This window comes from Synechococcus sp. PCC 7335, from assembly GCF_000155595.1.
Taxonomy (GTDB): domain Bacteria; phylum Cyanobacteriota; class Cyanobacteriia; order Phormidesmidales; family Phormidesmidaceae; genus Phormidesmis.
In genome coordinates this window covers 728,193-774,507 of the sequence record NZ_DS989905.1, presented here as the reverse complement: position 1 = coordinate 774,507, position 46,315 = coordinate 728,193, and the positions used below count along the sequence as shown (strand labels likewise).

The 46,315-nt window shown below is 46.5% G+C and carries 49 protein-coding genes and 2 pseudogenes (1 of these 51 running past the window's edge); 25 read left to right on the top strand and 26 right to left on the bottom strand.

Annotated elements, in window-relative coordinates:
* On the bottom strand, positions 1-193 hold a 193-nt coding region (locus tag S7335_RS23180; RefSeq protein WP_038019253.1), incomplete at its 3' end, for a hypothetical protein.
* A gap of 225 nt (positions 194-418) precedes the next feature.
* Between S7335_RS23180 and S7335_RS23175 the strand changes: the two genes are divergently transcribed.
* Positions 419-1,027, top strand: coding sequence for a hypothetical protein (locus S7335_RS23175; RefSeq protein WP_006457858.1), 609 nt, complete (start codon positions 419-421; stop codon positions 1,025-1,027).
* Positions 1,028-1,630: 603 nt separating this feature from the next.
* Here S7335_RS23175 and S7335_RS29055 read toward each other — a convergent pair.
* The 3 genes and pseudogenes from S7335_RS29055 to S7335_RS23160 form a co-directional block, all read right to left on the bottom strand.
* Positions 1,631-4,324 carry a pentapeptide repeat-containing protein gene (locus S7335_RS29055; protein WP_006458344.1) on the bottom strand — a complete coding sequence of 898 codons (2,694 nt, stop codon included), beginning with the start codon at positions 4,322-4,324 and terminating at the stop codon, positions 1,631-1,633.
* A gap of 372 nt (positions 4,325-4,696) precedes the next feature.
* Positions 4,697-6,013 carry a hypothetical protein gene (locus S7335_RS23165; protein WP_006457841.1) on the bottom strand — a complete coding sequence of 439 codons (1,317 nt, stop codon included), beginning with the start codon at positions 6,011-6,013 and terminating at the stop codon, positions 4,697-4,699.
* Between the two features lie 296 nt (positions 6,014-6,309).
* A pseudogene (locus S7335_RS23160) lies at positions 6,310-6,558 on the bottom strand (IS1 family transposase); the annotation flags it as partial.
* A 239-nt stretch (positions 6,559-6,797) separates the two neighbouring features.
* Between S7335_RS23160 and S7335_RS27515 the strand changes: the two are divergent.
* The 3 genes from S7335_RS27515 (at position 6,798) to S7335_RS23150 (ending at position 9,191) form a co-directional block, all read left to right on the top strand.
* Positions 6,798-6,989 (top strand): hypothetical protein, encoded by a 192-nt coding sequence (locus tag S7335_RS27515; RefSeq protein WP_006457983.1) that lies wholly within the window; start codon positions 6,798-6,800, stop codon positions 6,987-6,989.
* Positions 6,990-7,368: 379 nt separating this feature from the next.
* The gene (locus tag S7335_RS23155) at positions 7,369-7,830 is read left to right on the top strand and encodes a hypothetical protein (protein WP_006457928.1); all 462 of its coding nucleotides are present in this window, start codon (positions 7,369-7,371) and stop codon (positions 7,828-7,830) included.
* A gap of 137 nt (positions 7,831-7,967) precedes the next feature.
* Entirely contained in the window at positions 7,968-9,191 is a 1,224-nt protein-coding gene (locus S7335_RS23150) for a fatty acid desaturase (protein WP_006457933.1), read from the top strand.
* Positions 9,192-9,504: 313 nt separating this feature from the next.
* Here S7335_RS23150 and S7335_RS23145 read toward each other — a convergent pair whose 3' ends face one another.
* A complete protein-coding gene (locus S7335_RS23145; RefSeq protein WP_227500076.1) occupies positions 9,505-9,753 on the bottom strand; it encodes a hypothetical protein in 249 nt (82 codons plus the stop codon).
* Between the two features lie 495 nt (positions 9,754-10,248).
* On the opposite strand from S7335_RS23145, the gene S7335_RS23140 reads away from it, so the two are divergent.
* The 6 genes from S7335_RS23140 (at position 10,249) to S7335_RS29050 (ending at position 17,242) form a co-directional block, all read left to right on the top strand.
* A complete protein-coding gene (locus S7335_RS23140; RefSeq protein ID WP_157620575.1) occupies positions 10,249-10,710 on the top strand; it encodes a hypothetical protein in 462 nt (153 codons plus the stop codon).
* 135 nt (positions 10,711-10,845) lie between these two features.
* Entirely contained in the window at positions 10,846-12,210 is a 1,365-nt protein-coding gene (locus S7335_RS23135) for a bifunctional sterol desaturase/short chain dehydrogenase (RefSeq protein WP_006458046.1), read from the top strand.
* Positions 12,211-13,297: 1,087 nt separating this feature from the next.
* A complete protein-coding gene (locus S7335_RS23130; RefSeq protein ID WP_006458308.1) occupies positions 13,298-13,693 on the top strand; it encodes a hypothetical protein in 396 nt (131 codons plus the stop codon).
* A 308-nt stretch (positions 13,694-14,001) separates the two neighbouring features.
* Positions 14,002-15,675: a TGS domain-containing protein gene (locus S7335_RS23125; RefSeq protein WP_083785168.1), complete on the top strand. Its 1,674-nt coding sequence runs from the start codon at positions 14,002-14,004 to the stop codon at positions 15,673-15,675.
* Between the two features lie 287 nt (positions 15,676-15,962).
* Positions 15,963-16,829, top strand: coding sequence for an IS5 family transposase (locus S7335_RS23120; protein WP_071777029.1), 867 nt, complete (start codon positions 15,963-15,965; stop codon positions 16,827-16,829).
* A complete protein-coding gene (locus tag S7335_RS29050) occupies positions 16,772-17,242 on the top strand; it encodes a transposase (RefSeq protein ID WP_227500099.1) in 471 nt (156 codons plus the stop codon). The genes S7335_RS23120 and S7335_RS29050 overlap by 58 nt, the downstream gene beginning before the upstream one ends.
* A 10-nt stretch (positions 17,243-17,252) precedes the next feature.
* Here S7335_RS29050 and S7335_RS23115 read toward each other — a convergent pair whose 3' ends face one another.
* On the bottom strand, positions 17,253-17,486 hold the full coding sequence (locus S7335_RS23115) for a hypothetical protein (RefSeq protein WP_006458335.1): 234 nt from the start codon (positions 17,484-17,486) through the stop codon (positions 17,253-17,255).
* A gap of 208 nt (positions 17,487-17,694) precedes the next feature.
* On the opposite strand from S7335_RS23115, the gene S7335_RS23110 reads away from it, so the two are divergent.
* From S7335_RS23110 to S7335_RS28155, 5 genes are all read left to right on the top strand, one after another.
* Entirely contained in the window at positions 17,695-18,027 is a 333-nt protein-coding gene (locus tag S7335_RS23110; protein WP_006457774.1) for a transglycosylase domain-containing protein, read from the top strand.
* 84 nt (positions 18,028-18,111) lie between these two features.
* A complete protein-coding gene (locus S7335_RS23105; protein ID WP_006458224.1) occupies positions 18,112-18,357 on the top strand; it encodes a hypothetical protein in 246 nt (81 codons plus the stop codon).
* Entirely contained in the window at positions 18,357-18,683 is a 327-nt protein-coding gene (locus S7335_RS23100) for a type II toxin-antitoxin system HicB family antitoxin (protein WP_006457784.1), read from the top strand. The genes S7335_RS23105 and S7335_RS23100 overlap by 1 nt, the downstream gene beginning before the upstream one ends.
* A gap of 129 nt (positions 18,684-18,812) precedes the next feature.
* A complete protein-coding gene (locus tag S7335_RS23095) occupies positions 18,813-19,157 on the top strand; it encodes a hypothetical protein (RefSeq protein ID WP_006458074.1) in 345 nt (114 codons plus the stop codon).
* 85 nt (positions 19,158-19,242) lie between these two features.
* The gene (locus tag S7335_RS28155; protein ID WP_006457857.1) at positions 19,243-19,386 is read left to right on the top strand and encodes a hypothetical protein; all 144 of its coding nucleotides are present in this window, start codon (positions 19,243-19,245) and stop codon (positions 19,384-19,386) included.
* Positions 19,387-19,932: 546 nt separating this feature from the next.
* Here the strand turns inward: S7335_RS28155 and S7335_RS23085 are convergent.
* Positions 19,933-20,202, bottom strand: coding sequence for a hypothetical protein (locus S7335_RS23085; protein ID WP_006457958.1), 270 nt, complete (start codon positions 20,200-20,202; stop codon positions 19,933-19,935).
* Positions 20,203-20,396: 194 nt separating this feature from the next.
* Between S7335_RS23085 and S7335_RS27505 the strand changes: the two genes are divergently transcribed.
* A protein-coding gene (locus S7335_RS27505) for an IS630 family transposase (RefSeq protein WP_157620579.1) occupies positions 20,397-21,541 on the top strand; the annotation gives its coding sequence in 2 pieces (ribosomal slippage) (positions 20,397-20,835 and positions 20,835-21,541; 1,146 coding nt in all).
* Between the two features lie 7 nt (positions 21,542-21,548).
* Here S7335_RS27505 and S7335_RS23070 read toward each other — a convergent pair.
* The 3 genes from S7335_RS23070 to S7335_RS27500 all read right to left on the bottom strand — a co-directional run bounded on the left by S7335_RS23070 (position 21,549) and on the right by S7335_RS27500 (position 23,445).
* Entirely contained in the window at positions 21,549-21,839 is a 291-nt protein-coding gene (locus tag S7335_RS23070) for a ribbon-helix-helix domain-containing protein (protein WP_006458414.1), read from the bottom strand.
* 145 nt (positions 21,840-21,984) lie between these two features.
* The gene (locus S7335_RS23065) at positions 21,985-22,620 is read right to left on the bottom strand and encodes a ParA family protein (RefSeq protein ID WP_050766021.1); all 636 of its coding nucleotides are present in this window, start codon (positions 22,618-22,620) and stop codon (positions 21,985-21,987) included.
* 531 nt (positions 22,621-23,151) lie between these two features.
* Entirely contained in the window at positions 23,152-23,445 is a 294-nt protein-coding gene (locus tag S7335_RS27500; protein WP_006457765.1) for a hypothetical protein, read from the bottom strand.
* A gap of 151 nt (positions 23,446-23,596) precedes the next feature.
* On the opposite strand from S7335_RS27500, the gene S7335_RS23060 reads away from it, so the two are divergent.
* The gene (locus S7335_RS23060; protein WP_006458188.1) at positions 23,597-23,833 is read left to right on the top strand and encodes a hypothetical protein; all 237 of its coding nucleotides are present in this window, start codon (positions 23,597-23,599) and stop codon (positions 23,831-23,833) included.
* Positions 23,826-24,323 (top strand): hypothetical protein, encoded by a 498-nt coding sequence (locus tag S7335_RS23055; protein ID WP_006457866.1) that lies wholly within the window; start codon positions 23,826-23,828, stop codon positions 24,321-24,323. The genes S7335_RS23060 and S7335_RS23055 overlap by 8 nt, the downstream gene beginning before the upstream one ends.
* A 22-nt stretch (positions 24,324-24,345) precedes the next feature.
* On the opposite strand, the gene S7335_RS23050 is transcribed toward S7335_RS23055, so the two are convergent.
* The gene (locus tag S7335_RS23050; RefSeq protein WP_006458206.1) at positions 24,346-24,585 is read right to left on the bottom strand and encodes a hypothetical protein; all 240 of its coding nucleotides are present in this window, start codon (positions 24,583-24,585) and stop codon (positions 24,346-24,348) included.
* Positions 24,586-25,131: 546 nt separating this feature from the next.
* On the opposite strand from S7335_RS23050, the gene S7335_RS23045 reads away from it, so the two are divergent.
* Complete coding sequence (locus S7335_RS23045; RefSeq protein ID WP_006457835.1) at positions 25,132-26,052, top strand: hypothetical protein; 921 nt, start codon at positions 25,132-25,134, stop codon at positions 26,050-26,052.
* A gap of 318 nt (positions 26,053-26,370) precedes the next feature.
* Here the strand turns inward: S7335_RS23045 and S7335_RS29625 are convergent, their stop codons facing one another.
* Positions 26,371-26,577 carry a hypothetical protein gene (locus S7335_RS29625; protein WP_157620581.1) on the bottom strand — a complete coding sequence of 69 codons (207 nt, stop codon included), beginning with the start codon at positions 26,575-26,577 and terminating at the stop codon, positions 26,371-26,373.
* A 114-nt stretch (positions 26,578-26,691) separates the two neighbouring features.
* Between S7335_RS29625 and S7335_RS29620 the strand changes: the two genes are divergently transcribed.
* Positions 26,692-26,784, top strand: coding sequence for a hypothetical protein (locus S7335_RS29620; RefSeq protein WP_157620583.1), 93 nt, complete (start codon positions 26,692-26,694; stop codon positions 26,782-26,784).
* 180 nt (positions 26,785-26,964) lie between these two features.
* Here S7335_RS29620 and S7335_RS23035 read toward each other — a convergent pair whose 3' ends face one another.
* From S7335_RS23035 to S7335_RS23010, 6 genes are all read right to left on the bottom strand, one after another.
* Entirely contained in the window at positions 26,965-30,123 is a 3,159-nt protein-coding gene (locus tag S7335_RS23035) for an efflux RND transporter permease subunit (protein ID WP_038019559.1), read from the bottom strand.
* A 23-nt stretch (positions 30,124-30,146) separates the two neighbouring features.
* On the bottom strand, positions 30,147-31,457 hold the full coding sequence (locus S7335_RS23030; protein WP_006457922.1) for an efflux RND transporter periplasmic adaptor subunit: 1,311 nt from the start codon (positions 31,455-31,457) through the stop codon (positions 30,147-30,149).
* Positions 31,458-31,483: 26 nt separating this feature from the next.
* A complete protein-coding gene (locus S7335_RS23025; RefSeq protein WP_006457805.1) occupies positions 31,484-32,392 on the bottom strand; it encodes a hypothetical protein in 909 nt (302 codons plus the stop codon).
* An 87-nt stretch (positions 32,393-32,479) separates the two neighbouring features.
* Positions 32,480-33,673: an L-dopachrome tautomerase-related protein gene (locus S7335_RS23020; RefSeq protein ID WP_006458245.1), complete on the bottom strand. Its 1,194-nt coding sequence runs from the start codon at positions 33,671-33,673 to the stop codon at positions 32,480-32,482.
* A 252-nt stretch (positions 33,674-33,925) separates the two neighbouring features.
* The gene (locus tag S7335_RS23015; protein ID WP_006457836.1) at positions 33,926-35,230 is read right to left on the bottom strand and encodes a cell wall metabolism sensor histidine kinase WalK; all 1,305 of its coding nucleotides are present in this window, start codon (positions 35,228-35,230) and stop codon (positions 33,926-33,928) included.
* Between the two features lie 41 nt (positions 35,231-35,271).
* On the bottom strand, positions 35,272-35,955 hold the full coding sequence (locus tag S7335_RS23010; RefSeq protein ID WP_006458478.1) for a response regulator transcription factor: 684 nt from the start codon (positions 35,953-35,955) through the stop codon (positions 35,272-35,274).
* A 125-nt stretch (positions 35,956-36,080) separates the two neighbouring features.
* Here S7335_RS23010 and S7335_RS23005 point away from each other — a divergent pair, with 125 nt between their 5' ends.
* Complete coding sequence (locus tag S7335_RS23005) at positions 36,081-36,479, top strand: hypothetical protein (protein ID WP_006457875.1); 399 nt, start codon at positions 36,081-36,083, stop codon at positions 36,477-36,479.
* Positions 36,480-36,510: 31 nt separating this feature from the next.
* On the opposite strand, the gene S7335_RS23000 is transcribed toward S7335_RS23005, so the two are convergent.
* The gene (locus tag S7335_RS23000; protein ID WP_006458000.1) at positions 36,511-36,987 is read right to left on the bottom strand and encodes a cupin domain-containing protein; all 477 of its coding nucleotides are present in this window, start codon (positions 36,985-36,987) and stop codon (positions 36,511-36,513) included.
* Between the two features lie 44 nt (positions 36,988-37,031).
* Positions 37,032-37,463: a hypothetical protein gene (locus S7335_RS22995; protein WP_157620585.1), complete on the bottom strand. Its 432-nt coding sequence runs from the start codon at positions 37,461-37,463 to the stop codon at positions 37,032-37,034.
* Positions 37,464-37,616: 153 nt separating this feature from the next.
* Here S7335_RS22995 and S7335_RS26420 point away from each other — a divergent pair, with 153 nt between their 5' ends.
* Both S7335_RS26420 and S7335_RS22985 read left to right on the top strand, forming a co-directional pair.
* The gene (locus tag S7335_RS26420) at positions 37,617-38,198 is read left to right on the top strand and encodes a TetR/AcrR family transcriptional regulator (protein WP_006458349.1); all 582 of its coding nucleotides are present in this window, start codon (positions 37,617-37,619) and stop codon (positions 38,196-38,198) included.
* 372 nt (positions 38,199-38,570) lie between these two features.
* Positions 38,571-38,816: an IS1 family transposase gene (locus S7335_RS22985; protein ID WP_006458098.1), complete on the top strand. Its 246-nt coding sequence runs from the start codon at positions 38,571-38,573 to the stop codon at positions 38,814-38,816.
* A gap of 34 nt (positions 38,817-38,850) precedes the next feature.
* On the opposite strand, the pseudogene S7335_RS22980 reads toward S7335_RS22985, so the two are convergent.
* Positions 38,851-39,318 (bottom strand): annotated as a pseudogene (locus S7335_RS22980) (IS6 family transposase); the annotation flags it as partial.
* 505 nt (positions 39,319-39,823) lie between these two features.
* On the opposite strand from S7335_RS22980, the gene S7335_RS22975 reads away from it, so the two are divergent.
* Positions 39,824-40,972 carry an aldo/keto reductase gene (locus S7335_RS22975; protein ID WP_006457907.1) on the top strand — a complete coding sequence of 383 codons (1,149 nt, stop codon included), beginning with the start codon at positions 39,824-39,826 and terminating at the stop codon, positions 40,970-40,972.
* Positions 40,973-41,631: 659 nt separating this feature from the next.
* On the opposite strand, the gene S7335_RS22970 is transcribed toward S7335_RS22975, so the two are convergent.
* Together S7335_RS22970 and S7335_RS22965 are read right to left on the bottom strand one after the other, a co-directional pair.
* Entirely contained in the window at positions 41,632-41,865 is a 234-nt protein-coding gene (locus S7335_RS22970; protein WP_006457916.1) for a hypothetical protein, read from the bottom strand.
* Positions 41,855-42,187: a DUF4258 domain-containing protein gene (locus S7335_RS22965; protein WP_006457811.1), complete on the bottom strand. Its 333-nt coding sequence runs from the start codon at positions 42,185-42,187 to the stop codon at positions 41,855-41,857. The genes S7335_RS22970 and S7335_RS22965 overlap by 11 nt, the downstream gene beginning before the upstream one ends.
* Before the next feature lie 220 nt (positions 42,188-42,407).
* Between S7335_RS22965 and S7335_RS22960 the strand changes: the two genes are divergently transcribed.
* Entirely contained in the window at positions 42,408-42,971 is a 564-nt protein-coding gene (locus S7335_RS22960) for a recombinase family protein (RefSeq protein ID WP_006458222.1), read from the top strand.
* Between the two features lie 69 nt (positions 42,972-43,040).
* On the opposite strand, the gene S7335_RS22955 is transcribed toward S7335_RS22960, so the two are convergent.
* The 3 genes from S7335_RS22955 to S7335_RS22945 all read right to left on the bottom strand — a co-directional run.
* Entirely contained in the window at positions 43,041-45,236 is a 2,196-nt protein-coding gene (locus tag S7335_RS22955; protein WP_006458069.1) for an AAA family ATPase, read from the bottom strand.
* Complete coding sequence (locus S7335_RS22950; protein WP_006458263.1) at positions 45,233-45,772, bottom strand: hypothetical protein; 540 nt, start codon at positions 45,770-45,772, stop codon at positions 45,233-45,235. Before S7335_RS22950 ends, S7335_RS22955 begins: the two co-directional genes overlap by 4 nt.
* Positions 45,773-46,266: 494 nt before the next feature.
* Positions 46,267-46,315, bottom strand: partial view of a hypothetical protein gene (locus tag S7335_RS22945; protein WP_006458063.1) — the 3' portion only. 839 nt of this gene lie beyond the right edge of the window; the window shows 49 of its 888 coding nt (coding positions 840-888); its start codon lies off the right edge, out of view — the gene reads right to left on this strand; the stop codon is at positions 46,267-46,269.

The window sequence follows — 46,315 nt, the reverse complement described above, 5'->3', positions numbered from 1 at the left end:
AGTTCTCTGATAGCAGTAGCTCCTTCGTCTGCTCAAAGTAGCTGGTCAACGTCTCTTGCTTAGCCCGTTCCGCCGCAATCTGCGCCTCTTGCTCATAACGCTCAGCCGCAATCCTTTCCTGTCGTCTCTCTACCTGATTCTCTAAATAAAGCGCACCGCCTGTTAGGAACAACGGAATAAGCAGCAGTTTCATCCACTCCCATGACGTTTTACCTGCTACACCCAAAGTAAACCATCTAATCGGTGACAGTATCCTCAACCGCATCCCTACCAACCTCCTCAACTGAAGTCGATTAACGCATAAATAGCGCGTTACTGGTAGTAACAGCCAAGGGGGGAAGAGAAGGGGCGATCACGCTCCTCAGCCTTCTAGCATGGTAGTCTTTATCAACTCATCACTCCTTTCACTGACTTATACATGAACCAGAGAAACAATCAGCCGCTGATCAACACGTTGAAATGGTCTGCTGGGATTCTAGCTACAGTAATTTCTGGAGTAGTAATTTTTTGGCTAACAGAAGGATTGAGAGCATCAAAACCGACACAACCAGTATCACAGACTAGCCCAGTAGAACAATCCAATCCGCAGCAGTCTGAACCAGAGACACCTGTAATATCTGGAACTCAATCAGAAAGGGAGCTAGATGGAATTTGGGACATATCAATAATAGGGAACAGACGAATCAGCAGTGACGGTTTTATAGAAGAAGCTACTGGAACAATAAATCGGGTTTGGAGGCTTAGCTTTACTGACAATATTGTGACTGGAGAAATGCTTGGTTCTAAAGGGACAGCGTTACAAAACCCCTGTAACAACGCCACTTTGAGTGGAGAAAGAAGTGAGGAAAATATTCAGCTGACACTAACTTTCAATGGGTCTTGCTGCCCTGAAGAACAATCTTTGTATTTACTAACTCTAGAGCCAAGTTCGGATATATTCAGAGGCACGATGAAGCCACAAGACGTTCCAGAAGGAGGCTGTACACTCTGGTACGGTGATCTAGTAGGAGAAAAACGGACAGACTAAGAAGATTCCAGAGAATTAGCACAGTGAGTAATTTGAGTCTTGAGAAACAAACGTTTTTATACCCAAAAGGGGAAAATAGTCAAAGCAGTAACCACGTCGCGGCCACTACTTGTGCTCGCTGTTCGGTTTGGGTCGCCGTCTATCAGCAAAACTGTAGCTATGGTCGCTGATTTAGATTGCCTGGTGAATAGCCGGGGTTAAGCTAGTGACGCCTTCCCTATAGCCAGGTACTGTAATTAGTTTCAAGTCACTTAGCTACATTCGTGCGCCCAGTATTAGTAAGACGCTTTTACTTTGACCAGACCAGCAATTCAGCTCTCACTATACCGGCACCTAACCTGAATTATGAACCCTTCCCACGCCTCGATGAATTTATTCGTGTCGTTTTTTATTATGACAATTTAAGTGACACGAATGACTACTGGAAGATAAGAGACCGTGATGGGGCAATAGCGATCGCAATACTAGAAAAGCAGTCAACAGGCGATGACAGCACTCAAAGGCGAGGCTATTGTTTGCCTTGTTGTAGCAATCTCTCGCAATCGCGATTAGGGTCTAGGCTAATGCCATTAGGTAGGCGGGTATTGCATAAAAAGGCTTCTGTTAGCTGTTCCATCGTCTCCCGCAATCACGGTCAGGATCTAGGCTAATACCTTCACGAAGACAGGTGTTGCAAAGTAGCGCTTCTATTAGCTGCTCCTTAGTAACGTTCCTAGCTTCACGCAGATTGGTTTTGAGCAGAATGGCTCCGCGCAGGTTAGCTAAGCGCAGGTTGGTTTCGCGTAGGTCAGCTTCACTCAAGTTGGCTTCACTCAAGTTGGCTCCGCTCAGATCGGCTCCGCGCAAGTTGGCTCTGCTCAAGTTGGCTTCGCGCAAGTTGGCTTCGCGCAAGTTGGCTTCGCGCAAGTTGGCTTCACGCAGGTCGGCTCCCATTAAATCTCGGTTGATAAGAACCGAACTAGATAGGTTTAAACGTACTAGGCTGCAAAGAGATGCTAGATTCTCAACATCTACTCTCTGTCCCTGCAAACGTCCTATCCACGCCCCAAACGATACCCGAGTAGGCCACTCTACTGTTGAAATGTCTTTAGTCACTGAAGAACAAATACCCAACACAGCTAGAAGTGCCTCTTCCGCATGAATCGCTCTTTGATTCGCTTCATAGAATCTAAGTGACGGCTCAATCTTCTCCATCGGCATTCCCCGCCGAAGCATTACGGCGATTAGCTCACTAAACGTTTTCTGCCACTTAGCTACCTGTTTCACAGGACACAAAGCCACCTCATCTCTTAAGAAATCCAACAGATAAACGTCTATACGAGTTGGGCCACATACCTCTGCCCAATGCTGCAAAGCGTCTCGCTGACTCCATCCTTCCTCTATATCTTCAGCGCGGCGCGCTAGCTGCTTTTGAATTCGAGACACCGCCCGGACAATCCGTCGAGCAGTCAGATACTCGCTAAAGCTTTTGTGGGTGAACTCAAATGTTCTCTGATCGCTTCGTTGGCCACTTTGTCGAAAGTAAAAGGCAACAAGTAGTCGAGTAACACCTAGCTCAGCGCCTTCCTCAAAATCGCTCAGAAGCTTACTCAGACCGCTGCGCTCGCAGTGCAATTCGATTTCTTGAATAGTGGTTGTACGGCCACCGCCATGCCACGCCGCCAGCGCGATCTCTTCTAACACTCGTATAAAATGCGCTTTTGACATCGAGGTGAGCGCACGGTGCCGACCGCTGTCTTCGTAGCCTCGTTCATAGACCGCATCCAGCAAATCCGCATAGACAGTATTTAAGTTTGTCGCCGCCGAGAGGGTAAGCTTTCCTGCTACATAACTCAGGGCCACTAAGTAATTTAATAGAGGCTGCGCTGTTATCTCAGTCAAGCTGGCCGTTTTTAACACTCCTGGCATGGCAGAATAGTTTTGCTTTACCGCCACACCATACTTGCTCCACCAATCGCCTCGCTGATCTCTTGATAGCAAGCCGTTAGGGTCAATGTAAGGCTCACCTTTTACTTCCTTTCGTTCGTTCTTTGGAAGAAGGTACGGCAAGACATGCAGAATTTGATGCTGCTCTCTGAAAGATTCTTGGACAACGACTTCTCTGCCGGTGATAATCACCTGAAGGCGGGTCGTTCGATAGTTAAATCGACTGACCTTGTCCTGCACTTCTCGAACAAAGGACTGCGCTGTTTCTCTTGCTATTTTCCCTTGCAGCGCCAGCTCGTCTAAACCGTCGAATATTACCAGCAGTCTGCTCCCCTCACTCTCAGGATCAAGGGGGTTATGTTTCAGATAGTGGTCGTATCGGATAAACTCATCTACTGCTTTAACTAGGTCTCCAGTAGGTGTGAATTGGTGAAGTGGAACAAACAAAACTGGGAACTCACCTCGTTGAGCGTGTTCAGCCGCATAGACTTTGGCAAACGACGACTTTCCAGCGCCTGGACCTCCGCTGATTACTCGAATCGCATCTTGCTGTTCCGCCTTGCGCAGCCACCCCCTCAGCTCAGTAGCGAGGTCTACCACTACACGTTCTGGTTTAGGTTCCGCACTCTCATATGCTTTGGCTATCGAGGAAGACTCTTGGCTAGGCTGCTGGCGCTTGTAGTAGCCTCTGAGCGGAATATAGACATCTTTGAGACCAAAGGCCTCGAACATCATGGGTTCCTCGATCTGCTTTTGCAGCCAGGAGGCGTACAGTCGCCAGCCTTGTTCTCGCTCTGTCGCCTCGGTGAAGGGCGTTTTTACGGCGGCGGTGATACTACTATAGGTTTGAGAATGGCGTCGCCACTCTTCGTGCAAGGCGAAGGTGAAGTAAGCGGGTAAGCGATTGCTAACGGTTTCTGATTGAACCGCATCCAGGCCTACACCCATCAGCCACTGCTTTACGGGGGTTTGTAGACGACTAACAACGCTCAACTGCTCTGGATGTTCAAAGAAGTTAGCTGTAATTTGCAGCTCGCTCGTTTCTAGCGATAGATCCAGTTGCTCGGTAAGCGTGGCGATGTCTACAGGCACCTCTTTCATCAAAAACTGACTCTCGGCTACCAGTTGGAAGGTCGCTCTGCTCAATGAATTATAGATTAGTGCCCAGGACAGTTCTGCTGGGTTCTTACTATCTAGACCAATTGCGGACAGTACATCGACAGCGTCTTTCCCCAGTCCTATCCATTGCCCGGTTGCCGCATCTACCCCGGCTTTGCCTAGCGCTTTAAACAAGTCTTTGAAGTTTGTCTTTAACGGTTTATTCCAGACAGAGATAGGTTTGGTAACCGTCAGACCAGATGAGCTTGACATTGAACAGGAACAACCAAAGTGAGGGTAGGCTTTCAGATTACCGAAAGCTTAGCAGACCAGCGTTCTATCCATTACCCAGAGTGCAGTCACTGATGTGGCCTCACACTTAAGCCACACCTAGGGACTGTTCCAACTGCTTTTGCAGCACCTCTTTGTATAACCACCTCATCACTGCTAAGGCGATCTCTCTCTTGGAAGATAGAACAGCTGATGGCGCAGACACGGCCACTAGCAAGACCATTGAACCAATTACCTCGTGTACACCTCGCTCTTACCATTACCAATGACGACTCAATATTTAGTAACTGGTAGCTTGGTCAGGTACTAAGGACTAAAGCTTCCATATAACTAACAGAAAACGGCTACTATTTATCATTTATCAGAAGAATCCAGTACTGCAGTTAGTTCTTGAGCAAAGTGACCTTCTGGTTCAGCTTGAAGCAACTTAGTTACAAAGGTACCAAGCTTTGTCTTGCTACTGATCTCAGTGTCCTCCTCAAATAAAGCGACCAGCTTATCCACAGCTGCGCTCCGGTTAAGACAGTAGTGCATATTCCTATCAATGGCCTGTTTTCTTTCCTCAAATCTTTCGCTAATCCGATCTTGAATCTCGGCTTGTAGTTGAGACAGTTCATTCTCTAAGCCTTCGTCTCTACCTAGAAACTCAGTACGCCATTTGTGTTCAATCTCACACAACCAAAAGTTTAAAGGGGCATCATAGGTTGCTTTTAAAATTATTCGTAGTAAAGCTTTCCGTGACTCGGCGCTCTCCAAGGAAGAAGACCAAAGCAGTTTGCAATATTTCTGAGCATCCGGCTCAATGTCAGGCTCCTTATCAGGCTCAGTCTCGATAGTTTGGCTCCAGTGACTACGAAAAGAAAACCATCCTTCATGAACAAGACTACGAATCTGTTCTATGGTAAACGCCATTCCTTGAAGCGCGTATATCTGCTGAATCTGAGCTTCGGTAAAGCCTCCAATATACTTAAGACGTAAAGCTGTCAGCTGATGAGAAAAGCTAGCATCTTTTAGATGACTCATTCCATATCCAATCTGATTTAGACAACCTTCTACTTTCTTGCTTTCTATTGAATTATTGTCAAACTCGTCTCTATCTTGATCAGAGAACCATTCATCTGCTAAACCAGCCTGGTTCAGCAGGAGACAGTAATTAATAAGGCGACTTAAAGCACTGATACTATTGACATAGCGATCAGGACGAATATAACAATGTTGAAATATTACTGATAGCGATGTGAGTAAATTATCACTCAACAACTCAGAAAAAGCTTTGTTTTCTTTCTGTGGTAGTTTTTGAGAGATCGCATAATTAAACCCTACCAAAGATCTTAAGACGTCACCATGTGGGTCGAAAAGCCCCATTATACGGCGATATATAAGAATGTCCTTCAAAGACGAGCTGCCAGATGAGCTTTCAGGGTGTGAAAGCTCTACCTCTCTTCGACCAATCTTCTCTAACAACTCGCTTTTGGAAGTATAACCAAGGTCATTTGCTAGTTTGTCTAACCTGTCCCAGGCTGTATCAGAGATTGAAACATTACGTCGCTTCCTCTTTCTCTCTTCACTCAAAGTCGGCGGCCGCCCGCGCTTCGCTTTATAAGAAGAAACTAAAGAAGGTCTTTCAGGAATTGCAAGTTCCTCAGGATCAGTTTTTGCAACGATCAACATATGGAAAGTACCTAGTGCAGGACTCTATTTAAGTTACGTACATAAATACATATAGCAGATAAAAAGCATTGTCGCCTACTGCCATAAGAGTATCATAGCAAAGGCTTCTAACTACTTTTTATGATTTAACAATAATATTAATTTATTACGTATAGAAATACGATTGTGCCTCAACATAACGTGGGTTATGTGGCGATATCATGCCAAACCCAAGACCGTGTCAATAATCCAGCTTTTCGTGCAGCAGTATCTTTGAGCACTTCGTTATGCACGAGCCGGGCTCTGTAGCTAGGCTAGCGAACGATGTCCACGACGGTGCCGTATGCCCGCTTTCCAATTCTGCTAATTCCGCGTAAGCTGCTGCCTTCAACGTAGGTCTGTAAGATCAGTTTTACCTGCTCTGAGGTTACTTGGCGTCGATCGTACAGCGTATCAAAGGTTTCGGTAAACGTTCGACGACAGGCTGTACAACGATATCGCTGACTACCTTTACTGGTCTTACCGTGCTTGTGGGGTGTGGGATGATCGCAGAAAGGACAATCCATTGCTCGTTGTCTAACTCAATAACGTAGACGACGTTTCCCACGCTTCTTTAGTTCACGACCAGAAACACTGTAGCTTCTAACACAGTCACGTAAGTAAGGTGTGCGTAATACTGATAAAAAGTAATGCCAAAGATTCTATAAGCCTTCATGGAGATATAAAGCTGTTAAATGATACTTTATGCGCATATTCAGACATATCCAAAAATCTAAAAACGTTTTTGTACGTATTACTGATTTATATGATACTATTATCTTACGGAACACTCAATGAATATCCCCGCCGCAAGCGGACGGGGTATCACTTCTCGAAGCTCACACGCTATGTGGCTCGTCGTCGCTCAGCAGAGCCCTTCGGACACTGTTTTTCTTGGATGCCACATAGCGGCGGGGAATTGGACCTCAAAGAGATGAAGGCCGTTCTCTATAGTTAAGTTTTCCTTAGAGTGATTGATGTGAGGACTGTTTAGTAAAGCTGTTCATCGACGGTTTTAGGGCAGGGCAGAAGCATGCCCGTGGTCCGTGCCATGTGTAGTTTGGTCCTACGTGGCTTGTCTTAGTGATAGTTCTGTATTCAAAAGCCTTCGCTGAATGAATAGCAAGGTACGCATACGAAGAAGATATGCTGCAACCAAGCGGCGAAGGTCTTCTGATCTTTAGAAGACCTTGTTGGGAAACTAAAGATGGCTCAATCTCAAAAACCAGGGATCGCTAATTCTGTCTGTAAAAAGTGAATAATGCCTAACGCTTATAGGCAAGGAGTTTGGTTTATGAACAACAACACCAACATTTCTCAGTACTTTGGAAATAGCGATGAATAGAGTCTATTCCGTAGAGGATGGAGTGTACGTCCTAGTGAAGCAGTTTTCACAAGATCTGTTTCAGGCAAGCAAAGTAGTTTCCAAAGAAGAGTGGGACTTCCAGATTAGAAGTGCGAAGGCTGGTCAGGGCCTAATTATCCTGAGATTGGACTACTTCCCACTTCCTTCCTATACATTGTCACTAGGCGACATCAGCAATTGGGAAGATCTAAGATCGAGTCGAGATCAACTGACTTGTATCTGGCGTAAAATGCCTTCTCATGTTCAATCAGCCTTTTCTCAGGAGGAAATGATTGCTCTGTTTACGATGATATTGGAGAGGCTTTTGCTTAGCTGGACACAGGGTAGCTATGGTGACTTTGAAGTGACGATCAATCGTTTAAAAAATCGGTTGAGGATCGTTGTTGGTGGTACACCTAGCAACATTCAGTACATTCATATCTGCCAAAAGTAGCCCTGATCTAGCAAAGGCTCCAACTGAATAAGAACGGCTCAGCCGGAGAGCAGATACCTGTTACGACGCTGTATTGAGATGACTTATCTCGATGCAGCGTTTTTTGTTTTTTGTTTAATCGAAAGAGGATAAATTCAATGAACGTCTCAGTAGAAGATGCCATCTCAAAAACAGAAACCTTGGTCAATTCCGATAGTTGCGATAATCCACGCGAAGCTGTCAAGCGCAAAGTTTTCTCAGATAGAAAGTGGTTTCAAAATTTGTTTACAGAGCTAAGTGGGAAGCCCTACGCAGGCCAGCAACCAGCTTTCCAAAAAACGTCAACCAACCAACTAATCCAAAAGGCGTTCGTCTTTTGCTGTTCAATTTGCGTGATGTTTTGGTCGACAACGAGCGGTTATATCTGGATGACCTTCCTAGGACAGCTGCTATTGCTTCATAGTTTTCGGTGGTTTCGTCTGACGTTCATGCATGCTTGTAGTCACAATGCAGGCATTAGATCCAATCGACATGCGAATGTCTTATTGGGTTCGCTTGTCGCAGTTCTTACGCTGTCTGGCGACTTCGATACTTACTGTAAAGACCATCGTCATCAGCACCATCAAATTGGTTCGAGGCCAGGCCATTTATCGCTGCTACAAAAGAATGACGAGACATATCGATATCTACTGGAGGCGGCGGGTTTCCAGCTCGGTGCAACAGTCAGTGAATCTTGGCAACATCTCATCAAGACACTGTGCTCACCTACTTTTCACGCTGAACGCCTATGCTCAAGACTACAAGCTACCTTTCTATCTCCTAACAAAGCTCATGATCTAGCTGCGGTGGCTATTTGGCTAGTGCTAATGTTACTCATTTACATCGAGCACAATCCTTCATTTGCGATCGCATACCTAGTCACAGTGACTATCCTGTTTGAATGCAGTAGTCTACTTCGACAGTGCGTAGAGCACCGTTGGCCTGTGCCAGATACGGGTGATCGCGGTCGGACAACTCTAGGCGTAATGACAAGTGCAATTATTCTCTGTGAGTCACCTCCGTGCCATACAGGTGAGGAATCACAATTAGAGTACTGGTTGTCGTGGGTGTGTTGGTGGGCACGAGTTTTCTTTTATCACTTACCTAGTCGGCTGTTGATTCTCACTGGTGATTCTCCTGTTCACGACTGGCACCACCGTAACCCGTCTGGTGATTGGCCTAATAGCATTTACCACCGTCAAGCTGATGCGGAGCTGCCTGTAAATGAATGGGGCAAGTATCAGGAGACATTTGGCTTGCTTAGAGCAATTCAGATGACGTTCGTTACTCTAAGCTTCCAGTCTCCCAGAGATTTAAGCGACCAGTGCTCTGCAAAGGGCTGAAGGTATGTGATCACTTAGACTTGTGATTAATCAGCTCATGCCTAGTCCAAAGCGGTCATGCCGTTGCTTATCGCCAATATCTGAGTCAATGAGATCACGCAGCTTACTTAGAGGCTGAATACAGCACTCGAATTTGTCAGATATGGGTAGCCAAATATCGACGTATCATCACGAATGCGATCGCACCTTTCTCTATCTGTTTAAGCGGTCTGGAATAATGCTTGCAGTTTCTCACAGCTTGCTATGAAATGTTTTCTTCGGTCATGTAGAGACACGAGTTCTGTCATTCGCGTCCGAGGTCTTAAAAAGTTACTCACTTTATCCACTGCTCGACAGAATCGCTGCGCCGCATCAAATTCCCCAAAGCCCAGAGTAGGGTGATAGCGATGCTTGATACGCCGATGGTTTTGTTCGACTGGTTGGCGGTGCAGGGTCGCACCTCGTGCTCGACTTCCTCACCCAGTTCTTCCTCGATTGCTCTTGGATAGGACGCTAAACCATCAGTCGCCACCTTCAATGCCAGAGCAGCACCGAATCTCGAATACGCAATCAAAAAGGACAAACAGAACGAAAATACTAGGGAATCAAAACTAGTTACTACTTTTGGGAAATTTATCCCAAAAGTAGCACACATATCAAAAAACTATAGTATAATAGTATGGTGTTACTAAATAGTGCTTTTGCCTTCTAATTGAGCTTTCCTTTGCGGCTTGTCAAAGACGTTCATCGACGGTTTTAGGTCAGGGCAGAAACATGCCCGTGGCCCGTGCCATGTGTAGTTTGGTCCTACGTGGCTTGTCTTAGTGATAGTTCTGTATTCAAAAGCCTTCGCTGAATGAATAGCAAGGTACACATACGAAGAAGATATGCTGCAACCAAGCGGCGAAGGTCTTCTGATCTTTAGAAGACCTTGTTGGGAAACTAAAGATGGCTCAATCTCAAAAACCAGGGATCGCTAATTCTGTCTGTAAAAAGTGAATAATGCCTAACGCTTATAGGCAAGGAGTTTGGTTTATGAACAACAACACCAACATTTCTCAGTACTTTGGAAATAGCGATGAATAGAGTCTATTCCGTAGAGGATGGAGTGTACGTCCTAATGAAACAGCTTTCGCAAGATTTGCTTCAGGCAAGCGAAGCAGTTTCTAGAGAAGAGTGGGCCTTCAAGATTAAAAGCACGAGGGGCAGCCAGGGCCTGATTATCCTGACATTAGGCTACTTCCCATGTCCTTCCTATACATTGTCACTAGGCGACATCAGCAATTGGGAAGATCCAAGATGGAGTCGAGATCAACTGACTCATACCTGGCATAAAATGCCTCCTCACGTTCGAGCAGTTTTTTCTCAGAAGGAAATGGTTAATTTGTTCACGATGATTTTAGAAAGGCTTGTGCTTAGCTGGACGCGGGGTAGTCATGGTGACTTTGACGTTACGGTCAACTGTTCAAAAAATCGGTTGATGATTGTTGTTGGTGGTACACCTAGCGACCTTCAATACATCCATAGCTACCAAAAGTAGCGCTGCTTTAGTAAGGGTTCCAACTGAATAAAAAGGCATAGCCGGAGAGCAGGTACCTGTTACGACGCTGTATTGAGATGACTTTCTCGATGCAGCGTTTTTTGTTTTTTCTTTTAATCGAAAGAGGATAAATTCATGAACAACTTAGTAGAAAATGCCATCTCAAAAGCAATGGCTTTAGCTGATTTTGATGATCGTTTAATGACACCTATTGCTACATCTTCACACATCCAAAGCACAATTCTCTTTATCGTCTTAACAGCTATTTGGGCAGCAGCTACAAGACTATGTGTTGAGATAGCAAGAGATGGTTTCCATGTTCTTTCCCATTACATTCCCCGGTTATCACGGCACCATAACTGGCACCACAGAGTCTTTAAGCGTGATATGTCGAAAGTAAGCTCTGCACTGTATCAACGCTCTCAATGGCATCATGATGTGCCTGAGTCAGTGATAATGCTCATGATTGCTTTCTCGATATCTATCTCTTCATTTCTGATTTCTGGCTGGTCTTCTTCATCAATTGGCAGTTTCTTATGCTTACTCTTCACTCTACATAGTCTTCTAATGGCTATTCTTAGGGGACTAGGATACAAGTGGGCAATTGAGCAAGATCTGAATCATAAGCAGACAGAAAGTGTGGCTCATCCCGGTAAGTGGTGTGTCAACTGGAGCTACCATCAGCGTCACCATTTTGAAAACCCTAACGCATATTTCAGTGGTATCTTCACCTTAGTAGATCGACTGCTCGGAACTGCTCTCTCCTTGAAAAGAAAAACTGTTGTCGTCACCGGAGCCTCCGGTAGTTTGGGCAAAAGCCTAATTGCTAGACTTATTCTAGAAGAGGCCAAAGTCATCGCACTCACTTCTTCACACACAAACCCTATAGAAGTAGAAGTTGATGGCAGGCTGGTACAGCTAAAGACAGTCCTTTGGAGTGTTGATAACCTAGATGCTCTAGACGAAGTTCTAAAGTCCGCTGACATCCTAGTTCTCAACCACGGAGTTAATCGTCGGGAACTTACAGAAGCAGCGGTGCTTGATTCTATTCGTGTGAATGCATTGTCATCATATGCTCTTCTAGACCGGTTTACTCATACCGTCAAAACCGCTTTCGACGCAGCATGTAAAGAAGTCTGGGTAGTAACTTCAGAGGCGGAGGTGGCCTCTGCTAACAGTCCTGTCTACGAATTGAGTAAGCGGCTTCTTGGTCAGCTTGTGACATTCAAGCGAATTAATTCGCCATGCATTATTAGAAAGGTAGTTCCAGGTGGGTTTATCAGCAAAATGAGCCATGACAGTCGGCTCTCGTCTGACTGGGTGGCACAGCGAATCATTGAAGCTGTTAAGAAAGACGGGCGAAACATTGTGATCTCGCCTTATCGACCTTGGGTATATCTCTACTATCCTATGCACGAATGGCTAGTTTCAGCTTACGCTGAACAGTGGAGCAAGAGCCAAATTTCGCACGACGAATCTACAGATGGCTTGGATGTGTAGCTCCAATTGACTCAGTAGACTCGGGTGTAATCGGCAACCGCTGTTAATACTAGTTTCTTTGCCCCTGCGTCTGATCTCTAAAGAGATCAGACGCAGGGGCTTTTTCAATCGGTAGGAGGCTGAAAAGCCGAAAAACAAAAATTACAAAATCGTGATGAGCCGATATCACTACATTGGGGCGATCGCTACCAATCACAGTTGTCGCGGCTGCTCACTGGGAGCTATTTGTGTCAATCCATAAAATCATATGTAACTGGACAATCCAACAAAGTCTACCACTCAGTAAATACATATGAAGGCTAATCAACTGACCAAAGGACTAGCGCTGCGATGCTCGCACTGCTAGTATTGGGACTGGCTGGCAATGACGTGGGACGGCTGGAAAGCATCATGGCAATACTGGATCTCACTATGCAGCTTACGCAAAGGGACGACGATGAGTAAATGACTGAGTATCGCGTTACCATTAACCGCTGAGGTAATGGGTTGCTGTCTCTCGTTTCATTAGTCAACGTACCCAGATTATGTCTTATTCTTAAAGAAACCCTTAGTAAGTTAGGTGCCTACTCTGGTCCTAACACCCCACGAATGAAGAGGCGATCACGCTAAGAGAGGAAAGCATAATGGCGATCACTCCTGTAAGCTTGAAAACCCCAACTCGACAGTTAGGGCTGAAGCAGTAAAAAAGCACTGCTTTGAGGATACCTAGGTATTTGCATCCTTCATCCGATAGCTTCCTCACTCGCTGTCAGTGGCAGTCGTGCTTCACTGAACAACAGGGGGATCGCGCTGATAGAGAAGTAATTGTAGAAATAGCTCTGGGCCGCTCTCGTGAAGTATATTCGAGTTCTACAGAGTCTGGAACCTCCTACCACTTTTCAGGCAAGCTCTCAAGTCAACTGTGAGGTCAAGGCCCAATCCAGGACCATCCCAGCAGCAATTCCTTCAAATCTCAACTATGAATGGGATCAAAGAGCACTAATTCAAATTCTATCTTCACAAAACGTATGCTACTTTTGGGAGGATATTCCCAAAAGTGATAGACTTTGGCTGAAAACGGATTGCCAAAGTGCGGAGATAAATAGTAATGTCCATAACCAAAGAAAACTCTGGCCTCGAGAATCTTCTTAAAGGTAGAGGAACCAAGAAAAAGCTAGGTCATAAGTCTTATAGTGTAAAGCTTTCACCAAGTGAAAAGAAAAGAGTAGAAGATATTGCTGAAAGTTTTGACTGTACTTACGGCAACAGCGGTTCAATTTCGTGTCTACTCACAAAATTAGCAACTAAGGAATTGATGGTTGTTTCTTCGCCTCCTATTTGGGAAAAATCTCCATGCCATAGTGAAGCTACTTCAGATAAAAGCAAAGTTTTGCCTGATCCTAAAAGTGTTATGCAAAGAAGTCTTCCAGGTATAAGTAAGGAGAAATTAGAGAAAGCCAATAGTGGTCATACAGACGAGGCTATTAGTATTAGGAAGAATTAAGATGGCTAGCTGTATCTAGATAAATGGCGTTGCTTAGTTAATCTACAGAATGAACTAAGCATGAATTAATCACGTACTATCGCTTATTTTATCACAAATGTCTTAAGTAGGTAGCTATATATAAACGCTGCTATAAGTTGCTGAAACCGTTATCAAGCGACGCTTGATAACCTCATTTAATTTAGGCTACCTACTTGTATCTCAGATTAGCAACGCCATTCATATCTTATTCGCTATTCAGAACTTAAAGAACTATCTACACCATCAAACCTTCTTTTGTTAGCAATTAGCTTATTATTACACTTCTTATGCAACGCTCTCTAGCATCCCTCACGAAGCACATACACGTGATGATGGACCTCTCGACGCTGGCTCAGATTCTGTTGCGCTCAGGTCTGCCATCAAGTCATACTAGTATTGATGGCTTGAGATTTTCAGAGAAAAGCCTTTCTAACTTACTAGAGTTAATCAATTCAAATCATATTCTGTTAGAGGAGCCTTCCTACACTTATGTGAGTATGCGTGACTATATAGAATTATTAGAAGAAGATCTAGGTACAGAAGAAAAGACAGCCATAATCAACGCTTCAAAAGATTTAATAAGAATAAGTGATAAAATTTCTTATGAACTGTTAAGAGATCAAGCCAATAAACTTCAATTGCTTTCTGAGAATAGGCAACTGAAGCATCGAGAATACATAGACTTAGTTCTAGCAAGCGTCTCAAATACAAAATTCTACATTACTAGTAACAAGAAAGATGTTGAGTCGTTCGTTTCTTTCTTTAAAAGGCATAAGAAAAAGCCTGAATGTCAGAACGAAATACCTTACGAAATTGATGAGTTACAAATTCATGATATAGACAGTTTTGTTAATTACATTGAAAGCGAAACAAGTTTTTTTGATATAATTGCTAATCAGGATACAATTACCGTCTACACGAGTTTAGACAAACCAATTACTATCAAGAGAGGCTCAACTCCTGTAGACTTTGCTTATAAGATACATACAGAATTGGGGCATTCCTGCTATCGTGCAAAGGTAACTCGCAACTATGGTCAAGGTCCAGAAAATTGGGAAATCATAGAGTGCGAACTAAGTTTTATGTTGGAAAATGGAGATAAGGTTGAAATTATAAAGAGGGATGGCGGCGAGAGAAAACCTGATATTGCTTGGAAAAAGTTTGTTGTTACTACTAAAGCAGCCGATTCTATCAGTTCTTTTTGGCATAAAGAAAATATAAAAAGAGGAGCTACTATTCTTAAACGAGAGTTTAGTAAATGCTACTTAGGAGGGAACAAGTTTGAATACATTTCTCGGTGCCTTAATTGCGGAAGTATTGAAGAACTTCAACAGCAGTTAGGCTTAGGAAGAATAAGAATTGAAGATATTCGAAAAGCAGAAAAACGTTACTCAGACACGTTTATAAGACCTCAGATTGGCGTGTCAAAGTCATTTGGTTTAAATGAGCATAAAGATGTATCTGACATTCCTGCTGTTCAGGGTTTAACTAGTAGCTTTTCAGGTATGCTTTTAATTTCAAAATGTTGCTATCCAATGCCAAAAGATCGAATATGTGGAGTGGAAGGCGAAAGGTCTGTTCACATCCACAAAATAGGCTGTTCTGAAATCTCGGAAGTTGATTTCGAGAAGAAATTGCCTCTAACTTGGAACTCTGATGAATGTACAGCTGTTCTTAAACTTAAATTGAAAGATAGGGAAGACATTCTCAGATACATTCTTAACAAGTGGGCTGAAAACAACAATGTACGCGTGAATGTATCAAGCGTTTTACCAGATAAAAGGCTATATCCAACTTTGGATGCAACTTCTATTGTAAATGTTTGCGTATTGTTTAGCTCTATACGGCTCCTTAAATCAATGATTAAAGAGATTGAAGATATTCCAGATACAATTCAAGTTACTATTAGAAGCATATTTCCAGGTCCTGCCGCATTTTTAGACCCAGAAAGGTTTATATAACTTTTGTATAAATGGGAAGATCTATGTACAGGACAAAAAGTGAACAAATAGCTGAATGTCCATCCACCGCTTTGGTGCTTCTCTCTGCTTACCAGCCAGCGCCTTCATCCAGTCCGACACATTCTCAGCATGAGAGTACGAGCACCGAGACTAGCTGGCCGAGTGGCTTAGACGTTATCTAGTCGTCCCTGAAAACTAATGAAAGGCTTGACAAGAGTAGGCTTCAAGCTTTAGAGGGCAAGCTAGAATTGTCGGATAAGTCGCTCTTGCTCCGAAAAGCTTGCAAAATGAAGCCATCATTATCGCCCTCAAATAGGGACTCGTCGCTATCAGCGCTAGCGAGTCAGTTGAACCTAAGTCATCCGCTTGTCCAATTGGCCGAAACGATAGCCTGGCAGGCGTTCGAGAAGAAGTTCGGATGTGTTGTCAAAGCGAGTGGCGGACGACCAGCGTTGCCAACTCGATTGTTGGTAGGGCTGCACTATCAGAAGGCGTTGTACGACGAAAGTGATAAGAGTGTGGCGGCAAAGTGGGTCGAGAATCCATACTGGCAGCATTTCTGCGGCGAGCAGGTGTTTCAACATGAACTGCCATGCCATCCAGCGAGTCTAGTGAAGTGGCGAAAGCAGATTGGTACCGATGGATTTGAACAGTTGCTCAGTCAAATTATCCAGACCGCGATGCGTAGCGCTGTGATGAAACCGAAAGAGATTGGGCGAGTGAATGTGGATACAACAGTGCAAGAGAAAGCGGTGGCTTTTCCGACTGATGCGAGACTTTACAACGAGGCCAGAATAACGCTGGTGCGGGCGGCGAGAAAGCGAGGTGTCAAGCTCCGTCAAAGCTATGTAAGGATTGGAAAGTATGCTTTCTTTAAGCAGAGTCGCTATCGAGTTGCAAGGCAACTCAAACGAGCCAGAAGGCATACTCGCAAACTACGCACTTACTTGGGTCGTATGATTCGAGATATTGAACGAAAGCTACCGCAGCCAGATGCAGAAATGGCTGTGTTGTTGAACCGGGAAAACAGATTGAGCAACAGAAACGAAGTGATTCTAACAAGCTCTACAGTATGCATGCGCCGGAAGTCGAATGTTTGGCAAAGGTCAAGGTTCATAAGCGCTACGAGTTTGGCTGCAAAGTGGTGTTTGTGACGACCAGTGCGAGCAACTGGATTGTAGGTACGGCTGCGGTTCACGGCAATCCCTATGACGGCTCCACACTGAGCGACGCGATAGCGCAAACTCATCGGCTCAGTGGCGTTTTGCCCAAGCAAGTAGCGGTGGACAGAGGCTTTCGAGGCAGCAAGCATCATCCAGAGGGCCTACAGGTGCTCGTGGCAGGCGCCAGAAAGTTCAAAGAGGTGCTCAAACGCTTGGCCAAGCGGCGCAGTGCGATTGAGCCGGTCATTGGTCATCTCAAACATGACCATGCTCTCAAGCGTAACTTCCTCAAAGGTAAGCAGGGTGACTGTATAAACGCTTTGATGGCTGCTTATGGCTTCAATTTGCGTAAACTCTGCCGTTGCCTTTCTGATGACAGTTTTTCGCGATCGTCTGCTGCCTAGATTAGGTTTTTCAGGGACAACTATCTACCGCTCTGGTTTGGTTATTCGAGTGCGCCAACCAAACCTTTTGAATATCGTCAACCGCCTTAGTCTGGTTGTTCAGCTGCTCTAAGCGAACCTTTTGGATATCATCAACGAACTTAGTTGCCGTATCGAGTACTTCCAAGCGACGTTGTTGGATAGAAGCAGATGGGAAGGTCTCAGTTGCGTTCGCAAAGGGTGCAAACGTTAGCGTATTAGGCATTGTCAAGTTAAACTCGATGAGCCAATTTATAGGACAGTCTTGCTCAGCAAGTGTCATCTGATCAGTATATGCGATCGCTCAGACTACTTAGAGGCAGAACAGAGCGCTCAGCAGACACAATCCGCTTTCTGGTCCAATCCAAACCCTGTCATGCCTTGGAAATTTAGACGGCAACGCCGATGAGTGGACAGACTGGAGGGCGATCGCTTTGGAAGGTGGAGGGATAGAAGCTTGGCTAACGCTGCTCATAGAGTTGATGTGGGACAAGCAGCGGATCTTAGAAATGTACTTGAACATTGCCCAGTTTAGCGAGCGTACCTTCGGCGTAGAAGCCGCTAGCCAACAGTTTTTTCAACTCCCTGCCCGAGACCTCACCTCACAAGAAGCTGCCCTACTAGCTGCTGTACTACCTGGGCCAGAACTTTACCGCATCGAAGCGCCTTCCCAGGAAGTACTAGACCGACAAAGCTGGATTCTGGTTCAGATGAGTCAGCTTGGCGGCACAGCCTATCTTCAGCAGCTGCAAAGAGAAAGTGAATAGTGATAGGAAGAAGAGCTCAGGCCACCCTTGAGACTCAACATCAATAATTTACGTTATAGTATCATTATTGATATTACCTGCGAAATGGCTAGTATTCAGAAGATTTTGGCAGACATGGAGAACAATCCTAAGGGGGTAAAATTCTCTGATTTGTCTAAGGTTTGTGATCATTTCTTCGGTAAGCCCCGTCAATCGGGCGGCAGTCATCGAGTTTATCGCACCCCCTGGCAGGGCGAACCCTATGTCAATATCCAGTCAAAAAAAGGAAAGGGTAAGCCTTATCAAGTCAAACAGGTACTAGCAGCGATTAGAAAGATGGAGGCGATGTAATGGACGCTCAGTTTTACACCTATCGTGTGTTTTGGTCGGAAGAAGATGAAGAATTTGTCGGTCTGTGTGCCGAGTTCCCTGGGCTAAGCTGGCTCGACGAGAATCAGCAAACTGCTTTCTCTGGCATCATCAACTTAGTTCAGGCTTGTATCAACGATTTAGAAGCGCACGATGAGGCTGTGCCAACACCGCTATCGAAGAAACTCTACAGCGGTAAGTTTATGGTCAGAATTCCACCCGAACAGCATCGGGAACTGGCTATCCAAGCGGCGGAGCAAGGCGTTAGCTTGAACCGACTGGCGAGTAAAAAGCTTTCAGGTGACTAACGTAGCCAGTATTGAACAAGGCGATCACCCTTCTTAGGGACTATTCATAGAGCGATCACTTTCGCTAACCTCTCCATCAGCTAAACTCATTGTGTAGTGGTTTTAGAATTTGCTTGGTAGAAAGCACTCATGGAAAATCACTTCCCTTTGCGTCACGAGAAACAAGCGCAACAGAGAAGTCTGAAGCGATCGCTGCTCGGAAGACTTCTCTTAGGGATAGAAGGCACTAAACAACGAAACTGGTATGCGCTGTATCTGCTAGCACTACCAATTGATGCCGCTATCGTGATGCTTAAGCACATCAGCCAGTTCCTACCTGCGCCCCACCACACTTATCGTGATTGTTGTGTGTGTATAGTGCTTATGACTTTGGCTATGAAGATCTGGCCGAACGTTCTAGGTGAGTTAGTTTGGTATAGATTGCTTTTTCTCGTCCCGTTAGGAATTTTAGTGCTTTCCTTAGTTAGTTTCTAGGGTTAGCCCTTGCAGAAAAACAAGACTTAATTGAACGGGGCGCAATCTTCGACAAGGCAGCAGTGTTGTCTACTCTTTGAAATCCATGGGCTTCCTCCCAATCCTTCAGAGCACCTCAGCGCTGCCTCAACTCTCGGGCGATCGCTCTGGCAGTAAACCAACGCAGGCGATGGAGCGATCGCTCTCTAGGAAAATTAAGTACTGTGGTAGACATAAGTCTCCACAGTAGTGACTGCACTCTCTTTTAAACTTCTTCACATTCTTCCACCCAACCAGGGTAGAGATCTTCCAAACGGCCTACCACTTCTGCATAAGTACCACTGCCAACAGTGCCAGGGGCGTAGCTCTCGAACTGCTGCATTGTGTAGTGAACAGCCGCTCAGCCTGCGCCTTCGTCAGCTCGGTCATATAGATAACTCTCGACTTGCAGGCGGAACGAAATGCTACAACTTTCGATAGATCCGTACCTTTGTTTATGTTATCAAACGATACGTCGATAACAATCTGCCATTCTTCTACCGCATTCATCTCTATATCCTCGACTAACTTCTAGCTCTTCAAGGCACTAGCCGCTCTCATAACAGCGGCTAGGCAGACAATACGGAACACACTGATGCTGCTCAAACTAAACAGGTCTCTCCTAATATTTTTTAATTTCTATCTGGAATCCGAAAAGATAGGAGGCGATCGCTCTGTTGGTTAGTCCCAAGCCTGATGGTAAATATTCGTGTTACTTACGTTGACTAATTCAAAAACGACACGAATACTGTTAAGGCTATCCGCCTGTAGAACACTGGCGATCGCCTCCTATTAATTTTTTCGGCCACGAGTAGATCTGACTCAATCCCCATTGATCGATCAGGGGTCTCTCTTCTGCTATCCTACATAGCCCTTCAGACATCAGCTCTAAGCAAAACTGAGCGTATTCATATGGTCCCTCAGCTGTGACCGCAATCCCTTCGTGACTACCACGCCCGTTGAACGTTCCGAAATACTCAACAAACGGACTCGCCGTAGCTATCTTCTCAAACTTTTTCAGAGTCATATTTTTCACTACAGAGGTTTATGTGTAATCGTGTAATCGCGTTATCACTACAAGATTAGTTTGACTTAGGGTATAGCTTTTCCAGAAGCCGACCATGTTGGATATGGTGCAAGGACAAACTAGTAGTCTGTCAGCCCTAAATTTTCGGGCACCCTAACTCTCGAAAAGATTGTTCTAGAGAGAGTTGAACGTTCATGAGCAGAAAACAGCATCGAGTCAAATTGCAGCCTGAAGAGAGAGCGGAACTAGAAGCACTTGTCTCGAAAGGGAAAGCGGCCAAGTGGAAACTGACCCGCGCTCAAGCTCTACTGAAATGTGACGAGAGCGAGGCTGGCCCGGCTTGGTGTGACCAGCTGATTGCGGAAGCCTATGGGGTGACGACCCGAAGCATCGAAAGTTGGCGTAAGCAGGCAGTCTTTCAAGGGCCATTGTCTTTGTTGTCTCGCAAGCCGCCATCCCAACTGCCCAACCCACCCAAGTTTGATGGTGAGCAGGAAGCTCGTTTGGTGGCCTTAGCTTGTTCTCAGCCGCCACCAGGATATGCCCGTTGGAGCCTACGGCTGCTCGCAGACCAAGCCGTCGTCTTAGACATCGTCGAGCCGGTTAGCCATGAAACGGTTCGCCAAGTGCTGAAAAAAATGAATTGAAGCCTTGGCGACGTACCATGTGGTGCATTCCACCCAAGCAGGATGCTGCTTTCGTCTGCCAGATGGAGCAAGTCTTGGATATTTACCAGTTGGCGTATGACCCGGCCCATCCAATCATTTGCATGGACGAGCAACCCAAACAGTTACTGAAGGAGAAACACCTCCCACACCCTGTCAAACCTAATACCCCTGAACGGATTGACCACGAGTACATTCGCGAGGGAACCTGTACGGTCTGGATGTTCGTTGAACCGTTAGCCGGGTGGCGAGACGTACGTGTTAGTGACCGACGAACCGCCATTGATTGGGCACAGCAACTGCGGCAACTGATTGACCTCCCCCGCTACGCCACAGCTGAAACCTTGACATTAGTTTGTGACAATCTCAACACCCATACCGTTACCTCGTTATACCAAGCCTTTACGCCACAGGAAGCTCGCCGCATTCGAAACAAGGTGAAGATTGTCTACACGCCTAAGCATGGCAGTTGGCTCAATATGGCAGAGCCTGAACTAAGTGTGTTGACCCGACAATGTCTCAGCCGACGCATTGATAACGTGACCGAAATTGAACAAGAAGTTCAGGCTTGGGCAACACAACGGAACCATCAACAAACTGGGATTGATTGGCAATTCTCCACTGATGATGCACGCATCAAACTCAAGCGCCTCTACCCGAAAGTTCAATCATGACTGACTACTAGTCGGGTTGCTTTCCAGCAATCTGAGGTAGGCCACGCTGCTCAAACAATAGATCTAGCGCCTCCCCGACGAGTGCTTCTACGCTCGTATCTTCATCTAGCGCTAGCTGTCTCACTTGTTTTGAGACTGCCGGGTCGAAGTAGCCGATAATGGCTTTCTTACCTGATCGACTCGGGCGATAGTGCGGGCTCTTCTTATTGTCAGGCTTAGCAGGTGCAGCCGATTGTACTTTGCCAGTCGCGGCTTTGCCATTTCCCACTTGCTTAAGCCGATCTCTTAGACCAGACATAGCAACACTTCTCCTATAAAAAATTTGTACCGTGTAATTGTGATATCACGCTATCACAAGACGATAGCTTTGGGTGTTCACCTTTCGGCAATCCTATGGTTGTGATTTCCTTATTACGTACTTACGTGATGAAGTGTCATTGTGATTACACGTTAGCACATAACCACTTGTACAGTTGCTTGATCTCCTTCGCGGCCTTTCCAGTCGGCGAGTATTCAAGCACACCTAGACCATCAACGACTGCTTTCGAGTACTCAGTTCTATCCCATAGTGCTATCGGGCAGATCTGTCGGTTCGTGTCGGTTTCCGCTAGATCTTTCAGAACGCTAGTCGCTTCGTACAGCTGCGGACGTGACTTAACTGCGTTTAGTAGCAACCCTACTTTTGCGCCTGCCGCTGAGCATAGGTCAAGTGTGGTTGTGATCGCTGAAAGATCCAGGATTGATGGACGACACGGCACAACGCAGATATCGGAGAGTCGCGCCGCCGTCAGAATCCCTTCTGAGTTAAAAGGAGCTGTATCTATGATGACTAAATCTGTGTTGTCCTCTTGAGTAGTGGCGATCGCTTGGGTAAGACGGCTGGGCGGTATAGCGACAACGATAGGTTCGGTGATGCCTTCCCCTTCTCGGATATCGCCCCACTGACTAATAGAACACTGCGGATCGGTGTCTAAGACAGCGACACTTTTGTCCGACAGGTGGGCGGCGACGGCTAGGTTCATCGATACCGTGGACTTACCTGGTCCGCCTTTCTGCGAAATGACGGCTGCAATTGGCATGACTTTATAGACCTCTCCAATGATATGTATTGACAAATGATTGGGTGCCAACGTGATTACACTACTGCATGCTAACGTGTAATCACTTATCAGCATACTTCAATACCCAATTGTTGCAGCGTGATATTTTGATATCGTGATTTTGTGATTACACAAACTTGTCGGCATGAGTATGGTGAGCAGATGCTTGTAATGTCCTCTATGTCTTAGTTTTGGCTGGTTAAGGTGGTGTGATATTGTGATTACACATTATCGCATCGACGATATCAAACGAGGGAAAGCAGCGCCAGTAGTATTAGTGTGTATGCGATTACGTGTAATCGCGTTTGCGTGATGGGGTGTTAAACTTATGGCTGATCAGTCTATGCCGATGCAATCTGATGCCTGCCATATAAAAAGGGTTACTCATAGCGCTTAGTTAGCATTTTCCTAGTAGCAGAATAGCCGCACTCAGACTAAACTCAGACTACGTTTCGTTCGCTTTGCCATTAGCTCCAAAAAAGGATGTCCTTTGGCAAACCCGTCTCTTTATTAGCTAGTGCGTTTGCCGCCGCCGGTGCTTTGCTCAGTGCTTCTCTCCTGACAGTGGGCCTTCTTGCTACGTGGAATGAAAAACATGACTAGCCCACACCATCTTGACTGGCTCCATCGATCGGAGACGTTCATAGAGGCGCAGACAGCGCCTGGGCGCGTCATGGTTGCCTGATTAACCAGGACGACTCTACTCTGTTCTTGTCTTTTGAAGATGGTAATCTCTATCAGACGTTTGATGAATCCGTTGTGGTGGCACAGGCTAAACCTGGCTGGCAGGGGCGAACCTGTCACTCTAGGCGTTCTTACTATGCCAAGCATTCACTCAACAAAGCTAAAAAAGCGATCTCGCCAGCGCAGTCAGCGGACTGACAGCATTGATATCCCGCTCTTAACTACGTATCGCCACCAGCGGTGCTAATCACCTTCTATCGCAACCGTACCGATGGCTCATTCATGCGCTCGCTCTTTCATACCACTCATCGAGGATGCGGCAAAAACGATAGAAAGGGGAACTCCTATTCATCTAAAAGGAGTTCCCCAAGCTCAGCTCAGACGCCATATTCGGACGGTTATTGGTATTCTTCAGGCTAAGTTCGGCCAAGACGTTACCATCACTCAAGACCGACAACCCGCTGCCGCCTGTCCCTTCTGTCTGCTGGAGAATACAATAGATGGCTGAGACCACAACTAGACTTAATGCTCAGCAATGGCAGCAGGCACAAGCCAAGGCTCAGCGGTTTCGTGCTCAACTCATAGCACTCTCTCGCAAAAATAACCCGCATAACTTCTACCAAGAACTCTTTGCGATCGCTGCCAGTCGCATTCAGGCCGATACCGATGCATTCTGTGGCTTCGCTGAACAAGTCTTCGAGGAGATTGAGGCGTATGGCCAAGAACCTACCCTCGATGAAAGTTGGATGGCTGAACTAACTGGCGATAAAGATACTTTCTACTTCTCAACTCAGGCGTTGGTTACTCAGCCAATACCCCTGCCGAGACAACAGAGGCAGAAGCCTCTTCCTTTACCTGATGGACCGTCAATAGCGAACGCCGTTACACAGGCGGTGCAGTCCGCTGAAGAGGCGCTTAATGTCGCTCATGCAGAAAAACGCCTGGATTCAAACCATTCAATCAGCGCTCTCTTGGCTCACACAACCTGCTTCCTTTGACCAGCTTCAACTGGCTACTCACCTACAGCCCGGTGAACTCTGGCTCGCTCTCCTGCTTGGACAGCAGCACTGGTCTATCCATCAACAAGTCTTCTATGGCGAAATCTCGGTTTCTCTCAATCAACTCAGTGAGTGAAATACTTTCCATGTCACTTTTTAGGGGAGGATGCAAAGGAAACGAATAAAGAGTGGTAATGCGATCTCGTAGCTGGAAATGACTATTGGGCGATCGCACCGCTACCGCTACTGCTCTAGCATCCACTATCTATACTCAGAATTCTGCTTTCTTAAGACTCCAAATAGATATGATAGCGTTGGTGTTTGAGAACTAGATACATGTCTATGGGCAGGCGAGCACCCTTTCATACCCCTCATCGATGAAGCGGGCTGAGAGCTGATGTCCTTTGACTTTGACCACACCAGCCTTTCAGTACTCACCATAACTGCACCTAGCCTAGATAAAGCCCTCCCACTCCCCAATTGAATTATTCGTGTTACTTTTATAAGGCTTTCCAGGGCACACCGAATCTCCGACTGGACAAAATCGCTTTATAGCAGTGGCTAAAGTGTAAAGTACATAAGCTTTGATAGGTTGACTAGTGAGGCTCACAAATAGCCACCAACAGAATATGCGAAAAAAGGAATGTAATTGCAAGCCATTACAACTACTGTTGTATAGCCACAGTCAGCAAATAAATAGCAATTGCTTCTTTATAAATTCTTCATTGGTATTCGTAGTATCTAAAGGCAGGATGTAGAAGGTAATAAACCGCTTAGCCCTTGATACGCTGTCTCTCCTTACCTGCTGATGCGATTCTACACCTCTGTTCTTAGCGCTTTACTAGCTGCTAGCGGCCTGATATCTAGCCAAAGTCTGGCTACCGCCAGTGGATTAAGGGAAGAATCAGCTGATGCAACAAGCTACACACCACAGCTCATTGCTCAAGTTGAACCAGGTATCGTCGAAGGTAGGCGGGTGTTTGGGTCTGAAGTTATAGACGCAATGCGGGTGTGTGCTCAACTCGTCTCAAACCTGCACTTGATGACCTGTATAGACCAACCGGCTATATGGGATGGTTCCATCGCTTCTTTTAGGATGAGTCTTGCGCCGGGTGATTACTATTTCTTTTCTTATCTAGAAGAAGATGATGGCTACTTCTTCTATTACGCACCATCTATGTTTGGAAGCGCGAATAGTAGACCAATTGTTGTAAAAGTACGAAGTGGTCAGACGACAAGCGGAATTATAGTAAGTAATGGCAGTACTTGCTCCAATTATCCTCAGTTCTGTATTGCTCCTCCTAGCTCCGGCACTCCGGCTACTTCGTCTTCGCAAAGCGGCACTGCGGCTGATTCATCTTCGCAAAGCAATGATGTGCCTCCAGATCTAATCCCTGCTGCTTATTACAGAGGAGCTTACGTCAGCGTGTTTGAGCACAATGGTCAGTTCTGCTACGTCGGGTTTAGTCGTAATGGTCAACTGATAGCTTCTATCTCTGAAGACTCTGAGCAACCTAATATCTACCGTTTTGATGACCCAGATCATAGAGATACACGAATTTTCCAAGTGGATGCCACCACTTTGAGCTATGGAGGTGGTGAGTATGAAAGAGTCAATGATGTTCAGCCTTTCAGCCAAGTAGGCTCTAACATACAAGCCTGTCTGACTTCAGAAGTACCTTACTTTGAAGCTGAGGAGCATACAGGCAGGCAGAGACCTTCGAGGTAGATGGTATATTCTGCTGGTCTGCGTAACCTTTTTTACATAGATAGATTTCCTTTGAACCCGTCTGAATATAAATTAGAGAGTAATCAGAGATTTTCCGGAATTTTCTACGCTTCTTTATCTCCCATAATTCTCTTCAGCTCTCACCAACAGCGCGGCAGCTTTAACAACGATAGAAGATGGCGATCGCTGCTTTAACAATATCCAGAAAACTAGAAAAGCAGCAAAGCAGACGCTAGCGATCGCTCCTCTGCCTTTTCTGCTTCAGTCCTCTGAGCTTCCTTATCAGTCCCATCTCGTCTACCTCATCACTCAAGGCAATTAACTCATAGGATGGGACGCTAGCGAGCGAAGAGAGAGGGCGATCGCTCCCTGTAAAAAAAGACTGGTATCAGTAGCTAACCCTAACAACCGGAAGGGCAATCTCAGCACAGAAACAGAAGCACCATTGGCACCACTGACACCACTGAGACCATTGACATTAATGAAGCAGTTAGACGGTGGGGTTGCTTCATCTACGTTTCTCACAGCGTTCGCTGGTAGGGAAGGTTTTGCTTTGAACCGGGGCGATCGCTTCTTTAAGAAGAACCAAATCTGGGGGAGTGCGCTCGTCTGCTCACCAATTGCATCGTCTACTACAACATGGTGATCCTCTCTAAGCTCTTTACTCACAGTGAGCGTCAGCAGGATGGTGACGGGATGGAACTGCTCAAGCTGGTTTCGCCCATCGCTTGACAGCACCTTATCTTTCATGGCCGCTATGAGTTCTACAAAGCACCTGAATTCATTGATATGGAGGCGATTCTACAGCAGCTGATGCACAGGCCGATTCAGTAAGTCTCACTCGTCTCGATCTGTATTGCGACGTTTCAGGGGGGTATGCAAAGAGCCCCAATATACGTGTCTGAACGGAGGTTATATGGAGTCAGAGCTGTGATCCCGGAGCGTATCAAAATCACGGAGTAATCGCATCACTGCCGGAACGATCGTCGGAGTCAGTAGCGTTGAGAACGCTAACCCCCCTACCAAGACGATGCCTAACCCCTGGTAAAGTTCCGCGCCCTTGCCAGGAAAGGTCGCTAGCGGCAACATGCCTAATATACTGGTTCCGGCTGACATAAAAATAGGTCGCAGGCGATCACGCACAGCCTCATAAAGCGACCTATCTAAATCTTGCCCTTGCTGCTGAAGCTGAAGTGTTCGATCCACTAGCAAAATTGCGTTGTTCACCACAATTCCTGTCAAGATGACAAAGCCCAAGCCAGCAATCATATCCAATGGCACAACGACACCCGGAATGAGATTTGCGATCGCCAAACTCAGCAGCGCACCCGTTAGGCCAATGGGAACCGTCACCATAATCACCAGCGGGTATATCAAGGAGCGATAGAGCGCGACTAATAGTAAATAAGTGATCAGCAGTGACAGTAGAAAAGTAGCACCCAGTTGGCGCAGCGTTTCTGACAACACATTGGCAGAGCCAGCCAGTTCAGCACGGTATCCTGATGGCAAAGTTGCTCGCAAGGGCTGTAAAATCGTTTCTTCAGTCTGCTCTAGCAACCCGCCCAAAGGCGCTTCTTGAGAAAGCGATACGGTCAGTGTGATGGCCCTTTCTGTATCTACATGGCCGATTGAATTTGGCCCGGTCGTTTCAACCATGTCGGCAACATCTAATAGCTGAACTTGTTGGCTACTGCCACCACCCCCTACATAAAGCGGCATTTGTCGAAGCTGAGCAGGCGTTTCAGCCGTAGCATCTTGCAGTTTCACGGTTACGTCAAGGTCTCGCCTGCCATCAAAAAAATCAGAGGCACGTACGCCCCCCAGCGCTGTTTCAACAGCAGTCCCCAAGTCTAGCGCTGAGAGGCTAACCTCAGCGAGCCGTTCTCGATCGGGAACAATCTGTAGTTCGGGCGCACCTGTTAGAAAGTCGGGACGAACATTCTGTACACCGTCCAGCACTTCCAAAGATTCAGCAACCTGACCTTGAATTTGATTGAGGTAGTCTAAGTCTGGGCCAATGAGCTTAACCTCAAACTCTTTACCAGGATTACTGAAGATAGAGGCTCGCCTGAGACCAACAAATCGGTAACCTGGAAACTCGCCGCTTGCCGCCCGCATCCGCTCTTCCAGGTTACTTAAGGTTCGAGCGTTAGTCTCTTCTAGCTTGAGAAAAACACCGATGATGCTACCAGCAGGCCGATGAACCAGAATATCTCCTAACACTTCTGGCTGCGCTTGAGCGAACGCATGAGGTTTTTCGTATAGCTCTATCGCTTCAGGAATACTGGTTCCTGGAAATGGCTGGGTGATCCATATAATTAGATTGCGATTACCTTCTGGCAGATAGTCCATAGCAGGTAGTAGCTGATAGCCGACAAAGAGTAGCGCTATTGGAACGCTCAACACTGCAAACCTGCGACTACGATGTCCTTTTCCTAAGGACCATTTTACGGTTGCTAGCAAGCTTTGTTCTAAGCGACTCTGCACTTGCGTAAAATATCTAGAAACTTGAACGATAGCCTGTTCAATTGAGTTGCCTTTGATGTGAGTCTTTCCTTCCAGCATTTGCTGGGCATCGGCTTGAGTCAAAAACAGCCCTGAGAGCATGGGCACCAGCGTCAGTGCGGCGAAAAGAGAAAAGAGAACGGAGGCAGAAAGGGCGATGCCTAAATCGAAAAAGAGCTGTCCGGCTTCTCCCTCTACAAGTACAATCGGCATAAATACGGCTACATTTGTCAGCGTAGATGCCAGCATAGCTCCGCTAACTTCCTGGGTAGCGTCAACAGCCGCTTGAACCGTCGTCTTCCCCTTTTGAATATGAGTAAATATATTCTCTAATACAACAATGGCATTATCTACAATCATGCCAGAGGCGAAGGCGAGTCCCGCCAGGCTAATAACGTTAAGCGATCGCCCCAACAGCGCAAAGACAATGAATACCGAAATGAGCGTCGTCGGAATAGTAATCGCAATGACAGCAACGGTTCTCAGCGAACCTAGAAAAAGAATCAGTACAAAAGCGGCTAAAACAGCACCAATAATCAAACTACTCTGGACGAAAGAGATCGATTGACTGATGTAGTCATTTTCGTCGTATGGGATGATAAAGCGAACGTTTTCTCCCTGTTGTATAAATCTCTCTTCGATTTCTGCGAGCGCCGCTCGGATACTTTTAGAAATCTCAGGAACATTTCCTCCAATCTGTCGAACCGCGCCGATGGTAATGGCGGGTTCACCATCGCGTAAGAAAGCCATCTCAGGGGTCGCTCGCCCAATTTTAGCCTCGGCGACATCTCCTAAGTAAACCGTGCCTGACGTATCTCGACGGAGTATCAGCCCTTCTAGCTGTTTGACGTCGTTTGCACGACTGACTGTTCGTACTCTGTATTCACGCCGACCGACGACCATGGGTCCGCCTCGAATGTCGCGATTGCTGCTGCGCAGTGTATTGATCACATCATCAATAGCCAGATTTCGATCGGCTAGCGCCCTTGGATCGACAATCACTTCAACTTCTCGTGCTTGCCCGCCTTCTATAGAGAGATCGCCAATCCCTTCAATGTGACGCAGACGCGGCCCAATCACATCGTCTGCCAAATCGCGGTAGTGGTTCAGATCAGCGGTAGCTCCCTCAGCAGGCACTAGGTGAATTCGCAGCATAGGACTATCGGTGTCACCGCTGACAATTTGCACTTCTGATTCACTTGCTTCAGCGGGCAAGTCATCAGCCTGTTGCAACTTACTGAGCACATCTACAAATGCCTGATTGATATCTACATCCCAAGCAAATTCTAGGCTGATGCTGCTTTGCCCATTACCGCTGGAACTTGTCATCTCTTGGACACCCTGAACCCCTTCAAGGACTTCTTCAATTGGGCGCGTGATCAAATCTTCGACTTCTGCTGGGCTTGCCCCTGGATAGTTTGTTTGGATAGTTACCTCCGGGCGATCGCCCCCAGGCCGCAGCTCCGAGGGCAGGCTGAACAATGCCAATATGCCAAAGAGCGCAATCAAACAAAACAGAACAATCGTGCCATGCCGCCAGCGAACAGCCATTCTAATCAAATTCATGATAATGCCAGTGCTTAGTGAACCTATTGATCTATTACCTGAACTGCTGCGCCCGCTCGTAGTGCCGACGCACCTCGCACCACCACAGATTGTCCGGAGCGTAATTGCTCTGAAGCGATCGCCACCGCTTCGCCCGTATCTGCAACCAGTTCCACGGCTATCTCATTCGCTTGTCCATCAGCAACCGTAAACACAATCCACTCGCCCTCCTGCTGCACCAGAGCATCACGAGAAATAACAAAGCTGGGCGTATCGCTTGCTCTCTCTAAAGTGCCTTGAACAGACATACCCGGCAATAGACCTGCCGGAGTATTTTCTATTTGAAGGCGTACTCGCTGGCGACGAGAGGTTTCGTTCGCAGTTGGAATTACCCCATCAATTGTCGCTTGCCCTTGCCAGCCAGGCAGCGCTCGCGCTGTCAGCATAACGGTTAATCCAGGTGCTATCTGACCGCTAAGTTCTTCAGGAATCTCTAAAAACACATCAAGATCTTCACGATCAACTAACGACAACACAGGCTCACCTGCTTCCATATAATCTCCGACGTTAGCGACTCTCTCTTCTACAACGCCGCTGATTGTTGTCTGAAGGCGAGTACGACTCAAGCTCAGCTCAGCTTGCTCGACAGCGGCCCGCCTCGCCGTCACAATCGCTCGCTGAGCGGCGAGTTCTTCAGCGGTGGGGCCTGCGGTTGCTTCGGCGAGGGTTGCCGACGATTCTAGTTTTGCTGAAAGAGCAGCATCTACTGCTGTTCTAGCTTCAATCAGCGATCGCTCAGAGAGTGCTCCTTGTGCCACTAATGCTTGAGTGCGCTGAAGATTATCCCGTGCTTCTTGCTCTCTGGCCTCAGCAGATTGTAAAACTGCTGTTCTCTGCTCAATAATCTCTGGCCGAGTTCCCGTCTCTAGCTCTGCTAAATTACTCTGCTCAGAAGCAAGATTGGCGATCGCCTGTGAGAGAAGTAGCTGCTGGTCGGCATCATCTAAAACAGCAACCGTCGTACCAACATCAACTCTATCGCCTGATTGAACCAGGATTTTCTGAACAACTCCCGATGTTTGCGATCGCAGTGTTGTGTTTGTTCTGGCTTCGGCTTGACCAATCAGTTCAACAGAGCTAACGCCCTCGCCGACAGCGAGTCTGGCAACTTCGACAGGGCGAGGCGGTGGCGCTTGAGAAAGCGCCTGTGAGTCAGAATTTCTACGATTGAGAACGACCCAATAGCCAAAGCTACCGCTCAGTAAGACGCTTGCTAGCAATATCCCTATCAGTCGGCGATGACTCTGCGCATTTTGTTCTTTCTCTTTATTTACTGAGCCTTCAGAACTATCCATAATCTTGTGAATAAAATGACCTCAACTCACTGCTCGGATATACCAAAGACAAAAGCTGGATCGCCTGTGAAACACTGAACAGACTCTCCATCAACAGTAACCTCAACTGGACTGGCTTCTACCACAATCTGACTAATACTTTCTCCTTCAGGCACACCCAAAGCGCTCAGATCGACAGTAGCGGTGTGAAGATGCAAATGATTGAGTACGTTTCGTTCTGATGCCGGGTAGTTTTCAAGGTCAGCAACTGAGGTAATCAGCGTTCCTTCTCTGAGCTCTTCTTTTCCGTAATAACGCATGACCCCGAGCGGCATCTGTTGTGTGTAGTCGCCAGATTCAACTGTCGTGGAAGTCCCGTCATCTAGTCGTACCCTAAGATTATCGCCACCCGGTGAAGGGGTATCAGGACAGCCTGAACGAGTACTGCCCCTGGTAGCACTCATTTCACCAATTAGTAAATCAACGCCGGGAGCATTGACTAAAGGAGGACTAAAACGCATCGCAAGTCCATTTCCCTCACTGCCAATATCAAAGAACACCGAGTTAATGGCGCTATCTGTCAGGTAATTCTTCGCTGCCAGACGAACATCCTCACTTACAGGACTACCGGTGTCGTCATTTATTTCAACGATCTCAGTTCCAGGCGTTACTGGATGCGCATAAAGAGCCGGTGATGAGCCAGAATTTTGATACCCTATCAGCTCAGGTTTTTGTAAGTCTTGATAGGTAAGTTGTCGAACCACAGTGCCTTCATAGATGACGACTTCATCTAGAATGATTGTGCCTGATTCGGCCTCTAGCGTTGTGTTGAGCAGCACCTCTGCAGGTATTCTAGATTCTGTAGGATTCGTCTGAGCTTGTGCAAAGATCTCAGCACCTTTCAATAAAGGCATCATGACAATCAAAGATAAAACAGTTCTGTTTAAGTGGGGCATGTTTCTCCTGAACAGGTTTATTGACTAACGACTTTCTAACTCGAACAATCTTGTGGAGTAGCAGACTGCTTTGCTATCGGGCAAAGCCTACCTTCCAACCTGGCCTTCTGTTCCTGTCCAAATTCGAGCAATTAGAAAGGGAAGCTCTACCTGACTTTCTCCATTGTTGAAGTTAGGTGCGCGGTGAAGCTGATTGACAGAAGCGTATAGCCAGGAATCTGGGCCGAATCGAACGCTGTCTAACCAAAGAAATCTAGGATCTTGGGCTAAGCGTACAGTCCGTCCATCCGGGGAGAGCATATCAACCGCATTAGCTGCGACGTTTGTAAAAAAGTGATTGCCCTCAGCATCAGTGCTGACGCCATCCGTGACGGGCTTTGAACCGGCGACTTCAATCGCTTCTCCAATCTCTTGGTCCGATGCGCCGTTGCGAAGAAGCTGGGTAGGCAGGCTGTACCAAGTTAAACCTCTGACTGCGCCAAAGAACAACGTCTCGCCGTCTGCTGAGAGCGTAATGGGGTTCATCGGTGAGCCTGCTGGAAAGCTCCTGCCATCTGGCGTAGTGACCGTCCAAACCTCTCCTTCTACCATCACGACGACACGATCTTCATTCAGAAATGAAGGATGATTTTCAAATCGTCTTACGGTGTTTTGGTTAATATCTACTGCTACGATGGCAGGCCGCTGTGCAGAACTATCTGCAATATAAACAAAGCCGCGCTCTGCGTCCACAGCCAAATCTTGCATGAACTGCCCTTGCGGGAACTGTCCAGGCGCTTCTGTTTCGTCGAAGTCATAGCGATAGAGCAATTCGCGAGTATTGATATCGAAAGATAGCAGTTTTGGACGTTGCGCTTCGGGGAGCCAGTTGCCATGGTCAATGACCCAAAGGCGATCGCGCGAATCAATCACGACTCCATGAGGCGTGTGCAGCACATCAGACCCGCTACCTGGTGGCGCATTCCAGGCCTCGTTCGGAAATGCTTCCCAGGTCGTTCGTCCCGTAACTTCGATCAGCTGCGCATCTCCACGCCCTCTGCCATGTACCGTTGCAAAAATTCGTCCGTCTTGAGAAACGGTGACATTTCCGGGCATAATGTCAAGCTCTGCAACAATCTCTACCTGCCCTACTTGAGTATCAACAGACTCGTCGTCCGCTGCTTGCGCAGCTAATGGGTTAGCCGGAATCTCTAAAACAGCATCTTGAGGAGTCTGCGAGTAGCTAGAACTAGCAAATCCAAAAACGAAGAGTAGTGTAAAAAGTAATGCTTGATTTCTCATCGGTGTTATAAAAGTCTTTTGTTCTCAAATATTCAAAAATTTGGTTGCCCTTTTCGTTTCTGTTCAAGTTTGTGTCGCTGAATAATCTTGTTCTCCATTGCTTGTTGCTTCAACTGTTGAATACTTCAGTAGTATTGCAAAGGAATATCACAGAAATATGATATGACGTATCAGTGTCCAACAAGAAACCCGTTATACTGGTCAAACACGTTGCTTTAGAAGGCTAGAGTATCCTTGCGGGGGTCGTTCTGGCTAGCTTATAGGCAATCGAACCTGAAAAGTGCTGCCTTTGCCGACAGTACTCACGACGGTGATTTCTCCACTGTGGGCATGGATGATTTGTTGAGTGATGGATAGACCGAGACCAAATCCGCCTGTGTGACGAGATCGCGCTGCATCAATTCGGTAAAAGCGCTCAAAAATTTTAGGCAGGTCTACCTCTGGGATGCCTGTCCCATCGTCTTTAACCTGAATAAGAACACTGTGAGATTGAACCTGCAAGCAAAGTTCAACGATGCCATGCTTTTTTGTGTATTTGAAAGCATTGTCTAAGAGATTTGTAAAGGCGCGGCGCAGAAGCTGCGAATCGGCTTTAACGACTGTTTTGACCGATGGAATGTCATAAATAAATTGACGTTTTTTTTGAAATGATTGGGCTTTGCCGTATTCACAGAGCGATATCAGTAATTCTTGAATGCTCATACGTTGGCTGAGCGCAGCACCCTCAATTGGCCCCTCATGGCGAGCTAAAAACAAAAGATTGTCAATCAGCTCGCTCATCGCCTTCGCAGCCGTTTCAATTTCTCTAACGCAGTTTGCTCGCGAGCTAGCCTGAACATTAGGAATCAGAGCAACCTGAGCATTGCTAAGAACCGCCGCTAAAGGATTGCGTAATTCATGAGAAGCATCGGCAGTAAAACGCTGTAGACGATCATAAGACTGACGGATTGGCTGCATGGCAATGCCGCTTAAGACCCACCCCGTTAGGCCAATAATGCCGAGTGTAATCGGCACGCCAAGTGTCAAAACAACAAGCGCCTGATTAAGATCGGCTCGTAGCGGAGCCAACGGAGTAGCAGCTTGGATATAGCCAACAGTAATATTGTTGTACTTAATTGGAGCTGTTAGTTGACGCAGCGTCTGGTGTGTCAAGTCACGCTCTGAAGGCTCCTCGCCTGTGACATTATCGACACGAATAGTCTGAAAGTAGGGTGTCGTACCTGTTAACTGTGGTTGGTTGGGCGAGCGGCCCGCAAACTGGATTAATTGCCTATCTATGTTGTACCAGCGGATGTAAACCAATTTATTCTGTGGGGGAGAAGCATTCTCACCAATGAGTGTGGTTCCGGGCTCGATAGAGAGAAGCCAATCGCCCTGTTCCGGACGGTAGTAGGCTCTATCTTCCGCTTGTTTCACAGCTGTATGCAGACTTTCATCAAAGGCTCGCAGCCGATCCTCAGCTTCGAGGTAGTAGACTGCGCCTGTGAACGCGATCAAGATACTCCCCATAGAGAGGGCAAACCAGTAAGCAAGATTAAGGCGGCTACGAGTGAACATTGCAAAAATGAAAGCCAAACAATGGGCACAGCGATATCTTGTCAGGGGACTTCTTCTGGATGCTGGAGACGATAGCCTGTACCATAAACGGTTTTCAACCAGCTTTTGGCACCCAGCTCATTCAGCCTCTGCCGCAGTCGCCAAATAAGGGCTGTTACTGCGTTGCTTTCTGGCTCGGTTCCCCAGATCCACAAGGTTTGTTCAATGTTATCGCGGGTGATGACCTGGCCCGATCTTCGCATCAGGTACTCCATCAAATGGAATTCGCGACTGGAAAGACGAATACATGATTTTTGACGCTCTAAAGTGAGGGTTGAAGTATTCAGATAGAGGTCACCAAGGCTGAGGCGATCGCCATGCCACTGGGGAGATCGCCGACCCAGTGCCCTTACCCGAGCCAGCAACTCAGGAATGTCCACGGGCTTTACTAGATAATCATCCGCTCCGGCATCTAGGCCCACAACCTTGTCGGCGGTAGTATCTTTTGCCGTTAGCATCATCACAGGCGCTATTTTGCCAAGCGTTCTGTAGTGTTGACACAAAGACACGCCGCTGAGTACAGGTAGCATCCAGTCCAAAATCAGCAAATCGTAATCCTTATGGCTAACCAGCCATTGAGCCTCTTGAGCATTCTCGACCCCATCGACCAAGTGTCCCGACTCGGAAAGGGCAATGCATAGTGGCCGTAGCTGAGCCGGATCATCTTCAACAATCAGGATAATCATTGGTGATATTCAAATGCGGGTCAGTAGAAGTCACCACCCTTTATTTTGGGCAATAAATATAACAGAAAGGTGATAGTGCTAATTGTCGGCTACCCTAAATGCATTGAGCGTTAGACAGTATCCACTTGCAAAGATTGCGTCGTCTTTGGCTATCGAATTTTAGAAAGCTGCGGCCCTGGCTATCTCTGTTGGTGCTAGGGTTTGCCTTTTGGGCTTTTGGTCAGCTGATAATACTGCGGATACTAGAGCGCACCTATCAAACGCCTCGATATTTCATCACAGATACTGAACCCAAAGGCGGCTTTCAACAGGCAGTTGCAGTCATTCAGGTAAACATTAGCAACGAATCTAATACCTCAAAAGCCGAAGTTGTTTTTAATGATCCAGGGGTAGAATCTCGTCGGTTTCAGTTTGCGCTTACTAGACCCGAGGAGCTTGAACAGGCAATCGCGCAAGAACTCGGCATGTCATTGTCAGAAGTTCGCAGTCTGGTTCAATACAAAGTCCAAAACCAGAAGCTATAGCCTTCGTCGGAGATTTTTACATTAAAAGGTCCTAATTTTCATTTTCACTAGCGTCGATAAAGTCGATACCCGTCGGTCCAAACCCCGTTTCTTGAGCGACAAGCTCTCCTTCTTTGGCCCACATGTAATGAAGCGTCCCAGCTGGTGTATACACAACTGAGCCAGCAGGATAAGCAACTGCTGCCTCTAGGTTCATCTGCTCGCTGGTATCCTCTTCCGCGACGCCGTAGTACATAATGCCCGAAATCACAGTGGTGATTCTGTCGTCAGGATGGTGATGCAGCGGAAAAACAGTGCCCTCATCCATTTTGCCGAGCAGGGCATAGAGTTCCGCCGTAGATGGGTCACCGACGGCCACAGCACTCTTGACACCCGCAATTTCTGAATTTTCGCGCCACTGAACAGCGGCTGGCCCCATCAGCCGATCAGCCGGCTCTGACGCAAACGCCTGTACACAAAACATCATCGATAGCAAAAAAGCGACAACAAGCGAGATTATTTTAAACATCTCAAACTCTCCTTCAATAATTTCCTTCGGCACCCCAACAGAACCTATGGCGTCTGGGAATTCCTGAGCAGCCCAAGCGTCGTAAACACAACTGCAACGACCCACAGCGCAGGGCCAACCCATCCAGTCGGCAGCCAGGGAAAAGTACCCGGCAAGATGAATAACAAGAACAGACCAATCTCTGTCCAGGTAATCGCAAAGAGATTTATCCAGTAACCGATGCGACTGTTCCGCCAATTCAAGAAACCAACCGCGATCGCACAAACCGCAAAAAAGAGAATATGAAACGCACCTTGCTGAAGGCGAACGCCCACCCCAGCCGGTTCAGCTAGTGTTGCGCCAAACTGCCACAGACAAGCAACCACCCGTAAGTGCCACAGCCCCCAAAGAATATACGTGATCGCCCCCACCTTATACCAGGCAAATCGACCTACCCACCCCTGCTTCCGAACAGTCTGCTCATGAGAAGACATCATCTTCAACTACCTTTTTTCTTGATTTCCTAGTTTCACTTTACGGATTTTATACTTGCGAGTATAGAAAAGCTTTTAGAAAAGCGCAAGTTTTTCTACTCGCCGGTATAATACTGTTGATAATAGATATGATGGAGGCCAGCGATAGACAGAGACATGGGACGACCAAGAAAATTTGATTCTGAAGCAGTACTGAACGTTGCTCTTCGGCACTTTTGGTCGAGTGGCTACACGGCTGCCAAACTAGACGACATTTGCCAGGAAGCTGGCATCACTAAGCCCAGTCTTTACAATGCCTTTGGCGACAAAAGCAACCTCTACACAGCAGCGCTAGGTTATTACGAGAAGGCATTCCAGGCCCGAGTGATGCAGGCGTTAAACGCTGCAGGGACCGCTGAAGAAGCTCTGGAACAATACTTTGATCAAACTGCTTCGATCCTGGCTGATCCCGCGTTTCCTAATGGATGCTTGAGGGTAAAAACGCTCTCTGAATGTGCAACCTCGCATCCCGAACTCATTAAAGTTGCCTGTACTCAGCGCGATGCCAGTATCAATGCGCTAGTAGCAGTGCTTGGTCAATACGGCTACTCTGGTGATCGCGCCAGAGAGATAGCCGATTTTGCTGTTATCCTTAGCGATGGATTAGCCGCTAGCGCACTAGTCGTCTCGTCTAAGCGGCTAAAAAAGAATGCCTGTCTGGCGGCAAAGACCACGCAGACATTACTAGCTCCCGACTGAAACATACACGTTTTAGTATCTAATTTACTATTCCTTTATCCTGCGCAAAAAAATTATCAGGTCGCCCTGGTTTGAGAAATCTAGTAGAGCTTCGCCGGGATGAGCATAGTCGGTAGAAAGGTATCAGCTTTATCTAGCTTTACTAGCTAATTTTAGAAGCCTAGTTTGAGACATCTTCTCTGACTGCGTCAAATGTTTGTTGGTAGTCGATAATCTAATCGGAGTCGCATTACCTTATCCACTTTTAACGATGTAAGATCTGGCTGTATACTAAATCTGGCAAGCATTTAAGAATAGATGAACAATAACAAAGAGAAGTTAGTCCTCAAGCAGTAAGGATAGAATTGAACGTGGTGCTATCGACTCTGATTCATGTTAGACCATCAGCCGACCCGTCCTGCTTGTCACTCAAAGCAGGTCGTCAAGAACGGTAAAATTCATAATGGGAAACAGAATCATCGATGTAAAAACTGTGGTCGCCAATTTGTTAAAGACCCTCAGCAAAAGCGCATTAGCGATGCCACTAAAGCCCTGATTGATGACCTCTTGCTAGAGCGACTGTCGATGAACAATCCATCAAAGGGCATTGTCAAGTTGATCTCGATGAGCCAATTTTAGGACAGTTTTATTCGGCAAGTGTCATCTAATCGACCTATGCGATCACATAGGTCCCTGTCAGAGATCGCCAACTTTCCATCCGCTGGCGCATCGTTTCTCGATAGTCTGAAGCGGTTTGTTTGTGTTGATGGGGATGAAAATGACCGCGTATCGGTTCAAAGGCTGACAGAAAACGCTGTGCGTGACTCGCCGATTTGAATCGACCCATCCGCCGCTCTCTGATGCGAGTTGGTCTGTGTGAGTTCTCTGCTCGATTGTTCAAGCCCTTATGCTGCCTATGCTCTACACCCTTCAAGATGTCCTTCTTCGCAGCGCCACAGCTTTTGAGCTTATCGGTGATGATGACTCTGGGGGCAAAGCCGGTTGATTTGAGTAGCTTGCGGAAGAATCTGTAAGCAGCCGCTGTGTTGCGTCGGCGCTGCATCAGAATGTCGAGCACCATACCATGCTGATCAACGGCTCCCCACAAGTAGAACTGCTCGCCTTTAATCTTAATGACGAGATTCTTATTCGAGAATATCCGAACCATCACTGCTTGAACCATCACGCTGACCGGACTCGCTTCTACAAACTGCTCAAAGATAGCGTCAATCATTTTCCTGCCCCCTTCAGCTCATGCCAAGCAGTCGGGCTATAACCTTTGCAGATACTTGGCTGTACTCCCTTTCAGTGTATCGATCGCTAGTACAATTGGTCACCTTAACAGGGGTAGTTATAAAAGTTATGCAAGATCGCGCAATATCGTCCTAGACTCGCCTAATTGAGCTTTCCTAGCATTGTGAAGTATCAACGACCGGTGCGATGTAGCAAGCTGAGAATGAAAGGAGGAATCAACTTCTATTCAATGAGTAGAGAATAGTCTCTCAACAATCTCTGCCCTTCTGTTCCCACCGAAGAGAGTTTATGACTCCGGTCATGCTGGCAGTAAGTGATGACCTTAGTGGAATGCAGACCACGGAAGAATCCTAACCTGATAGTCTAAATTTAGAAGATGTGTGAAGCCATAAATGTTTAAAAATAGGAAGAAGTTCGATCCCGTTCGCCGTGGCCTTTTGACTGGAAGCGCCGCCGCAGCGACCGCCATGGCTCTTGGAGCTCGCCGCACTGCTGCGCAATCCGGCACGGCGTCCGTCACGTCCGCGCCCGCACCTGGCCGCCGAATGCTTGGCAGTCTGGAAGTCTCCGAAATTGGCCTTGGTGTGCAGAATATGCACCGCACCTTCCACACCATCGTCCCCAATCGCGGCGATATGATCCAACTGATCCGCACTGCTTTTGATGAGGGAGTCACCTTTTTCGATTGTGCTGAGGTGTATGGCCCGCACAAATGCGAGCGTATCCTGGGGGAGGCCATGGCACCGTTCCGGGATCAGGCGCAAATCACGACGAAGTTTGGTTTCGATGTTGACCTTGAAACGGGCGAATTTCGCGGCGGGGTGATCAGCGATCCGGCGCGCATCCGGCAAGCTGTTGAAGGGTCGCTGCGCCGCCTGCGCACCGATCGGATAGACCTGCTCTATCAGCATCGCGTCGATCCCAATGTGCCTATCGAAGAAGTCGCAGGAACGGTTTCTGATTTGATGAAGGAGGGTAAAGTCCTAAACTGGGGGCTGTCGGAGATGGGGCCTAATACACTGCGCCGAGCCCACGCTGCCTTGCCTGTCACTGCCGTACAGAATGAATATTCAATACTCTACAGAGGCATGGAAGACGACATTCTCCCAATCTGCCAGGAATTAGGTATTGGCGTCGTTCCGTTTGCGCCGCTCGGCTATGGCTTCCTTACGGGAGCGGTCGATATGGAGACAATGTTCGCGCCCAGTGATTTTCGTGCGCTTACATCCCGAATGGATCCCGAAAATCGCGAGGTAAACATGGCACTCGTAGAGCTTGCAAGCAACTGGGCTAATCGTAAGGGTGTCAATCCGGGGCAGATCGCACTGGCTTGGCTCATGGCACAAGGCCCGTCGATTGTGCCTATACCCGGCACAACGCAAATGCCGCATCTGCGCGACAATATCGCTGCGGCGAACGTGACATTCGACGCAGCAGAGTTATCCGAATTTACAACTGCGCTTGATGCAATTGAGGTGCAGGGCGAGCGCGCCCCCGCAATTGTCATGGAATGGAACGGGGCAGAGGCTCGCGAGATTTAAGACATCGTCGACTTAACTATCGATCTCAATAGCTAGACACTACTGGTAGCTAGATACTACTGGGGGTACTGAAAGCGGTGCGATGTAGATAAGTCGAATGTGACAAAGAGGCAACCGCCAAGTACAAGAGTGGAATTAACAAATACTGTTTACCAGAGGTTGTTCTTTCTTGTTCTTCTTTCAAAGCAACAGATTTCTGTTCTCACTTGATGCAAGTATGCGAGTGCCTAGTTGGAAGGAAGCGTAGAGCTGTCTAATCGAACCAGAGTCTAGCGAGCGAATGAGACGCATGAGACAGGCTGAATCGGTTGGCTAACTAGCAGCATGAAACAGCTAGAGCCTTTGTAAGACACAGAGAACGCGCTGCGTACATAATTCGACTAGTTGCCTATCGATGCAACTAACCGTCCAGTCGCAGCAAGGACTTTAGCCGTGTCTTAACCTGAGACTCTGGACTAGATGGACTGAAGAGGGCTGCTCAGTCTCATCTCATTGCGAGCTTGTAAATCTTAAAGCAAGACTGAGTGGGGCTTAAATCTATCTCACCGTGAGCATTGTGTGATTAGCTCTGACACTACAAGTTGTCGTAAGAACAACAGCTTGTAGTGTCTATGTCACTTTAGAGAAGAGAGAAGTTCGGACGTACCAATGCTCGAACTTCACGCTGCACTATTGACATAGTTATAGACAGGAACCTGGACGAAGTGGTCTGGCTCCTGTCCATCTAAGACTGTTTGCTGTAACCGTTCTACAGTTGATGGTGAGAAGAACTGCTCGCCTGTCTCTTCGTTGACGCGGGCTGGTACGTTGTCGATTAGAAAGACCTTCCCATTCAAGTTCAAGGTATACGTCACCTGCTTCTCAACCAATGCTTCTGACCAGTTATTTGTCATCGTCTTTGCGTCTCCTTTGAGTAAAGTTGTGATTCCACCGCTGAGGGTCAGGTTCGTATACTGTGATGACTTTGACGAGTAAACGAGTGGGATAACTGCATTGGATATGGATAGGACGTTGTGCCTGCGTCGAACCTGAGATTAAGCAACTCGGGCCGTACTTATCTTCTGGGTAGTCCTCTATAACTTGGCCGTTTGCAATGACCTCTCTAATCTCTTGAACACGAATCTGACGCAGGATAGATTGATCGACAGCGTGTTTAGAAAACTCGAACTGCTCCTCAGCAAACTTACGACGTATCTCTACCATCAGCATAGTCATTCATTTAGTCTATCGCCTTTCCTAACTAACTCGATAGGCGTGACGATAGTGTCATTAGACTTATGAACTCTGTACGTAGCATGTGTCATCGCCACCGTTTGTAAGACAAATTGTGCAACACAAAGCAGTCAACGAGCTTTGGTCGTTTGCTTTGTCTTACAACTTGTTTCTTAATCTGTGTATCATAATTGAATGGTATTAGTGGGTTGTGAGACGAAATATGAAGGTTGGCTACGCTCGGGTCTCTACTTTTGAGCAGGATTTGGATTTGCAGCTTGATGCTCTAAATGAAGAGGGATGCGATCGCGTCTTCTGCGACCAGGGCGAAAGCGGAGCGAAGGCTCATCGCCCGGAGTGGAATAATTGCCTCGATCATTTGAGGGAAGGAGACGTGCTAGTTATTTGGAAGCTGGATCGCGCTAGTCGTTCGACAAAGCATTTAATTGAACTGGCCGAAGACTTAGATAAAAGAGGAGTTGAGCTGAAAAGTCTGAAAGAACAGATTGATACTGCTTCAGCGATGGGGAAATTCTTCTTTCGGATGACGGCATCGATCTCAGAGCTAGAGCGCGACATCATTCGTGAGCGCACCCTAGCAGGACTGGCGGCAGCTAGAGCGCGAGGACGTAAAGGCGGCAGAAAGAAAAGCATCACAGAAGGGCAGATGCTGGAGGCAAAGCGCCTTGCCGAAGCAGGTGAGCTGAGCATTACAGACATTTGCATGAAGGTTGGCATTAGTCGCGCTAGCTACTATCGCCTCGTCACTCCGGAGACGGCTTCCTAATGCATAGTGAGTCTTTAGCATCTCAATGTGGACTATTCTTTTTTGAGGGATTGTGCAAAAAACAATAAGTTATCGATCAGGGAAAAACCTATCAAGCCACTCTTCGCAATCCATTACATTTTTTGCATCAGGGCAGGATGTTTTAATCATTTTGGTCAGCTTATTCATATCAGGATCATCATATTCCTGGTCTAAATACCATGAATAGTAGTAGTCACTGAGCACGCTTGAAGGAGCTCTAATGTTGTTCTCTTCTATGATTGCCTCATTGAAATCTGAGATGCGAACAAGAAATCTTGACTGAACTCTTGCTATTAAAGCTTCAATCTCAGCATTTTCTTTTTCTTTCAAAGCGATTTGTTCTTGTTCCTCAGCTATTCTTCGTTGCTCTTCGGCTACTTTCTTCTGTTCCTGAGCCTCTAATTGTCTCTCTTCGGCTACTTTCTTCTGTTCCTGAGCCTCTAATTGTCTCTCTTCGGCTATTTTTTGTTGTTTGATAGCCTCTTCCTTTTGACGTTCCGCAATTTCTCGCTGCTCAATAGCCTCTGCTGAGGCTTTGGCTGTTTCTTGTGCTTGAAGCCACGCAAACAATGATAGTCCTAAAGCGACTATCGAAAATACACTAAGTCCAATTACGGCAAGCCATCGACGTCTTTTGGCTTGTTTCTGTTGGATATCATGCCAGTTGATACTAGCTTCAATATATTGATGTTCTAGATCACTTAATCCGCCAAGCTTCTTGAAAGCACTGCTATCCCTTAGAACTGATATTTGCCCCAATCTTGTTCCCCTGAGTAATTCACTTCTGGCTTTAGAATCGCTGTACTCCTCTCGAACCTTCTGCCATCGAAGAGTTTCATCTGCTATCCAATTTTTAAGGATAATTGCTTCTCGTTCTTCTTCTAACCAACGTCGTAATGAATCCCACGAGCTCAGTAAAATTTCATGAGAAAGCTCTACAGTCGCGTGCTGATGTCGATTGGAAGTATCACTGGACAGAAAGTCTTCCCTGCTAAAATATTCATAGCTGCTTACCAATAAGTTTTCATCGACGAATACTTTTAGAATTTTTTCTATGTATTCTCCGATAAATTCAGAACGGTAGGCTCGTCTACTAACAGCTTTACTTCCAGATTCAGTACTAATAATATTGACTAATCTCAAAAAAATCTGTTTGGTGGCAATCTGCTCCTCCTGATTTTGATTTTGATAGATTTGGTTAACTCGTTTTTGTAATGCCCCTCGAACTCCTTCGAGTTTATTATAAGTTGACCAATTGAGCGTTCGATCTTCAATGTTTGGATGAGCATCTGCTGCAAGCTCTAAACGCTCACTTTCCCAAAGTAAATCTAGGGTGTATTGTAGCAAGGGAAGATAGCCACTCTGCCCTTGAACATCTTTAATAATTTGCTCAACTAAGCCCTCTTCAAATATGACTCCATGTTTAGCTGCAGGTTGTTCGATCGCTTGCCGTAACTCATCAGGGTGCATATTTGTGACCAGATGGATGTTGTTCTGGTTTAAAATTTCACCTAGTGCTGGATAGGAACTAAACTGTTCCAAAAAGTCTGACCGCATGGCAAGCACAATTCTGACAGAACTAATCTGTGCTTCGGCAACCTCAACAATTCCGTCAATAAAACTCTGGCTAACTTCAGGATCACTGTAGTTAGTGAATAGTTCTTCAAATTGATCGATAAAGAATAACCAATGCTCATCGTCTTTCTTTAACTTATTGATAGTTTGCGAAAGGGTTTCAGCTCTTTGCTTACGAACAATGTTAACTGTAGACTCACTGAACTGATAATCTTTCTCCTCACTTAAAAAGCACCGATAAAGAGATTCAAAGGGATCTTTGCCAGGTGTAAAAATGAAATCATAAAATTTCATGGCTGGGAGTGAATTCTTGAACTCTGGAATCACTCCAGCTCTAACAACGGAGGACTTACCGCTTCCAGATGCCCCTAATACGAGGCTTAGGCTACTTTGATTCACGGCTTTAAGCAAGCGTCTAATTAAAGTATCTCGACCAAAGAAGCGTTCTCGATCAGAAAAGTTAAATCGTTTCAATCCTTTGTATGGAGAAGCGTTAATAAGCTCTCGTTGTGTTACCTTCTTAGTAGAAATTTGAACGATTTGTGTCTCGATCTGTGTTTCAACTTGTACTGGAGCAAAGGTAAGCGTGTTATCCCCATCGCCAAAATTAATGCCTTGGACGATATTTTCTTGTTTTTGAGATGGCTGCTCTGCTCCTGATTGGCTCATACTACTGGAATTCCCCAAACCTTAGCGATTAGCGACGCTACTTTCATTGTTGGCTCAGCTAGAGTTAAGACACCCTCTAAACCTTTTCTAAGGGTTGTGATCGTGTGTTTAACCAAGCTTTTATCTGGTTCAGTTTTCTTCAACTCTTCCTCCAGTTTCTCAACCTTTTCCCTAGCCATATCTTGTAGAAGTGGATTGATTTCTTTATTCTCAAGAATGGTCTGTTTGAAATCAGCTAATGCTTCTATTACCTGTCTTGTCTCTGCATTCTGGGTTGAGGCTTGATTAAAGTTTGGTGAAACGCTGACATTTCCCTCTTGACTCTGAATCGGTGAGAAGTTGAAAGCACTGTTCCCCTCGCCAAAGGTTAGGCCACTCACTGAATTTGACTGGACTTGCCTACTAGCAGAAGAATCACTACTGGTTGTACAAAGAAGGTCGGTTAGTGCAGCTAATAGTTCATTCCTCTCTGAAGACGTCAAAGATGCCATTGCTGGCCTCAGCATATTTAACACCATCTCGACTTGAGCAGACATTCTACAAGTGCCTCAACTTAAAAGTAAGTTTCTTCTTACTACTTTCGATTACGTTCTCTATTTCAATCGTAATCATGTTAGATATTGTAATATTCTCAGAATTCAAGTAATTGATTAACATATTAGGGGTTTGAGTAGTATCAGCCACTGTTGGCGAACTCTAAAATAGTACATAAGAACGCATCGAAAACCTTCGTTTTTGGGGCTGTGATACGCAAGTACTATCATAGAGTTTGCGATCAGTGTCTGAGCTGTTCGTTTTGCTTTCGCTCCTGTAACAGAACCTAAACGCAGCACCTCAACAAGATAAGCAAAGTTCCGTCCGAAAGTATGTAAGTTCTTCTAAGAAGAATTTATACTTTAGGGCTGTGATTGCAGCCCTAAAGTAGCAGTGCCATGTAGAAGTTGAATGCTATCCAGCTTCGAGAAATTGAGCTTCACACAAAGAATCCTAGGAATCAGTTACTGCTATAGGCCACATCTTGATCAATGCCCTAGAAGTCACCGTTAGTGCGAATCGTAGTCATCACATCTCCAAACTGA

Coding starts and splice junctions, on each gene's coding strand:
- S7335_RS23175 (WP_006457858.1), top strand. CDS start 419: ATGAACCAGAGAAACAATCAGCCGCTGATCAACACGTTGAAATGGTCT.
- S7335_RS29055 (WP_006458344.1), bottom strand. CDS start 4,324: ATGTCAAGCTCATCTGGTCTGACGGTTACCAAACCTATCTCTGTCTGG.
- S7335_RS23165 (WP_006457841.1), bottom strand. CDS start 6,013: ATGTTGATCGTTGCAAAAACTGATCCTGAGGAACTTGCAATTCCTGAA.
- S7335_RS27515 (WP_006457983.1), top strand. CDS start 6,798: ATGATACTATTATCTTACGGAACACTCAATGAATATCCCCGCCGCAAG.
- S7335_RS23155 (WP_006457928.1), top strand. CDS start 7,369: ATGAATAGAGTCTATTCCGTAGAGGATGGAGTGTACGTCCTAGTGAAG.
- S7335_RS23150 (WP_006457933.1), top strand. CDS start 7,968: ATGAACGTCTCAGTAGAAGATGCCATCTCAAAAACAGAAACCTTGGTC.
- S7335_RS23140 (WP_157620575.1), top strand. CDS start 10,249: ATGAATAGAGTCTATTCCGTAGAGGATGGAGTGTACGTCCTAATGAAA.
- S7335_RS23135 (WP_006458046.1), top strand. CDS start 10,846: ATGAACAACTTAGTAGAAAATGCCATCTCAAAAGCAATGGCTTTAGCT.
- S7335_RS23130 (WP_006458308.1), top strand. CDS start 13,298: ATGTCCATAACCAAAGAAAACTCTGGCCTCGAGAATCTTCTTAAAGGT.
- S7335_RS23125 (WP_083785168.1), top strand. CDS start 14,002: ATGCAACGCTCTCTAGCATCCCTCACGAAGCACATACACGTGATGATG.
- S7335_RS23120 (WP_071777029.1), top strand. CDS start 15,963: ATGAAGCCATCATTATCGCCCTCAAATAGGGACTCGTCGCTATCAGCG.
- S7335_RS23115 (WP_006458335.1), bottom strand. CDS start 17,486: ATGCCTAATACGCTAACGTTTGCACCCTTTGCGAACGCAACTGAGACC.
- S7335_RS23105 (WP_006458224.1), top strand. CDS start 18,112: ATGGCTAGTATTCAGAAGATTTTGGCAGACATGGAGAACAATCCTAAG.
- S7335_RS23100 (WP_006457784.1), top strand. CDS start 18,357: ATGGACGCTCAGTTTTACACCTATCGTGTGTTTTGGTCGGAAGAAGAT.
- S7335_RS23095 (WP_006458074.1), top strand. CDS start 18,813: ATGGAAAATCACTTCCCTTTGCGTCACGAGAAACAAGCGCAACAGAGA.
- S7335_RS28155 (WP_006457857.1), top strand. CDS start 19,243: ATGGGCTTCCTCCCAATCCTTCAGAGCACCTCAGCGCTGCCTCAACTC.
- S7335_RS23085 (WP_006457958.1), bottom strand. CDS start 20,202: ATGACTCTGAAAAAGTTTGAGAAGATAGCTACGGCGAGTCCGTTTGTT.
- S7335_RS23070 (WP_006458414.1), bottom strand. CDS start 21,839: ATGTCTGGTCTAAGAGATCGGCTTAAGCAAGTGGGAAATGGCAAAGCC.
- S7335_RS23065 (WP_050766021.1), bottom strand. CDS start 22,620: ATGCCAATTGCAGCCGTCATTTCGCAGAAAGGCGGACCAGGTAAGTCC.
- S7335_RS23060 (WP_006458188.1), top strand. CDS start 23,597: ATGGCTCATTCATGCGCTCGCTCTTTCATACCACTCATCGAGGATGCG.
- S7335_RS23055 (WP_006457866.1), top strand. CDS start 23,826: ATGGCTGAGACCACAACTAGACTTAATGCTCAGCAATGGCAGCAGGCA.
- S7335_RS23045 (WP_006457835.1), top strand. CDS start 25,132: ATGCGATTCTACACCTCTGTTCTTAGCGCTTTACTAGCTGCTAGCGGC.
- S7335_RS29620 (WP_157620583.1), top strand. CDS start 26,692: ATGGTGATCCTCTCTAAGCTCTTTACTCACAGTGAGCGTCAGCAGGAT.
- S7335_RS23035 (WP_038019559.1), bottom strand. CDS start 30,123: ATGAATTTGATTAGAATGGCTGTTCGCTGGCGGCATGGCACGATTGTT.
- S7335_RS23030 (WP_006457922.1), bottom strand. CDS start 31,457: ATGGATAGTTCTGAAGGCTCAGTAAATAAAGAGAAAGAACAAAATGCG.
- S7335_RS23025 (WP_006457805.1), bottom strand. CDS start 32,392: ATGCCCCACTTAAACAGAACTGTTTTATCTTTGATTGTCATGATGCCT.
- S7335_RS23020 (WP_006458245.1), bottom strand. CDS start 33,673: ATGAGAAATCAAGCATTACTTTTTACACTACTCTTCGTTTTTGGATTT.
- S7335_RS23015 (WP_006457836.1), bottom strand. CDS start 35,230: ATGTTCACTCGTAGCCGCCTTAATCTTGCTTACTGGTTTGCCCTCTCT.
- S7335_RS23010 (WP_006458478.1), bottom strand. CDS start 35,955: ATGATTATCCTGATTGTTGAAGATGATCCGGCTCAGCTACGGCCACTA.
- S7335_RS23000 (WP_006458000.1), bottom strand. CDS start 36,987: ATGTTTAAAATAATCTCGCTTGTTGTCGCTTTTTTGCTATCGATGATG.
- S7335_RS22995 (WP_157620585.1), bottom strand. CDS start 37,463: ATGATGTCTTCTCATGAGCAGACTGTTCGGAAGCAGGGGTGGGTAGGT.
- S7335_RS26420 (WP_006458349.1), top strand. CDS start 37,617: ATGGGACGACCAAGAAAATTTGATTCTGAAGCAGTACTGAACGTTGCT.
- S7335_RS22985 (WP_006458098.1), top strand. CDS start 38,571: ATGTTAGACCATCAGCCGACCCGTCCTGCTTGTCACTCAAAGCAGGTC.
- S7335_RS22975 (WP_006457907.1), top strand. CDS start 39,824: ATGTTTAAAAATAGGAAGAAGTTCGATCCCGTTCGCCGTGGCCTTTTG.
- S7335_RS22970 (WP_006457916.1), bottom strand. CDS start 41,865: ATGACAAATAACTGGTCAGAAGCATTGGTTGAGAAGCAGGTGACGTAT.
- S7335_RS22965 (WP_006457811.1), bottom strand. CDS start 42,187: ATGACTATGCTGATGGTAGAGATACGTCGTAAGTTTGCTGAGGAGCAG.
- S7335_RS22960 (WP_006458222.1), top strand. CDS start 42,408: ATGAAGGTTGGCTACGCTCGGGTCTCTACTTTTGAGCAGGATTTGGAT.
- S7335_RS22955 (WP_006458069.1), bottom strand. CDS start 45,236: ATGAGCCAATCAGGAGCAGAGCAGCCATCTCAAAAACAAGAAAATATC.
- S7335_RS22950 (WP_006458263.1), bottom strand. CDS start 45,772: ATGTCTGCTCAAGTCGAGATGGTGTTAAATATGCTGAGGCCAGCAATG.